The following is a 48,517-nucleotide window of genomic DNA, read 5'->3' as shown; positions in this document are numbered from 1 at the left end:
CCGCCGCTTACGGGCGGGACCCGGCCCCGCCCGCCGCAGTGGGAACCGGCGAGGGCTGCCCGCAAGACGGCGCCCGGTGCGGGGCGGCACGCACGGCGGGGTGCCGCTCCCCAGGGGCGCCCCGCTGGCGGGAGCCACCCGGGGGCGCGCGTCGCCCGGCTCGGTGCCTCCCGCTTCAGCGGGCGCCCCGCCAGGGGGCGACCAACGCCCGCGGTGTCCCCGGCGTTCCCGGTGTCCCCGGTGTCAGGACGCCGCGGGGGCGGTCGCGCTGCCCGAGGCCGCGTCCGTCGTGCCGGTCGTCAGGCCCTGCTTCTTCAGGATCTTCGCGAAGTCCTCCGTGTCGCTCGCCGGCGGGGCGGTGACGGAGACCTTCACGCCGTAGTCCCGGTAGACGGCCGTGCTGTTCATCGCGCCGTTCGCCGTGTCCGCCTTCTCGGTCTTCTTCACCAGGAGGTCCTGGTCGTCGATCCAGAGGTCCACGGTCTCCGTGGTGATGCCCGACTGGCTGAGCTGCTTCTTCAGCGCGTCGAGCTGGTCGGCCGAGAGGTTGTGGTTGCTCTTGCCGGCGAAGTCGGCGACGTTCACCGTGCCCGTGTAGTGCGTGGTGCGCTTCCCGGCGACCTGCTCCTCGCCGACCTTCTTCACGTCGCCGGAGGCCAGCAGCAGCCGCACGCCCTGGTTCGGCGTGCTGTTCTGCATCTGGTCCTTGAGGTACGCGCCGGAGCCGCCGGCCATCGTGGCCAGGTCGTCGTAGCTGTACTTGAGCCAGTGCTTGCCGCCCACCAGGCCGGCGTACTCCTCGCTCATGTGCGTGTAGTAGCCCTCGGGCAGGTACCGCGCCTCGGTCGTCGTGTTGCCGAGCTTGCGCAGCGTCTCGGCCGCGGTGCCGCCGGTGTACGTGATCGTCATGGTGCCCGTGATGCCGTGGCTCCAGTCGAGCTTGCCGTCGCCCTTCATCGACATCAGCGTGCCGAGGCTGGTCGTCGACTCCACCTGGGCCGAGTCGGCCTTCGCGGTGGACGTCTCGGCGCTGAGCAGGGCCGCTATCGGGTTCGCCCTGGCCGCACCGCCGCCCGCCGTCTTCCCGCCGTCGCCCGAGGAACCGGAGCCACAGGCCGCCACCCCCGTCAGCGCGGCCACCGCCGCGATCGAGAACGCCGTCCGCCGCACGGTCCTGGTCATCATCTCGTCCCCACCCCTAAGCCTTCGCTGTGTCCCGACACGCTAGCGCGGGCCACCGACAACCCTACGGAAGATCCGTACAGGCGTCCCACAGAAAAAGGGACGAGCCCCGCAACCGAACGGTTGCGGGGCTCGTCGCCGACCTGTGCGAGCCGAGGGCTCAGACCGCGGCCGGGTCCTCCTCGACGAGGAGGTTCCGGGTGCGGTTCGGGTCGATCTGGATGCCGGGGCCCATCGTGGTGCTGATGGCGGCCTTCTTGATGTAGCGACCCTTGGCGGCGGACGGCTTCAGACGGAGGATCTCCTCCAGGGCCGCGCCGTAGTTCTCCACCAGCTTGCTGTCGTCGAACGACGTCTTGCCGATGATGAAGTGCAGGTTCGAGTGCTTGTCGACGCGGAACTCGATCTTGCCGCCCTTGATGTCGGTGACGGCCTTGGCCACGTCGGGGGTGACGGTGCCGGTCTTCGGGTTCGGCATCAGACCACGCGGGCCGAGGACGCGGCCGAGGCGGCCGACCTTGCCCATGAGGTCCGGGGTGGCGACGACGGCGTCGAAGTCCAGACGGCCCTTGGCCACCTCGTCGATCAGTTCGTCGGAGCCGACGATGTCGGCGCCCGCGGCCTCCGCGGCCGCAGCACGGTCACCGGTCGCGAAGACCAGGACCCGGGCGGTCTTGCCGGTGCCGTGCGGAAGGTTCACGGTGCCACGGACCATCTGGTCGGCCTTGCGCGGGTCGACACCCAGGCGGAAGGCGACCTCGACGGTGCCGTCGAACTTGGTCGTGGAGGTCTCCTTGGCGAGACGGACGGCCTCGAGCGGGGCGTAGAGCTTCTCCCGGTCGACCTTGGCGTCCGCAGCGCGAAGGGCCTTGCTGCGCTTGCTCACAACTGCTCCTGTGGTTTCTGAAAGGAGTCGTGGTACGGGCCGAGCAGGCCCTGCCACGTGCGGCACATCACGGCCGCATGACTACGAAGGTGGGGTTCAGCCCTCGACCGTGACGCCCATGGAACGCGCGGTGCCGGCGATGATCTTCGCGGCGGCGTCCAGGTCGTTGGCGTTGAGGTCGGGCATCTTGGTCTGGGCGATCTCGCGGACCTGCGCCTGGGTGATCTTGGCGACCTTGGTCTTGTGCGGCTCGCCGGAGCCCTTCTCCACGCCCGCGGCCTTGAGGATCATCTTGGCGGCCGGCGGCGTCTTGGTGATGAAGGTGAAGGAGCGGTCCTCGTAGACCGTGATCTCCACCGGGATGACCCAACCGCGCTGCGACTCGGTCGCGGCGTTGTAGGCCTTGCAGAACTCCATGATGTTGACGCCGTGCTGACCCAGCGCCGGGCCGACCGGCGGAGCCGGGTTGGCGGCACCGGCCTGGATCTGGAGCTTGATGAGCCCCGTGACCTTCTTCTTCTTGGGAGGCATAGCTCTCCGGGTCCTTTCGGTTCGGGTCCTGCCCGCCGCCGGGAAACCACCCGGACGCAGGCATACCGCACAACGATAACGGGTATAGCTGTGCGGCTGAAAACCGCGCAGGTCAGACAGGCTGCGAGCAGCCCGCCTGACCTGCGCGGAAGCGGTTCGTCCAGAAAGAACTAGTTCTTCTGGATCTGGTCGAAGCTCAGCTCGACCGGGGTCTCGCGGCCGAAGATCTCGACGAGGCCCTTGACCTTCTTCGAGTCGGCGTTGATCTCGTTGATCGTCGCCTGCAGCGTGGCGAACGGGCCGTCGGTGACGGTGACCGAGTCGCCGACCTCGAAGTCCAGCACCTGGACCTCGACCTTGCGCTGCGGGGCCGGCTTGCCCTCGGCCTCGGCGGCCTCGCGGGCGGCCTTCTCCTCCGCCTCCGGCGCGAGCATCTTCACGATCTCGTCCAGGGACAGCGGGTAGGGGTCGTAGGCGTTGCCGACGAAGCCGGTGACGCCCGGGGTGTTGCGGACGACGCCCCAGGACTCGTTCGTCAGGTCCATGCGGACGAGGACGTAACCGGGCAGCTTGTTCTGCCGGACGGTCTTGCGCTCGCCGTTCTTGATCTGGACGATCTCTTCCTCGGGCACCTCGGCCTGGTAGATGAAGTCCTCGACGTTCAGCGAGACGGCGCGCTGCTCCAGGTTGGCCTTCACGCGCTTCTCGTAGCCCGCGTAGGTGTGGATCACGTACCACTCGCCGGGCAGCGTGCGCAGCTCCTCGCGGAGCTTGGTGACCGGGTCCAGCTCGGGCTCGGGCTCCTGAGCGACGGCCTCTTCGCCGGCCTCGGCGTCGTCCGCCTCGTCCTCGACGGCCTCCGCCTCGGCGGCCTCGTCCTCGTCCTCGACGTGGAGGGCGGCTTCCTCGGCCGGATCGCCCGCGGCGGCCTCGGCAGCCTCCGCCTCGTCGACCTCGTCGGCACCCTCGACGATGTCGAGCTCGTCATCCACGGACTCGGTCGGCTCGATGGCGTCGTTCAGGTTCGGGTCAGACACGGTGGCTGCTTCTTCCTGGATACATAGGGGTGGAACATGCGAAAAGGGGCGCCGGTAACCACGGCGCCCTTCGCTCTTGGCTCAGCCGAAGACGTACTTGGCCGCGTGGTTGAGCCCATAGTCAATCACGGTCACCAGGGCGATCATGATGGCGACGAAGAAGATCACCACGGTGGTGTACGACGACAGCTGACCACGCGTCGGCCAGACGACCTTGCGAAGCTCCGCGACGATCTGCCGGTAGAAGAGCGCAAGCCGCTTGAGCGGGCCCTTCTTGGCGCGCTTGCCGCCCTTGCGGGGCTTCTTCTGGGACTCCGCCACCTCGTCCTGGGCATCAGGCGTGTCGATGGAGCCCACGGCGTCCGTCATGCGTCCTCACCTGATTCCGGGTCGTGGCCGTGCCGCGCCCGGTCGAGCCGCACGGCGGTGCATTTCTGTACGTACATGCGCACACATCCCTGGCGAAGGTGTGTGTAGCAGGGCCGGAGGGACTTGAACCCCCAACCGCTGGTTTTGGAGACCAGTGCTCTACCAATTGAGCTACGACCCTTTGTGTGTCCCCCAACGTACCGCATCCGACCGGATGCCCGGTGCGCACCGGGTGCGGCGGCTGCTGAAGGCCAACGAGGTGAGAGTGTACGTGGTCCGCGGCCCAGCGTCGAACAGAAAGTGTTCTTCGATGTCCCGCGGGCGACGGCCGGTCGGCGGTCCGCCGCGAAGATCGCCTGGCCGGAGCGCGGAACCGGACGCGTGTTCACCGCGTAGACCGGACCTGCCCAGTCCGTGAAACCCGTGTGCCCGCGGTGTCCGGGGTCTGGAACGATGGGCGGTATGAGCGCTGCAATCCCTCCCACCGAGCGCCGGGTCTCCGCCCGAATCGGCGCGATCTCCGAGTCCGCCACCCTCGCCGTGGACGCCAAGGCCAAGGCCCTCAAGGCCGCCGGGCGTCCGGTGATCGGCTTCGGCGCGGGCGAGCCGGACTTCCCGACCCCGGACTACATCGTCGAGGCGGCCGTCGAGGCCTGCAAGAACCCGAAGTACCACCGGTACACCCCGGCCGGCGGTCTGCCCGAGCTGAAGTCCGCGATCGCCGCGAAGACGCTGCGCGACTCCGGCTGGGAGCCGGACGTCTCCCAGATCCTCGTCACCAACGGCGGCAAGCAGGCCATCTACGAGGCCTTCGCCGCGATCCTGGACCCGGGCGACGAGGTCATCGTGCCGGCGCCGTACTGGACGACGTACCCGGAGTCGATCCGCCTGGCCGGCGGCGTCCCCGTCGAGGTCGTCGCCGACGAGACCACCGGCTACCGGGTCACGGTCGAGCAGCTGGAGGCCGCCCGCACCGAGAACACCAAGGTCGTCCTCTTCGTCTCCCCCTCCAACCCGACCGGCGCGGTGTACTCCGAGGCCGAGACCGAGGCGATCGGCCGCTGGGCGCTGGAGCACGGCCTGTGGGTGCTGACCGACGAGATCTACGAGCACCTGGTGTACGGCGACGCGGTCTCCGTGTCCCTGCCCGCGCTCCTGCCCGAGCTGCGCGACAAGTGCGTCGTCGTCAACGGCGTGGCCAAGACGTACGCCATGACCGGCTGGCGGGTGGGCTGGGTCATCGGCCCCAAGGACGTGGTCAAGGCCGCGACCAACCTCCAGTCGCACGCCACGTCCAACGTCTCCAACGTCGCCCAGGCCGCCGCCCTCGCCGCGGTCTCCGGCGACCTGGAGGCCGTCGCGCCGATGCGCGAGGCCTTCGACCGCCGCCGCAGGACCATCGTGCGGATGCTCAACGAGATCGACGGCGTGCTCTGCCCGGAGCCCGAGGGCGCGTTCTACGCCTACCCGTCGGTGAAGGCGCTGATCGGCAAGGAGATCCGCGGCAAGCGCCCGCAGAACACGGTCGAGCTGGCCGCGCTCATCCTGGAGGAGGCCGAGGTCGCGGTCGTCCCGGGCGAGGCGTTCGGCACGCCCGGCTATCTGCGCCTGTCCTACGCCCTCGGCGACGAGGACCTGGTGGAGGGCGTGAGCCGGATCCAGAAGCTGCTGGCGGAGGCGCGGGACTGACGCGTCCGCTTTCCGTACGGGCCCAGAGCTGTTACTGGATTCAGTAACAGCTCTGGGCCCGTTCGTTCGTGCGAGCAAGGCCACGAACGGGGAAACGGCTTCCGGTGGCGGCCCGCCGTGCGGCAGGATCTGGGAATGGAGCGTGTACGTGATGTCTCTGAGCTGCCGAAGGCCCATCTGCACCTGCACTTCACCGGGTCGATGCGGCCCACCACCCTGCTGGAACTGGCCGACAAATACGGCGTGCGCCTGCCCGAGGCGCTGACGGACGCCCTGTTCAGCGGGGAACCGCCCAGGCTGCGGGCGACCGACGAACGGGGCTGGTTCCGCTTCCAGCGGCTGTACGACGCGGCGCGTTCCTGCCTGCGCGAGCCCGAGGACATCCAGCGCCTGGTGCGCGAGGCCGCCGAGGAGGACGTCAAGGACGGCTCGGGCTGGCTGGAGATCCAGGTCGACCCGACGTCGTACGCGCCCCGGCTCGGCGGGCTGATCCCGGCGCTGGAGATCATCCTGGACGCCGTCGACACGGCCTCGCGCGAGACCGGCCTGGGGATGCGCGTCCTGGTGGCGGCCAACCGCATGAAGCACCCGCTGGACGCCCGGACGCTGGCCCGCCTCGCCGTGCGCTACCGCGACCGCGGCGTGGTCGGCTTCGGCCTGTCCAACGACGAGCGCCGGGGCATGGCCCGCGACTTCGACCGGGCGTTCGCCATCGCGCGCGAAGGCGGCCTGTTCGCGGCCCCGCACGGCGGCGAGCTGTCCGGCCCGGCCTCGGTCCGCGACTGCCTGGACGACCTGGACGCCCGGCGGCTGGGCCACGGCGTGCGCGCGGCGGAGGACCCGCGGCTGCTGCGCCGGCTCGCCGACCGGGGCGTGACCTGCGAGGTGTGCCCGGCCTCCAATGTGGCCCTCGGCGTCTACGACAAGCCGGAGGACGTCCCCCTGCGCACGCTCTGGGAGGCCGGGGTGCCGATGGCGCTCGGCGCCGACGACCCCCTGCTGTTCGGCTCCCGCCTCGCGGCGCAGTACGACATCGCCCGCCGCCACCACGCCTTCACCGACGCCGAACTCGCCGAGCTGGCCCGCCAGTCGATCCGCGCCTCGGCGGCCCCGGAGGACGTCCGCAAGAAGCTGCTGTCGGGCGTGGACGACTGGCTGGCGGACTGAGGGGCGGCCTCCGGGGCCTTCGGCCCGGGGGCCGGGACGAGGTCAGGCCGCGGCCGCCAGCCGGATCAGCATCGGCAGCATGTCCCCCTCGGAAGCCCCTTCCGCGAGCACATTGACGGGCTTTCCGTTCACCGTCATGGTGGGCGTGCCCGGGACCCCGGAGGCGTCGTAGGCCTGCGCGGAGGCGGCCACGAAGTCGCGGTACTTCATGCCCTTGACCGCCGCGTCGAACTCCTGGCCGCGCAGCCCCTTCACCTTCGCGGCCATCTCCAGCAGATACGCGTCCGTGAAGCCGTCGACGCTCTCCTCGGGCTGGTGGGCGTAGAGGACGTCGTGGTACTCGGCGAACTTGCCCGCCTCCAGGGCGGCCCGCAGGGCGTTGGCGGCCTTCTCGGAGCCGTGGCCGCCGAGCCGGGCGTCGAGGAAGGAGGCCAGCGTGTAGTCCACCCGCACCTCGCCGGAGCGGATCATCCCGCGCAGGGCCGTACCGCCGCCCCCGGTCTCGAACGACCGGCAGACCGGGCAGCGCAGGTCCTCGTAGAGCCTGACGACGGTCTTGGCCTCCGGCGAGCCGACGCGGACGGTGGTGCCGTCGGGCGCGAGCGACTCGACGACCCGCGCGGACCGCGTGGACGCCGCCGACGCGGTCGGCGGGGCGCCGTCGCCGTCGTCGCCCGCCGTGGCCGCCGACGTGCAGCCCGTGGCGAGCACACCGGCCAGCACGGCCGTCATCGCGGCGGCGGTGACGCCCCCTCGTCTGCCTCGCATGGTTGTTCCCCTCCTGGTAGAGCGAGAACCGACCCTATGCGATCTCTGTGACAGGCCCTCACCTGTTTCCCGGCCTCACCGGTCTTCCGGCCTCACCGGGCTTCCGGCCTCACCGGGCTTCCGGCTTCACCGGTCTTCCGGCGCGGGCCGCTCGGCGGTCGGCGCCGCGATGCCCGCCAGCAGCGTGGCGGCCAGGCGGGCGGCGAACTCGTCGGCGTCCGGGCGGGATTCCGCCGCGTCGTACGCGAAGGCCCGCTGCGCGCAGGCGCCGAGCAGCAGGGAGGCCGCGGCGAAGGGATCGGCGCCGGGGGCGATCCGGCCGAGGGACTGCTCGGCGCGGAGGTAGGCGGCCAGTTCCTCGATCGGCACGTGCGGGCCCGAGCCCATCTGCCGCATCGCCTGGTCGTGGCGGCGCTTGAGCTGGGTCTCGGCGTACAGGGAGGCGGCGATCGGGAAGCTCTGCTCGTAGAACAGGGCGGCCTGGCGGGCGATCTCGGTGAGGTTGTCGGCCAGGGCGCCCCGGCCCGGCTCGGCGGCGAGGGCGCGCAGGAGGGGGGTCAGGCGCGGCAGCCGCTCGTGCAGCACCTGGATGAACAGTTCCTCCTTGCCGTCGAAGTGCTTGTAGAGCGCCGCCTCCGAGCAGCCGGCCGCCTTGGCGATCTCCTTGGTGGTGGCGCGGGCGAGGCCGACGGTGAGCATCAGGGCGTGGGCCGCGTCGAGGATGCGGGCGCGGGTGGGCCTGCCCGCGGCGGATCGGTCGGGGGCGCCGGGCTGCTCGCGGGCGGGTTCTTGCTGCATGGGGTCCAAGGGTTCCATGGCGGGCTCCCGGCGGGCTTGACGGGTGGGTGAGTGTTTACTCACTCTAGGAGAAGACAGGGTGAGTGAACACTCACCCACCATCAGGCCATGGGGGCACATGATGAACCTCACTGTTTTCGGCGCCACCGGCGGCATCGGCCAGGAGATCGTGCGGCAGGCGCTGGCCGCCGGGCACCGGGTCACCGCCGTGGTCCGCGACCCCGCCCGGCTGACCGTCACGGGCCCCGGGCTGGAGGTGTTCCGCGCCGACCTGCGCGACCCGGAGGCCGTGCGGCCCGCCGTCGCGGGCCGGGACGCGGTGCTGTCCGGACTGGGCGCCCGCAGCCGCAGGGACGCCGGGGTGGCGACCCGGCTGACCCGTACGGTGCTCGGCGCGATGGAGGCGGAGGGGGTCCGGCGGCTGCTCGCGGTGAGCGCGGGCCCGGTGGGGCCGGAACCGGCCGGCGACGGCCTCCTCGACCGCACCGCGCGGCGCCTGGTCTCCGCGGTGCTCAAGGACGTCTACGCCGATCTGCGCGCGATGGAGGCGGAGGTGGCCCGCAGCGCCACGGACTGGACGGTGGTCCGCCCGCCGCGTCTCCAGGACAAGCCGCTGACCGGCACGTACCGCACGGTGATCGGCGGTTTCCCGCCGCACGGCCGTTTCATCGCGCGGGCGGACGTGGCCCACGCGATGCTGGCGCTGACGGACGACCCGGCGGCGGTGAAGCAGGGGGTGGGGGTGGCGTATTAGGGAGCGGGGCGGGGCGGCGATCGGTGCGCGCGCGGAGACGGCGCGCCGGGCTGCGCCGGGGGGTACGCGGGGGTTGTGCGCGGGGGTTGTGCGCGGGCGCGCGGCTGAGCCCGCGGCCGGGCTCACCGCCGTGCACGGTGGCCGCCGTCGCGTCAGAGGCTGACGCCCACCGTCACCGGTTCGTTGACCAGGGTGACCCCGAAGGCCTCCCGGACGCCGGCCACGACCTCGCGGGCCAGCGCGAGCAGGTCCTCGGTGGTCGCGCCGCCGCGGTTGGTGAGGGCGAGGGTGTGCTTGGTGGAGATACGGGCCGGGCCGGCGCCGTAGCCCTTGGTGAAGCCGGCCTTGTCGATCAGCCAGGCCGCCGAGGTCTTGGTACGGCCCTCCCCCGCCGGGTAGGCGGGCGGCTCGGCGTCCGCGCCCAGCCGCTCCCGCACCCGCGCGCGGAAGGCGGCGAAGTCGGTGTCGGTGAGGATCGGGTTGGTGAAGAAGGACCCGGCGGACCAGGTGTCGTGGTCCTCGGGGTCGAGCACCATGCCCTTCCCCGCACGCAGTTTCAGCACCGTGTCGCGGGCGGTGGCGAGGGCGACCCGGTCGCCGGCCTCGACGCCGAGCGCCCGGGCGGTCTCGGCGTACTTGACGGGGGCGGACAGGCCGCCGGCGTCCTCCAGCTCGAAGCGGACGCGCAGGACGACGTACCGCTCGGGCTCGTCCTTGAAGCGGCTGTGCCGGTAGGAGAAGGCGCACTCGGCGTTGGTGAGGGTGACCGTCTCGCCCGCCGTGCGGTCGTAGGCGACGACCTCGGTGATCGTGGCGGAGACCTCCTGGCCGTACGCGCCGACGTTCTGGATCGGGGTGGCGCCGGCGGAGCCGGGGATGCCGGACAGGCATTCGATGCCGGCGAGTCCGGCCTCGACGGTGCGGGCGACGGCGTCGGTCCACACCTCGCCGGCGGCCAGCTCCAGCGTCGTTCCGCTGAGTTCGACGCCGCGGGTGGCGATGCGCAGGGCGGTGCCGTCGAAGCCCTTGTCTCCGATGACCAGGTTCGAGCCGCCGCCGATGACCAGCAGCGGGGTGCCGGCGGCGTCGGCCTCGCGGACGGCTTCGATCACCTCGGCGTCGGTGGTCGCGGTGATCAGCCGGGTCGCGGGGCCGCCCAGCCGGAAGGTGGTCAGCGGGGCGAGGGGCGCGTCGTGGAGTACCTGCACGCGCCCAAGACTACGAGACGGCGCCGGAGGGACGGCACGACGGCGGGCCGTGGGCCGCGGACCCGGGGCCACACGGGTCCGAGGTCCGCGGCCCGCGCGCCTCTCAGGCCAGTCGTACGACCGCCCGGGACATGCCGAGGACCTTCTGGCCGGCGCTGGTGACGGTCAGGTCGACCCGGACCTTGCGGTCGTCCAGCTTGGCCGCGACCTTGCCCGTGACCTCGATCACGGCGCCCTTGTCGTCGTCGGGGACGACGACCGGTTTGGTGAAGCGGACGCCGTACTCGACCACGGCGCCCGGGTCGCCGGTCCAGTCGGTGACGACGCGGATCGCCTCGGCCATGGTGAACATGCCGTGCGCGATCACGTCCGGCAGCCCGACCTCCTTGGCGAACCGCTCGTTCCAGTGGATCGGGTTGAAGTCCCCGGAGGCGCCCGCGTACTGGACGAGGGTGGCGCGGGTCACGGGGAAGGACTGGGCCGGCAGCTCGGTGCCGACCTCGACGTCGTCGTAGGCGATCTTCGCCGTCATCGGTTCCTCACGCCTCCTCGGCCGCACGGGCCACCAGCTTGATCCAGGTGGTCACGACGTGCTCGCCGGCCTCGTCGTGCACCTCGCCGCGGACGTCCAGGATGTCGTTGCCGGCCATGGACCTGATCGCGTCGATGGTGGACGTGACGGTCAGCCGGTCGCCGGCGCGCACGGGGCGGACGTAGGCGAACTTCTGGTCGCCGTGCACCACGCGGTCGTAGTCGAGGCCGAGCTGCGGGTCGTGGACGACCTGGCCCGCGGCCTTGAAGGCGATCGCGAAGACGAAGGTCGGCGGGGCGATCACATCGGGGTGCCCGAGCGCCTTGGCGGCCTCCGGGTCCGTGTACGCCGGGTTGGCGTCCCCGACCGCCTCCGCGAACTCCCGGATCTTCTCCCGGCCCACCTCGTAGGGGGCGGTGGGCGGATAGGACCGCCCCACGAAGGACTGGTCGAGCGCCATGGCCCGGAACCTCCTGGTGTCAGCTGTGGTCGTGCGGATGATGCGATCCGGCGGATGAAGCGGCAGTTCCGCGCCGGGTGGGCGAGCGGATCAGCGGGCGGATCAGCGAGTGAGGCTGATCACCCTACGAACCGATACGCGTCCCATCGGATGAACTGCCGGTCGGGCCGGTGAAACACCATGAGGCCGCCCCCTGGAGTGGGGGCGGCCTCATGAATGAGCCTGATTTATCGCGTTTCGCGGTGCGCGGTGTGCGCGTTGCAACGCGGGCAGTGCTTCTTCATCTCCAGACGATCCGGGTTGTTACGCCGGTTCTTCTTGGTGATGTAGTTCCGCTCCTTGCACTCCACGCAGGCCAGCGTGATCTTCGGGCGGACGTCGGTGGCAGCCACGTGAGTGCTCCTAAGACGAACGGGTGGACTAGTTCAACGCAAGAAAGAGTAGCCGATCGAAGGACCGACCCCGCAATCGGCTACTGTCAGTAGCGGTGACCGGACTTGAACCGGTGACACAGCGATTATGAGCCGCTTGCTCTACCGACTGAGCTACACCGCTTTGATGAGATCAGCTCCCGCCTTGCGACGGGAACCTCTCACACCAGAGCCCCAATACGGAATCGAACCGTAGACCTTCTCCTTACCATGGAGACGCTCTGCCGACTGAGCTATTGGGGCGAGCGATGAAGACATTACACGGTCCGCGGCCGTTCGCCCAAATCCGTTCCCCGTGCCCCCGCGGCCGGTGTCCGCGGGCCCGCAGACCGGGTGCCGCACGGGCCGGAGTCCCGCGCCGCACCGGCCGGACTCCCGTGCCACACCGGTACGACTATTGCGCTCCTCCCCCGTCCGCGCGGGCCGCGACCCTAGGCTCGACTCACTCTGCGTGATCTTGCGGGGCCCGTCGCCCGTCCGCCGGCCACCGCCACCGTGACCGTCACGCGTCAGCCCTTGTCGTCCGCCGCAGCTGGAGTGCGATGCCCCCCGGTAAGTCGCAGCCGCCCCACCCGCCGACCCCGCCGGAGCCACCGCAGCCGCCGGAGCCGCCGGCCCCGGACGGCCTGCTGCTGTGCGGGGCCCGGCTCACCGACGGCCGGGCCGTGGACGTACGGCTGGCCGGCGGGCGGATCGAGGCGGTCGGCACGGCCGGCAGCCTGGACCCGGCCCGCGGGGCTCGGGTGGACCTGACCGGCTGGCTGCTGCTGCCGGCCCCCGCCGAACCGCACGCGCACGCGGACACGGCCCTGACCGCCGACGCCGGCGGCCCGGTGTCGTACGACGCGGAGGACGTCCAGCGCCGGGCGACCGAGGCCGCGCTGCTGCAGCTCGGCCACGGGGCGACCGCCCAGCGCGCGCACGTGCGCGTGGGCGACGTCCAGGGGCTCGGCGCGCTCCGGGCGGTCCTGCGGGCGCGCCGGGCGCTGCACGGGCTCGCCGAGCTGACGGCGGTGGCGGTGCCGCGCGTGCTGACCGGGGCGGCCGGCGCGGACGGGCTGGCGGTGCTGCGGGACGCGGTGAAGATGGGCGCGGGGGTGGTGGGCGGCTGCCCGGACGTGGACCCGGACCCCACCGGCTACGTGGAGGCCGTCCTGGAGGTCGCCTCCGAGCACGGCTGCCCCGTCGATCTGCACACCGACGGCGGTGATCCGGCCCGGCTGGCGCGGATCGCCGCGATGGCGGGCGGGCTGCGGCCCGGGGTGACGCTGGGGCCGTGCGGCGGCCTGGCCCGGCTGCCCGCCGAGGCGGCCGCGCGGGCCGCCGACCAGCTGGCCGCGGCCGGGGTGACGGTGGTGTGCCTGCCGCAGGGCGGCTGTGCGGGCGCGGAGGAGCCCGGGACCGCGCCGGTGCGGCTGCTGCGGGCGGCCGGGGTGCGGGTGGCCGCGGGCAGCGGCGCCCTGCGGGACGTGTCGAACCCGGTGGGGCGCGGCGACCCGCTGGAGGCGGCCTATCTCCTCGCCTCGCGCTACGGGCTGCGCCCCGAGGACGCCTACGACGCGGTGAGCGCGTCGGCCCGCTCGGTCCTCGGCCTGCCCGAGGTGCGGGTGGAGGCCGGTTTCCCCGCCGAACTCCTCGCGGTGCGCGGCGAGGGCCTCGCGGGGGCGCTGTCGCTGGCGTACAGCCGGATCGTGGTGCACCGGGGGCGCGTGGTGGCGCGGACCAGCGCGGTACGGGAGTTCTGCGACTCCGCGGCGGCGGTGGAACTCGGGCTGCCCCGGCAGGGGCGGGGGGAGCTGTCCTGAGGGCCGGGTGATGCTCGGGCCTCGCGGGCGTGCGGGGTGGGGCGAGGGGGGAGTCGGGGGGCGGGGTGTGCGCTCCGGTGCGTGGGGGTGCGCGCTGGGGTGTGTGTGGCGGGAGCGTGGCGGGGAGAGCGCCTCTGGAGGGCGAGGGCGGGTGCGGGTGCGCTTAGGTGAAGGCGCGGGCGCGCTGAGGTGAAGGCGCGGGTGCCCTCGGGTGATGGGGCGGGTGCTCTGGGGTGATGGGACGGGTGCCCTCGGGTGATGGGGCGGGCGCTCTGGGGTGATGGGACGGGTGCCTTGGGGTGATGGGACGGGTGCCCTCGGGTGATGGGGCGGGCGCTCTGGGGTGATGGGGCGGGTGCTCTGGGGTGCGGCGGGAGTCGTGCGGCGGATGCGGCCGTCCGGGCGTACGGTCGGAGACATGCGCATTGTCATCGCTGGGGGCCATGGTCAGATCGCGCTGCGGCTGGAGCGGTTGCTCGCCGCGCGCGGGGACGAGGTGGCGGGGGTCGTCCGCCGCGCCGAACAGGCCGACGATCTGCGCGCGGCCGGCGCCGAACCGATCGTGCTGGACCTGGAGTCGGCCTCGGTCGAGGAGGTCGCGGAGCGGCTGCGGGGCGCGGACGCGGCGGTGTTCGCGGCGGGTGCGGGACCGGGCAGCGGGAAGGCCCGCAAGGACACGGTGGACAAGGGCGCGGCGGTGCTGTTCGCCGACGCGGCGGTCCGGGCGGGCGTACGGCGCCATGTGGTGGTGTCGGCGATGGCCGCCGACGCCCGGCACGAGGGCGGCGAGATCTTCGACGCGTATCTGCGGGCCAAGGGCGCCGCGGACGACCACGTACGCGCCCAGGAGGCCCTGGACTGGACGATTCTGCGCCCCGGCACGCTGACGGACGAGCCCGGCACCGGCCACGTCCGGCTGGAGGCGAGCACCGGCCGGGGCTCGGTGCCCCGCGACGACGTGGCCGCCGTCCTCGCCGAGCTGGTGGACACTCCGGCGACGGCCGGCCTGACCCTGGAACTGGTGTCCGGCTCCACGCCGGTGTCGGTGGCGGTGAAGTCGGTGGCGGGCAACTGAGCGCGCGAACCGGCGGCGGCGGCCGAGGGATCGGGGCGGGCGTCGGCTAGAACAGCGTGAGCTGCCCGGGGAACTCGGGGACGACGTACCCGTCCAGCGAGGGCTGTGCCGCGCCGAGGGGCGCGGTCCTGCGTGAGCCCGGACAGGACGTCAGCTCGCCGCTCTCCCGCGCCCCGGGCGGATCGTGCCGCGCGAACCGCCCGGCCACGACGGCGATCTCACGGCGGCACACGGGACAGACTCTGCGACGCGAGGACATGGGCCAAGTGTGCACCGGGGCACTGACAACGACTCACCGGCGGGACTCGCGCGCGACCTGGTGCTCGTGGTCGTGGTCGGCGCCGCCGGCGCCCGCCCGCGCCCCGACCGCCTCACACCTCGCCGAAGATGACGCCCCGCCAGGTCCACCCGCGCTCGAGGACGGTGGCGCACAGCGCGTCGCGAAGTTCGGCGCTGTCGTAGCGGAAGGTCTCCGTCGCCCCGACGCGCCCGTCGGCGCCGCGTCCGAGAGTCCAGCGGCGGCTGACGGTCCGGCTCGGACCGCGCGAGTACTGCGAGGTGACCTGGAACCTCAGCGGGCTTCCGACGCGGGTGAGTTCCCACTGCTCCTCGAGCGCGCGGACCTCGTTCTTCTCACGGTCGAACCGCATCCGTATCCGCACGGCGTGACTGATCTCGGACCGGAGGAAGATCTGCTGCCAGACGGGCTCCTTGAGCCGCCACTCCGCCACCAGGTCGCACTTCTCACCGGCGCTGTACCGGACGACGTAGGGAACCTCGGGCCCGTTCAGCCCGAGCAGCGCCGTCCGCACCTCGTCCCGCGAAGCCGGCGGCACCCCCTCGGCCGGATACCGCGTCCCGGTCAGCCTGTCGAAGATCCCCATGCGGGCAACCTACGAACCCGGAACCCCCGGGCACAACCTCACCGAACCGGCCGCCGGCCACGGACCACCGGGACCCGGAACCCTCAGGAACGAAGAAACCCCCTTCACTCCGCGTCTCCGCGGAGTGAAGGGGGTTGTCCCCAGTGTGGCGGCGCCAGGATTCGAACCTGGGAAGGCTGAGCCGGCAGATTTACAGTCTGCTCCCTTTGGCCGCTCGGGCACACCGCCGGGGTCCGCTGCCGTTCGAACCGCCTTTCGGCGGTGCTCCCTGGCAACGACGTAAACAATACCCGATGCGTGGGGGTGGTTCGCCACCCGATTGATCTGCGCCGGGCGGAGCGGGGGGTGGCTAGGCTGGGGCGGATGCGGACCGGGACCTCGGTTCCGGCCCGGCGGTCTCCCCCACCCGCCGGCACGCACCGACACGCACCCCGACACACCCCGATACAAGGAGCCACAGGACATGGCCGACTCCAGTTTCGACATCGTCTCGAAGGTCGAGCGGCAGGAGGTCGACAACGCCCTCAACCAGGCCGCCAAGGAGATCTCGCAGCGCTACGACTTCAAGGGCGTGGGCGCCTCGATCTCGTGGTCCGGTGACAAGATCCTCATGGAGGCGAACTCCGAGGACCGGGTGAACGCAGTCCTCGACGTCTTCCAGTCCAAGCTGATCAAGCGGGGCATCTCGCTGAAGGCGCTGGACGCGGGTGAGCCGCAGCTCTCCGGCAAGGAGTACAAGATCTTCGCGACGATCCAGGAGGGCATCTCCCAGGAGAACGCGAAGAAGGTGGCGAAGCTCATCCGCGACGAGGGTCCCAAGGGCGTCAAGGCCCAGGTCCAGGGCGACGAGCTGCGGGTCAGCTCCAAGAGCCGGGACGACCTGCAGGCCGTGATCGCGCTGCTGAAGGGCCAGGACTTCGACTTCGCGCTGCAGTTCATCAACTACCGGTAGGGCCGGGGAGGCCCCCGACGAGTCGTCCGGCAGCGCCGAGGGCGGGCACCCGTGTGGGTGCCCGCCCTCGGTGTTCCGCCCTCGGCGTTCCGCTCTCGTCCCCGTGCGGGCCCGGCCACGGGGCCCGGCAGGCCCGGCGGGCCCGTGGACGGCGTCGTTCAGTCCCGTGAGTTGCCGAACAGGATGCGGTAGGCGATCAGCAGGACCAGCGAGCCGCCGATCGCCGCGGCCCAGGTGGCGCCGTCGTAGAAGTGCTTGGAGACCGGGTGGTCCAGCCAGCGGGCCGAGATCCAGCCGCCGATGAACGCGCCCGCGATGCCGATGAGCGTGGTGCCGATGAAGCCGCCCGGGTCGCGGCCCGGCAGCAGGACCTTCGCGATGGCCCCGGCCAGCAGTCCCAGGATGATCCAGCTGATGATGCCCATGTCCCGAACCAGCCCTTCTCGGTGGCGGTGACGCCGCCGTGCGTGCCACACGCGTGTCCGTGCCGTGTCGTGGAGGAGGACGCCGCGGCCGTGTCTTCCGGTTGCGCCGGTCGGCGGCGCGAGGCCCCGCCGTCCGCTTTGCCCCTCGCCGCGGCGGAGCGCACGCCGGCCGTCAGCGGGTCGCGAACGGCTGGTCCGTACGGACGATCTCGCGGCCCAGCGGCAGCAGCGAGACCGGGATCAGCTTGAAGTTGGCGATGCCGAACGGGATGCCGATGATCGTCAGGCACAGCATGACGCCCGTGACGATGTGGCCGATCGCCAGCCACCAGCCGGCCAGGACCAGCCACAGCACGTTGCCCACGCAGGACGGGGCGCCCGCGTCACGGCGTTCGACGGTGGTGTACCCGAAGGGCCACAGGGCGTAGACGCCGATCCGGAAGGCCGCTATGCCGAACGGGATGCCGATGACCGTGACGCACAGCAGCACGCCCGCGAGGAGGTAGCCCAGGAACAGCCAGAAGCCGCTGAGGACCACCCAGATGACGTTGAGGATCGTCTTCACTGTTGTCGACCTGCCATCTGTTCGAGTCGGGCGATGCGCTCCGCCATGGGTGGGTGGGTCGAGAACATCTTCGACAGTCCCTGGCCCGGACGGAAGGGGTTCGCGATCATCATGTGGCTGGCGGTCTCGATCCGCGGCTCGGGCGGCAGCGGGAGCTGCTTGGTGCCGATCTCCAGCTTGCGCAGCGCGCTGGCGAGGGCGAGCGGGTCGCCGGTGATGCGGGCGCCGGAGGCGTCCGCCTCGTACTCCCGGGAGCGGCTGATGGCCAGCTGGATCAGGGTGGCCGCGAGCGGGCCGAGGATCATGATCAGGAGCATGCCGAACAGGCCCGGTCCGTCGTCGTCGTCCGAGCGGCCCACCGGGATCAGCCAGGCGAAGTTGACCAGGAACATGATCACCGAGGCGAGGGCGCCGGCGACGGACGAGATCAGGATGTCGCGGTTGTAGACGTGGCTCAGCTCATGGCCGATGACGCCGCGCAGCTCGCGCTCGTCCAGGATGCGCAGGATGCCCTCCGTGCAGCACACGGCGGCGTTGCGCGGGTTACGGCCCGTCGCGAAGGCGTTGGGCGCCTCGGTCGGGGAGATGTACAGGCGGGGCATGGGCTGGCGGGCCTGGGTGGAGAGGTCGCGGACCATGCGGTACAGGGCGGGGGCCTCGAACTCGCTGACCGGGCGGGCCCGCATCGCGCGCAGGGCCAGCTTGTCGCTGTTCCAGTACGCGTACGCGTTGGTGCCGAGCGCGACGAGGACCGCCACGATCAGGCCGGTGCGGCCGAAGAAGCCGCCGATGACGATGATGAGTGCGGACAGCCCCCCGAGGAGTACTGCGGTCCTGAGCCCGTTGTGCCGGCGGTGCACGGTACGCCCTCCAAGTGGTGCGGCAGGGGAACCCTTCGCTTGCTGCTGTTCGGTGCCACCGGTGCCGTGACGTGTGCTGCTGTCCCGTCCAGTGGACCCTTCCGTACTGGTCAACGCCAGGCGAGGGCCCCGGGTTCCCCGGCGTGTACGACGGTGCGCGGGCCGTCCGGGTGAGCGGGTCGCCGGCCGGTACGCGCGCGTGGATCACCGGATGCCCCACGCGCGCGTGCTGATGCCCCGGCCGCCCCGGAGCGGGCCGCCGGGCCTCGGGGCGGCCCATGGCCGTACGGAACGCGCGGCCGGCCTCAGAACAGGCCGTGGGACGCGAAGCGCAGCACCAGCTGGGGCGCGCCGGACAGGGCGACGCCGAGGACGCCCGTGAGGGCGAGGGCCGCGGTGAGCGGCGCCGGGACGCGGTGCCCGGCCCGCTCGCCCTCGGGGGCGCGGAACAGCAGGGCCGTCCACTGGAGGTAGTAGTACAGCGCGATGACGACGTTGACGGCCATGACGACGGCGAGCCAGCCGAGTCCCGCGTCGACGGCCGCCGAGAAGACGGTGACCTTCGCGAACAGGCCGATGACGCCCGGCGGGAGTCCGGCCAGGCAGAGCAGGAAGAAGGCCAGCAGGAGGGCGGTCAGCGGGTTCGTAGCGTACAGGCCGCGGTAGTCGGCGACCCGGTTGCGCTCGCGGGTGCGGCCGACGAGCGCGGCCACGGCGAACGCGCCGAGGTTCACGGCGGCGTACATGAGGGCGTACGCGACCGTGGAGCCGATCGCCTTCTGGGGGTCCTTCGTGTAGCCGGCGGCGGCGATCGGCACGAGGAGGTAGCCGGCCTGGCCGACGGAGGACCAGGCGAGCAGCCGTACCGCGCTGTACGCGCGCGTGGCCTGCTGGCGCAGGGCGCCGACGTTGCCGACGGTCATGGTGAGCGCGGCCAGCGCGGCGAGCGCGGGGCCCCAGACGTCGGCGTACGAGGGGAGGGCGACGACGGTGACGAGGATCAGGCCGGTGAAGCCGACCGCCTTGCCGACGACGGACAGATAGGCGGCGATCGGCAGGGGCGCGCCCACGTAGGTGTCGGGCACCCAGAAGTGGAAGGGGACGGCGGCCAGTTTGAAGGCGAAGCCGACGAGGGTGAGGACGACGCCGGTCTGGGCGAGGGTGAGCAGCCGGCCGTCGACGTGCTGGACGCGCTCGGCGATCTGTGTGAGGTAGAGGGTGCCGGTGGTGGCGTAGACGAAGCTGACGCCGAGCAGGGTGACGGCGGTGGCGGTGACCGAGGACAGGAAGAACTTCAGGGCCGCGTCGGAGGACCTGCGGTCGCCGTGCCGCAGGCCCACGAGGGCGAACGCGGGCAGGGAGGCGACCTCCAGGGCGACGACGAGGGTGGCCAGGTCGCGGGCGGCGGGCATCAGGGCGGCGCCGGCGGCGGAGGACAGCAGCAGGAACCAGTACTCCCCTTCGGGGAGTCCCCCGCGCGCGTCCTTCAGCGCGGTGACCGACAGCAGGGCCGCCAGCAGGGCGCCGCCGAGGACGAGGAACTGGATGACGAGCGTGAAGTGGTCGGCGCGGTAGCTGCACACGTCCGGCTGCCCGGTGAGGCAGAAGGTGGCGCGGTCGCCGTCCAGGAGGGGGAGCAGCAGGAGTCCGGCGGCGGCGAGGCCCGCCACCGAGAGCCAGCCGAGGACGGGTTTGCGCGCCTGGGGCACGAACAGGTCGGTGACGAGCGCCGCCAGGGCGACCACCGCGGTCAGGGTGGGCGGGGCGATGGCGAGCCAGTCGACGGACTGGACCGCCGACGCGGCGAGCGGCTGGGCCAGGGCGCTCATCGGGTGCCTCCTGCCAGGAGCTGCTGCACGGCCGGGTCGGTGAGCCCGAGCAGGGCCTTGGGCCACAGCCCGGCGAGGACGGTGAGGACGACGAGCGGGGTCCACGCGGCGAACTCGAAGCCGCGCACGTCGGGCAGGCTCGGCGTCTTCTGCGGTACGGCGCCCATGCAGACGCGGCGGACCACGACGAGCATGTACGCGGCCGTCAGCAGGGTGCCGAACGCGCCGATCGCCATGAAGGCGAGGAAGGCGGGCCGGCTGAGGCCGGCGGCGGGCTCGAACGCGCCGAACAGGGCGAGCATCTCGCCCCAGAACCCGGCGAGGCCGGGCAGGCCGAGCGAGGCGACGGCGCCGAAGGCGAGCAGCCCGCCGAGCCGGGGGGCCTTGCCGTACAGGGCTGCTCCACTCTCCTGGGCGAGCGCGTCGAGGTCGGTGGTGCCGGTGCGGTCCTTGAGCGCGCCGACCAGGAAGAACAGCAGGCCGGTGATGAGGCCGTGGGCGATGTTGGCGAACAGGGCGCCGTTCACGCCGGTCGGGGTCATGGTGGCGATGCCGAGGAGCACGAAGCCCATGTGGCCGACGGAGGAGTAGGCGATGAGCCGTTTCAGGTCGCCCTTCGCGCCTTGCCTGGCGAGGGCGAGGCAGGCCAGCGAGCCGTAGACGATCCCGGCGACGGCGAAGGCGGCGAGGTAGGGCGCGAAGGTGTGGAAGCCGTGCGGCGCGATCGGCAGCAGGATCCGGACGAACCCGTAGGTGCCCATCTTCAGCAGCACGCCGGCCAGCAGGACCGAGCCGACGGTCGGGGCGGCGGTGTGGGCGTCCGGCAGCCAGCTGTGCAGCGGCCACATCGGGGTCTTGACCGCGAGCCCGATCCCGATCGCGATGACCGCGACGACCTGCACGGATGCGGTGAGTGACCGGCCGTTGTCAGTGGCGAGTGCCACCATGTCGAACGTGCCCGCTTTCAGTCCGATCAGGAGCAGGCCGAGCAGCATGACGACCGAGCCGAGGAGGGTGTAGAGGATGAACCGCCAGGCGGCGGCCCGCCGTCCCTCGCCGCCCCAGCGGGCGATGAGGAAGTACATCGGGATGAGCACGGTCTCGAAGGCGAGGAAGAACAGCAGCAGGTCGAGGACGGCGAAGGTGGCGAGGGTGCCGGACTCCAGCAGGAGCAGCAGCGCGACGAAGGCCTTCGGGCCGGGGCCCGCGGGCGGCTTGAAGTAGCTGTAGAGCGCGCAGAGGAAGGTCAGCAGCGCGGTCAGGACGACGAGGGGGAGGGAGATGCCGTCGATGCCGAGGTGGATGCGCACGTGGAGTGCGGGGATCCAGCTGATGTCGGTCGTGGCCTGCATCTTCGACGGGTGGTCGTGGTCGAAGCCGAGCGCGAGGACGATCGCCGCGGCGAGGATCGCGCCGGTGACGGTCACGCCGTGCCGGAGGACGGCCTGCTCGGGTGACGTCCCCTTCAGTCCGGGCGGGGCCGGCAGGAGGGCGGCGAGCGCCCCGAGGAGCGGGCCGACGACGAGGAATGCCAGAAGGAACTGCATCACGGACTCGCTGATACCGATCACGCCTGCTCACGCTCCCGTGGCGACGAGGACGACGGCCACCGTCAGGACGACGGCGCCGGCGAGCAGCGCGCTCACATAGGTCTGCACATTGCCGGTCTGGGCGCGCCGTACGGCGGCCCCGAGCAGCCGGGGCAGGGCCCCGGCGGCGCGTACGTAGGTCTCGACGACCTCGCGGTCGAGGAACCGCACGAGGCCGGCCGCGGCCAGGACGGGCCGCACGAAGAGGGCCGCGTACACGGCGTCGAGGTGGAAGCCGACGGCGGCGTGCCGGTGCAGCGGGCCGAGGAGCAGCCGTCCGGGGTCCGCGGGGTCGGGGGCGTAGGCGATGTCGCCGTAGGCGGGGCGGTGGGTGGCGATGGCCTCGGCCTCGACCAGTCCGGCGTCGGCCTCGTGGTGGGCGGCGACCGCGCCCATCGGGGTGCGGGCGGCCAGCGCGGTGGTGTGCCGCCAGGCGCCGTAGGTGACGATGCCGCCGGCCAGGGCCAGTCCGGTGCCGAGCACGGAAGTGGTCAGGGCCGGGGCGAGGGAGCCGCCGCCGAACCAGTCGGGCAGCACGCGGAAGGTCAGGCCGCCGAGGGCGAGGGAGGGCACGGCGAGCACCCAGAGCACGGTGGTCATGGTGAGCGGCTGCCTGCCGTGGCTCGGCGCGTCGGCGCCGCGGCCGCGGAAGGCCAGCAGCCACAGGCGCGTCGCGTACGCGGCGGTGAGCACGGCGGTGATCAGTCCGGCCACGAGGACGATCCAGCCGGCCGCGCCGGGGGCGTGGGCGGTGTGACCGGTGGCGGTGTGCTCGGCCGCGCCGAGGACGGACTCCTTGGAGAAGAAGCCGCTGAAGGGAGGAATCGCGGCCAGGGCGAGGAGGGCGACGGTCATCGTCCAGTACGCGTCCGGGACGCGGTCGCGCAGGTTGCCCGTGCGGGACATGGCGGCCAGCGAGTTGGTGCCGGCGGCGTGGATGACCGCGCCGGCGGCGAGGAACAGCAGCGCCTTGAAGGCGCCGTGGGACAGGAGGTGGAAGACGGCGGCCCCGCGGTCGCCGACGGCGAGCGCGCCGGTCATGTAGCCGAGCTGGCCGATGGTCGAGTAGGCGAGGACGCGTTTGACGTCGTCCTGGGCGAGCGCGGCCAGCGCCGAGCCGGCCATGGTCACGGCGGCCATGACGGCGAGGACGGTCATCGCGGCCGCGGAGGCCTCGAAGACGGGGAGGAGCCGGGCGGTGAAGTAGACGCCGGCGGCGACCATGGTCGCGGCGTGGATCAGCGCGGAGACGGGGGTGGGGCCGGCCATCGCGTCGGGCAGCCAGGTGTGCAGCGGGAACTGCGCCGACTTGCCGGCCACGCCCGCCAGGAGCAGCAGGGCGATCAGGGTCGGGTGGTCGAGGCCGCCGCTCGCGACGGCGCCGAGGATCTCGGTGATCCGGAAGGAGCCGGCGTCGGTGGCCAGGGCGAACAGGCCGATGAGGAAGGGGACGTCGCCGAGCTTGGTGACCAGGAAGGCCTTGAGGGAGGCGGCGCGGGCCTCGGGGGTCTCCCAGTAGTGGCCGACCAGGAAGTAGGAGCAGATGCCCATGACCTCCCAGCCGACCAGCAGCACCATCAGGTCGCCGGAGTAGACGACGAGCAGCATCGCGGAGGTGAACAGGGAGACGAGGGCGGCGTAGGAGGGGTAGCGCGGGTCGTCGCGCAGGTAGCCCGTCGAGTAGATCTGCACGCAGGCGGCGACGACGGCGACCAGGACGGCGACGAGCGCGGCGAAGCCGTCGATGTGCAGGGCGAGATCGACGGGGACCGAGCCGGTGGGGGTGAGTTCGGTACTGGCGTCGATCGCCCGGCCGCCGCCCTGGTCGGCGGCGACCAGCACGGCCAGGACGAGGGCGGCGAGGGTCGGCAGGATCGCGAGCGGCCGGACGAAGCCGGGCGCGGTGCGGCCGAGGAGCAGCCCGGCGGCGGCGCCGAGGAACGGCAGGAGGGGGACGAGGACGGCGAGGGTGGTCGTGGTCACGGGGTGGCCTCAGCCTTCTCGGCGGCCCGCGCGGTCGCTGCGGCGTCGCTGTCGCGGCCGGGGTCGGAGTCGTCGTCGGGTCCCTCGGCGGCGTCGCGGAGCCGGTCGATGTCCGAGGTGCCGCGGTTGCGGTACACGGCGAGGACGATCGCCAGGCCGATGCCGATCTCGGCGGCGGCGATGGCGATGGTGAACAGGGTCAGGGCCTGCCCGGAGTGCAGGGTCTCCACGGCGGTCCTGCTGAGCCAGACGTCGAAGGCGACGAGGTTCAGGTTGACCGCGTTGAGCATCAGCTCGACGGACATCAGGACCAGGATCGCGTTGCGGCGGGCGAGGACGCCGTACAGGCCGGTGCAGAAGAGGAGGGCGGAGAGGACGGCGGGATAGACGAGGTGCATCAGCGGGCGCCTTCCTCGGCGGACCGGTCGCCGCCGCGGGGCGTGGTCGTGCGGTCGCCTCCGCCGGGCGCGGGAGTGCGGTCGCTGTCGCCCGGGGTGGGGGCGCGGTCGCTGTCGCCCGGCGTGGGGGCGCGGTCGCTGTCGCCCGGGGTGGGGGCGCGGTCGCCGCCGCCGTCCGCCGGGGTGGGGGTGGTGGCTGTCCGCCCGGGTGGGCCGGCGGCGTCCGCCTTGGCCTTGCGGGACAGGACGATCGCGCCGACCAGGGCGGCCAGGAGCAGGACGGAGAGGGCCTCGAAGGGCAGGACCCAGTTCCGGAAGAGGTACTCGCCGGTGACCCGGGTGGTGCCGGCGGCGGTGCCGTCCAGGTCGATCCAGGTGGTGCGGAAGGCGTCGGCGACCACCCAGACCAGGGCCGCCGCGGCGACGACGGCCACGGCGAGGGCGGCCCACCGGTTGGGCGAGTCGGCGTCCGGGGAGCGGCCGATGGGGGCCTTGGTGAGCATCAGCCCGAACAAGAGGAGGACGACGACGGAACCGACGTAGATGAGGACCTGCACCCAGGCGATGAACTCGGCGGTGAGCAGGAGGTACTCGACGGCGAGGCCGCCGAGGGTGACGACCAGCCAGAGCGCGGCGTGCACCAGCTGCTTGGTGGTGACGGTGACGAGGGCGGCGCCGAAGGTGGCCAGGCCGACGAGGAGGAAGGCGATCTCGACGCCGGTCGGGGAGAGGAAGCCGTGGGTCTGCGCGGCGAGGTTCACTCGTCCCCCTCCTCGGCGGCGTCGGCCCGCCCGGCCCCGGCCTCTCGCCGGCCGGCTTCCCGCCGGGCGGCTTCCTGCTCGGCTGCCTCCCGCTGGGCGGCTTCCTGCTCGGCGGCTTCCTGCTGGGCTGCTTCCTGCTGGGCGGCCAGTTTCTCGGCGGTCTTGTGGGCGGCGGCCAGTTCCTTGGGCTCCTCCGCGCCGGGGTCGAGGGCGGGCGGGGCCGGCACGGTCCACATCCACTCGCGCAGCTTGTCGCGCTCGTGGGTGAGGTCGCGGATGTCGGTCTCGGCGTACTCGAACTCGGGCGACCAGAACAGCGCGTCGAAGGGGCACACCTCGATGCAGATGCCGCAGTACATGCACAGGGAGAAGTCGATGGCGAAGCGGTCGAGGACGTTGCGGCTGCGTTCCCGGCCGCCCGGCGTCGCCGCGGGCACCGTCTCCTTGTGGGAGTCGATGTAGATGCACCAGTCGGGGCACTCGCGGGCGCACAGCATGCAGACCGTGCAGTTCTCCTCGAACAGGCCGATGACGCCGCGGGTGCGGGGCGGCAGATCGGGCTGGGTGTCGGGGTACTGCTCGGTGACGGTCTTCCGCGTCATCGTGCGCAGGGTGACGGCGAGGCCCTTGGCCAGGCCGGAGCCGGGGAAGGAAGCCATCAGGAGATCACCACCTTGACGATGCCGGTGAGGGCGATCTGGGCGAGGGCGAGGGGCACGAGGAGGGTCCAGGAGAGTTTCTGCAGCTGGTCCTCGCGCAGCCGCGGGTAGGTGACGCGCAGCCAGATGACGACGAAGGCGAGGACCGCGGTCTTCAGCAGCGTCCACACCCAGCCGAGTCCGTCGGCGCCCCACGGGCCGTGCCAGCCGCCGAGGAAGAGGACGGTGGTCAGTCCGCACAGGACGACGATCCCGGCGTACTCGGCGAGCAGGAACAGGGCGAAGCGCAGACCGGTGTACTCGGTGTACGCGCCGAAGATGATCTCCGAGTCGGCGACGGGCATGTCGAACGGCGGGCGTTGCAGTTCGGCGAGGCCGGCGACGAAGAAGACGACCGCGCCGACGATCTGCCAGGGCAGCCACCACCAGTGGAAGGCGTCGAGGATGCCGGGCAGGGAGACGGTGCCGGCCGCCATCGCCACGGAGGCCGCGGCGAGCAGCATCGGCAGTTCGTAGGCGAGCAGCTGAGCGGCGGTGCGCAGACCGCCGAGCAGGGAGAACTTGTTGGCGGAGGCCCAGCCGGCCATCAGCGCGCCGAGCACGCCGACGCCCATCACGGCGAGCACGAAGAAGACGCCCGCGTCGATCACCTGGCCGACCGCGCCCTCGCCGGGGCCGATCGGGATGACGAGCAGGACGAGCAGGTACGGCAGCAGGGCGACGGCGGGGGCGAGCTGGAAGACACGGCGGTCCGCGCCCGCGGGGACCACGTCCTCCTTCTGCGCGAACTTCACTCCGTCGGCGACGAGCTGCGCCCAGCCGTGGAAGCCGCCGGCGTACATGGGGCCGAGGCGGCCCTGCATGTGGGCCATGACCTTGTGCTCGGTCTGGCCCACGATCAGGGGGAAGGCCAGGAAGACCACGAAGACGATGAGGAGTCGCAGGGCGACGTCGGCCACGTCGTTCACCGCGGGCCTCCTTCGGGGGCGTCTTCAGGGCTTCCGGACTCGTCCTCGGGGGCGGCGGGGCGGGGCCCGGGTTCTTCGGGGCGTTTCGCGTGCTCGCGGGCCTCGGGGTTCTCCGGGTGCTCGCGGGCCTCGGGCTTCTCCGGGTGCTCGCGCGCCTCGGGCTTCTCCGGGTGCTCGCGGGCCCCGGGGTTCTCCGGGTGCTCGCGGGCCCCGGGGTTCTCCGGGTGCTCGCGGGCCTCGGGGCTTTCGCGGCGCTCGGAGCTTCCTTCGGCGCTCTCCGGGGACCCGGTGGTGGGTTCCGGGCTCGGCTCGGGTTCGTCGAAGGCCGGGCGGGCGTGGTGCCAGGGGGCGTCCGCGCTGCGCGGGGACGCGGCGGGACGGGACTCCCGCGGAGATCGCTGCGCGGCTTCCTGCGGCGGCTCCGGGGTGGCCCCCGACCGCTGGGACGCCGAGCCTCCCGACGCGCTCCGTGCGCGGCGGGGGCCGGACGGCCGTACGGCGCCGGTCGCCTCCTCGGGCGGAGCGGACTGGGCGCCCGTGTCCTCGGGGCGGGGCGCCGACTGGCTCGCCGAGCCCTGGCTCGCGCTGCGCATCCGGCGCGGCCGGGCGGCGGGCGCGCCGGCCGGGCTCCCCGCCTCGCCGGGCGCCGGGGCGTTCACCGCGCCCTCCATGGGCGCGGCGGCCGTACCGGTGTCCGTGCCCGCGGCCGGGGCCTGGCTCGCGGAGCCCTCGGAGGCCGTACGGGTGCGGCGTACCGGGCGGTCGCCGGCCGCGCGTACCGGGCGGTCGGCGCCGGCGGCCCGGGCCGCGCCGCGTGCCGGGCGGGCCGGGGCGGCCGGGAGCGTGCCCTTCAGGGGGCCCCACTCGTTGGGGTCGGGCACGCCCGGCGGCAGCATCTGCCGGCGCTTGGGCCCGCCGTGCTCGGACTCGCCCGGCTCCTTCGCCCCCGGCCACGCCTTGGCGACCCGGGCGGCCAGGACGAAGTCCTTGCGCAGCGGGTGGCCCTCGAAGTTCTCCGGGAGGAGGAGGTGGTCGAGCGCCGGGTGGCCGGTGAAGCCGACGCCGAACATCTCGTGGGTCTCGCGTTCGTGCCAGGCGGCGCCCGCGTAGACCTCCACCGCGGTGGGCAGGACGGGCGCGTCGTGCGGGACGGTGGTGCGCACCAGCAGCCGCCGTACCGGGGCGAGGGCGACGACATGGGCCGAGACGCGGAAGCCCGTGCCGGGCTCGTCGACCGCGCTCAGCCAGTCGAAGTAGGTGCAGCCCAGCTCGTCGCGGGCGGTGAGCAGCGCGGCGATCCAGGCGTCCGGCGGCACGTCGACCGTCAGGACCTCGTAGGACTCCTCCGCCGTGGCGGCGGCGCCGAACAGCTCCTCCGTGGGCGCGGGCAGCCAGCCGACACCGGTCATCGCGCGTCCCCTTCGGTCCCGTCGGCCCCGGCCGTCGGGGTGCCGGCGTCCAGAGCACCGGCACCTGCGGCCGGCGGCCTGACCAGCCCGCTCTGGAGCGCCGCCGTCGAGGGACGCGCCGTCTCCGCCCCGTACCGCTCCCCCAGCGACTCGTGGGCGATCTTCTCCTGGAGCTTCAGGATGCCCTGGAGCAGCGCCTCCGGGCGGGGCGGGCAGCCGGGGACGTAGACGTCCACGGGGATGATCTGGTCGACGCCCTTGGTGACGGAGTACGAGTCCCAGTAGGGGCCGCCGCAGTTGGAGCAGGCGCCGAAGGAGATGACGTACTTCGGTTCGGGCATCTGTTCGTACAGACGCTTGACCGCCGGGGCCATCTTGTCCGTGACCGTGCCGGAGACCACCATCAGGTCGGCCTGGCGCGGGCCGGGCGCGAAGGGGATCACGCCGAGGCGGATGAAGTCGTGGCGGGCCATCGACGCGGCGATGAACTCGATCGCGCAGCAGGCGAGGCCGAAGTTGAAGACCCAGAGCGAGTAGCGGCGGCCCCAGTTCAGGACGACCTTCATCGGCTCGGGGGCCAGCCGGGAGAGCACGCCGAGCCGCTTCGGCTCCGGCAGCCCGACGGGACCGGCGGCGTCCGGAGCGCCGGTGCCAGTACCGCCAGTACCGGTGTCCGGGCGGTTCGCGTCCGCGGGGTTCACGTCCATGCCAGGACGCCCTTCTTGTATGCGTACAGCAGGCCCACGGTCAGGAAGCCCAGGAAGACGAACATCTCCACGAGCGTCGCCGCGCCGTAGCCGGGGGCGGCGAAGACCGTCGCCCAGGGGAACAGGAAGATCGAGTCGACGGCGAAGATCACGTACAGGAAGGCGTAGACGTAGTAGCGGACCTGGGTGTGGGCCCAGCCCTCGCCGACCGGGTCGACGCCGCACTCGTAGGTCAGGAGCTTCTCGGGCGTGGGGACCACCGGGCGCAGCAGCCGGCCCGCGCCGAACGCGACGGCGACGAACAGCACACCGACGACGGCGAGCAGCCCGGCGACCGAGTAGGAGGGGAAGTAGTCCGCCGCGACGACGGTCGACCCCCGCACCGTCTCCGGCAACGTCTCAGGCACCGTCAGTCCCTCGCTCCCTGGCCTCGTGATGTCCGTGATGTCGGTGTTGCGCGTGCCACGCGTCCGGTGATCCGTACGCACGGGAGTCTAGGCCCTGATAAAGAGCGGGTAAGCAGCCCGTCACAGGGTGGGACGCGGGGCGGGGGCGGGGTGGGGTTATCCCCCGCCGGACCGGGCGGCCGCCCTCATGGCGTCCGGGCCCGCCGCACGGCACGCTGGCCCGTATGACCGCACCTATCTCCTCCGCCGCCGGCGCGGCGGCCTCCGGCGCCGGGGCCGGACACCAGGGCCAGGCCGAGCCCGAGGACCGAGCGGCCCGGATACAGGACCACGGCCGGGACGAGGTCCGCGGGCAGGACCCCGTCCACGTGCCGGACCGGGCCCGGGGCGGCGAGGACCGGCCGCCGCCGGCGCGCTTCGCCTACGACCTGCCCACCTGGAAGGAGATCACGCATCTTCTGGTGAACCTGCCGGTGTCGCTGATCGGCTTCGTCTATGTGATGTGCGTGCTGTTCACCAGCGGCCTGCTGACCATCACCGTGATCGGCTTCCCGCTGCTGGCGGCCGGCCTCGCGGGGGCACGGCAGCTGGGCCGGCTGGAGCGGGCCCGGGCGCGGAGGCTGCTCGGGGTGCGGATCGAGGAGCCGAGCCGGCTGCCGCTGGGCCGCACGCACGGGCGGCTGAACCGGCTGTGGCTGACGCTGAAGGACCCGGTGGGCTGGCGCACGATCCTCTACGACTTCATCCGGATGCCCTGGGGCGTCTTCACCTTCTGCGTCACCCTGGTCTCCCTGTTCGTGCTGTGGCCGGTGCTGCCGTTCATCGCGCGCGGGCTGACGAACGTGGACCGGGCGATGGTGCGCGCGCTGCTGTCGCCGTCCGACGAGCTGGAGCGGCGGATCGCGGAGCTGGAGTCGGACCGGGGGGTCGTGGTGGACACGGCCGCCGCCGATCTGCGCCGCATCGAGCGGGACCTGCACGACGGCGCGCAGGCGCGGCTGGTGAATCTGGCGATGGGGCTGGGGCTGGCCAAGGAGAAGCTGCTGGAGGGCCAGTCCGACGAGGTGGTCGCCGCGATGGTCGCGGAGGCGCACGGCGAGGTGAAGCTGGCCCTCCAGGAGCTGCGCGACCTGGCGCGCGGCATCCATCCCGCGGTGCTGACCGACCGCGGTCTGGACGCGGCCCTGTCGTCGGTCGCCTCGCGCTGCACGGTGCCGGTGACGGTGACGGCCGATCTGTCCGAACGCCCGGCCGAGGCCATCGAGGGCATCGCCTACTTCACGGTCTCCGAGCTGCTGCAGAACGTCAGCAAGCACAGCGGAGCGCGCTCGGCCTCGGTGGAGGTGTGGCGGTCGGGGGACCGGCTGCTGATCCAGGTGCGGGACGACGGCCGCGGCGGTGCGCGGCTGGACGGCGGCACGGGCATGCGGGGGCTGGCGGAGCGGCTGGACGCGGTCGACGGGCTGTTCGTCGTCGACTCGCCCGAGGGCGGCCCGACCGCCGTCACGGCGGAACTGCCCTGGCGGGACCGTACGGCCGGCGCCGGCTCCGGGTCCGGGTCCGGGTCCGGCGCGGAGGCGGGCGTCGCCCGCAAGGGGTAGGGAAAACCCCCCGGTCAAGACGCCGACGCGCTCCATGGTCCCGTGACCTGCGGCCGAGCAGGCTGGAGGCAGCACGGGAAGACCACCGCGACCGCACCACGGCACCTTGCCCAACGGCACAGCGGCACCAGCGGCACAGCGGCACCAGCGGCTCACGAGGGGAACGGACGACGTCGATGGCCACCCAGTACGGAACTCGGTTCGGACCGGAACACGGGCGGGGACCCGGGCGGGGACCCGGGCGGGGACACGGCCCCGAGCACGAGTACGAGTACGGCTACGAGCGCGACGGCCGCCGCCGGCACCTGCTGCCCGCGGGCCTGCGGGCGCCGTTCGAGGGGCGCAGCTGGCGGGAGCTGGCGTATGTGCTGCTGAGCCTGCCGATGGGCATCCTGCTCTTCGTCTACGCCGTCACCATGGCCTCGCTCGGCGCCGGTCTGCTGGTGACGTTCCTCGGCATCCCGGTGCTGGCGGGCGCGCTGGCCGGCTGCCGGCTGCTCGGCGTGGTGGAGCGGGCGCGGGCGCGCGGGCTGCTCCGCCTGGACGTGGGCGAGCCGGAGCCGCTGCGGGCCGACGGCCGGGGCGTGCTGGCCTGGACGGGGGCGGTGCTCAGGAGCGGCGCGTCCTGGCGGGCCCTGCTCTACGCGCTGGTGCAGTTCCCGTGGGCGGTGTTCTCCTTCGTGGTCGCCGTCGTCTTCTGGACGGTGGGCTGGTCGTTCCTGACGTATCCGCTGTGGTTCTGGGTCTTCCCGATGTGGGCCGGCCAGGGCGGCATCCAGCTCTACGGCGACGAGCACCACAGCGTCTACCTCGACAACCCGTTCGAGATCACGGTGACCGCGCTGGTGGGGCTGCTGCTGACGCTGGCCACGCCGTGGATCGTGCGGGCGCTGACGGCGGTGGACCGGGTGCTGGTGCACGGGCTGCTCGGGCCGTCGCGGCTGTCGGCGCGGGTGGTGGAGCTGGAGTCGGACCGGGGGGTCGTGGTGGACACGGCCGCCGCCGATCTGCGCCGCATCGAGCGGGACCTGCACGACGGGGCGCAGGCCCGGCTGGTGGCGCTGGCGATGGACCTGGGACTCGCCAAGGAGAAGCTGGCCGAGGACCCGCGGGCGGCGGCGCGGATGGTGGACGAGGCGCACGGCGAGGTGAAGACGGCGCTCCAGGAGCTGCGCGACCTGGCCCGAGGCATCCACCCGGCGGTGCTCACCGACCGCGGTCTGGACGCGGCGCTGTCCTCGGTGGCCTCGCGCTGCACGGTGCCGGTGACGGTCGAGGTGGACCTGGCCGAACGCCCGGCACCGGCGATCGAGGGCATCGCCTACTTCACGGTCTCCGAGCTGCTGCAGAACGTCAGCAAGCACAGCCGGGCCCGGTCCGCGACGGTGGACGTGTGGCGTTCCGAGGACCGGCTGATGCTCCAGGTCGCGGACGACGGGCACGGGGGCGCGGACGCCGCCGCCGGGTCGGGGCTGGCGGGACTGGCCGAGCGGCTGGACGCGGTGGACGGCATCCTGCTGGTCGACTCGCCGGCCGGCGGGCCCACCCGGGTGACGGCCGAGCTGCCCTGGCGGCGCTGAACCCGCCGGGTCTCCCGGAGCCGTACGAGCCGGCTCCTCCGGGTCTCCCCCGGAGGAGCCGGCTCGTACGGCTCCTCCGGGGGAGACCCGGAGGCGTACAAGCCGGGCTCTCCGGGTTCCCGGAGCCGTGGACGTCGTACGAGAAGGAGGGGCGCACCGGTCCTGGCCTGGTGCGCCCCTGAGATGTGCCCCCTCAAGCCCCCGGGTCACGCCCCTTGCGCGCCCCGGGGTATCGCCCCGCGCGGCCCCGAGAAAGCCCTGGACTTCCCTGGTCCCGGGCGTGCCGCGGTCGGGATGCTGGAATGCTGGGCCATGTGCCGCCGTCCGTGCGGACGGCGCGGACGGCCGGGAACGAGGCTGTGGGGGGCCGAGGAGCGTGGAGGACAGGGTGCGGGTGGTCATCGCCGAGGATTCGGTGCTGCTGAGAGAGGGCCTGACCCGGTTGCTGACCGACCGGGGGCATGACGTGGTGGCCGGGGTCGGGGACGCCGAGGCGCTGATCAAGACCGTCACCGAGCTGTACGAGGCGGGCGAGCTGCCGGACGTCGTCGTCGCGGACGTGCGGATGCCGCCGACGCACACCGACGAGGGGGTGCGGGCGGCGGTGCGGCTGCGCAAGGTGCACCCGGAGCTGGGCGTGCTGGTGCTCTCGCAGTACGTCGAGGAGCGGTACGCCACCGAGCTGCTGGCCGGGTCCAGCCGCGGGGTCGGCTATCTGCTCAAGGACCGGGTCGCCGAGGTGCGGGAGTTCGTGGACGCGGTGGTCCGGGTGGCCGAGGGGGGTACGGCGCTGGACCCCGAGGTGGTCGCACAGCTGCTCGGCCGCAGCCGCAAGCAGGACGTGCTGGCGAATCTGACGCCGCGGGAGCGGGAGGTGCTGGGGCTGATGGCCGAGGGGCGGACCAACTCGGCGATCGCCCGGCAGCTGGTGGTGAGCGACGGCGCGGTGGAGAAGCACGTCAGCAACATCTTCCTGAAACTGGGTCTGGCGCAGAGTGACGGGGATCACCGGCGTGTTCTCGCCGTCCTCACCTATCTGAACTCCTGACCGGTTGACACTGAGTCAGTAACGGGTGGTGCGGGCCGTTCACCAGGGCGGCGCGAGCAGCGGGCACGGAGCGCTTCGAAGGAGGTCCGGCGGGTCGGCACGGAGTGACGGAGCAAGGCATCGGGACCGGCTCGCGGGCGCGTCCAGCATGCGAAACCGTGCCGGGAAGGCGAACCAGACGGTCGTAGGGTTGAAACCGGGAACGGTCTTCGCGAAGGCCTTTCCACAGCCGCCTCGAAGGAGGTCCAGTTCAGTGACCAGCCAGGTCAGCAGTCCAACGGAACAGGCCGACGGAGCCGTCCTAGGAGAGCAGCGCGGGGCGGCCGGAACGAAGGACGTCCGCCGTCTGGAGCGGGTGATCATCCGTTTCGCGGGCGACTCGGGCGACGGCATGCAGCTCACCGGCGACCGGTTCACCTCGGAGACGGCGTCCTTCGGCAACGACCTGTCGACGCTGCCGAACTTCCCGGCCGAGATCAGGGCTCCTGCCGGCACCCTGCCGGGCGTCTCCTCCTTCCAGCTGCACTTCGCCGACCACGACATCCTGACCCCCGGCGACGCGCCGAACGTGCTGGTCGCGATGAACCCGGCCGCCCTGAAGGCGAACATCGGCGACCTGCCGCGCGGCGCGGAGATCATCGTCAACACCGACGAGTTCACCAAGCGCGCCATGCAGAAGGTCGGCTACGCGGCGTCCCCGCTGGAGGACGGCTCGCTGGACAGCTACCAACTGCACCCGGTGCCGCTGACCACGCTGACGGTGGAGGCGCTCAAGGAGTTCGACCTCTCCCGCAAGGAGGCCGAGCGCAGCAAGAACATGTTCGCGCTGGGCCTGCTGAGCTGGATGTACCACCGGCCCACCGAGGGCACCGAGAAGTTCCTCAGAACCAAGTTCGCCAAGAAGCCGGACATCGCGGCGGCGAACATCGCCGCGTTCCGCGCGGGCTGGAACTTCGGCGAGACGACGGAGGACTTCGCCGTCTCCTACGAGGTGGCCCCGGCCGCGCAGGCCTTCCCGGTCGGCACCTACCGCAACATCTCCGGCAACCTCGCGCTGGCCTACGGTCTGGTGGCGGCCTCCCGGCAGGCGGACCTGCCGCTGTATCTGGGCTCCTACCCGATCACGCCCGCCTCCGACATCCTGCACGAGCTGAGCAAGCACAAGAACTTCGGTGTGCGCACCTTCCAGGCCGAGGACGAGATCGCCGGCATCGGCGCGGCCCTCGGCGCCGCGTTCGGCGGTGCGCTGGCCGTCACCACCACGTCCGGTCCCGGGGTGGCGCTGAAGTCGGAGACGATCGGTCTGGCGGTGTCGCTGGAGCTGCCGCTGCTGGTCGTGGACATCCAGCGCGGCGGCCCCTCCACCGGTCTGCCGACCAAGACCGAGCAGGCCGATCTGCTGCAGGCGATGTACGGCCGCAACGGCGAGGCCCCGGTGCCCGTGGTCGCGCCGCGCACGCCCGCGGACTGCTTCGACGCGGCCCTGGAGGCGGCCCGGATCGCGCTGGCCTACCGCACGCCGGTGTTCCTGCTGTCCGACGGCTACCTGGCCAACGGCTCCGAGCCGTGGCGCATCCCGGAGCTGGACGAGCTGCCCGACCTGCGGGTGCGGTTCGCGACCGGCCCCAACCACACCCTCGCCGACGGCACCGAGGTGTTCTGGCCCTACAAGCGGGACGCCAGGACGCTGGCCCGCCCCTGGGCGATCCCGGGCACCCCCGGCCTGGAGCACCGCATCGGCGGCATCGAGAAGCAGGACGGCACCGGCAACATCTCCTACGACCCGGCCAACCACGACTTCATGGTCCGCACCCGCCAGGCCAAGGTGGACGGCATCGACGTCCCCGACATCGAGGTCGACGACCCGGACCGGGCGCGCACACTGGTCCTCGGCTGGGGATCCACGTACGGGCCGATCACGGCGGCGGTACGCCGGCTGCGCACGGCCGGCGAGGCGATCGCGCAGGCCCATCTGCGCCACCTCAACCCGTTCCCGAAGAACCTCGGCACGGTCCTCGAACGCTACGACAAGGTCGTCATCCCCGAGATGAACCTCGGCCAGCTCGCCACCCTGGTCCGGGCGAAGTACCTGGTGGACGCCCACTCCTACAACCAGGTCAACGGCATGCCGTTCAAGGCCGAACAGCTCGCCACGGCTCTCAAGGAGGCCATCGATGGCTGAGACGTCCACCCGCACGGGGGACACCGTCCAGGCGCTCTCACTGGTGCCCAAGGCCGAGGCCGAGCAGTCCATGAAGGACTTCAAGTCCGACCAGGAAGTGCGCTGGTGCCCGGGCTGCGGCGACTACGCGATCCTCGCGGCCGTCCAGGGCTTCATGCCGGAGCTGGGGCTGGCCAAGGAGAACATCGTCTTCGTCTCCGGCATCGGCTGCTCCTCCCGTTTCCCGTACTACCTCAACACCTACGGGATGCACTCCATCCACGGCCGCGCCCCGGCCATCGCGACCGGCCTGGCGACCTCACGGCGTGACCTGAGCGTCTGGGTGGTCACCGGCGACGGCGACGCGCTCTCGATCGGCGGCAACCACCTCATCCACGCCCTGCGCCGCAACGTCAACCTCAAGATCCTGCTGTTCAACAACCGGATCTACGGCCTCACCAAGGGCCAGTACTCCCCGACCTCCGAGATCGGCAAGATCACCAAGTCGACGCCGATGGGCTCCCTGGACGCGCCGTTCAACCCGGTCTCCCTGGCCCTCGGCGCGGAGGCGTCCTTCGTGGCGCGGACCATCGACTCCGACCGCAAGCACCTGACCGAGGTACTGCGCCAGGCCGCCGCCCACCCCGGCACCGCGCTCATCGAGATCTACCAGAACTGCAACATCTTCAACGACGGCGCCTTCGACGCCCTCAAGGACAAGCAGCGCGCCGAGGAGGCGCTGATCCGGCTCGAACACGGCCGGCCGATCCGGTTCGGCCCGGACGGCAGCCGGGGTGTCGTGCGCGACGCGCGCACCGGCGACCTGGAGGTGGTCACCGTGACGCCGGAGAACGAGGCCGACGTCCTGGTCCACGACGCGCACGCCGCCTCCCCGACCACCGCCTTCGCGCTGTCCCGGCTGGCCGACCCGGACACCCTGCACCAGACCCCGATCGGCGTCCTGCGGTCCGTCGAGCGCCCGGTCTACGACACGCTGATGGCCGACCAGCTCGACACGGCGGTCGAGCAGCGCGGCAAGGGCGACCTGGCCGCCCTGCTGGCCGGCGGCGACACCTGGACGGTCGTGGGCTGAGACGGCTGAGACGGCTGAGACGGCTGAGACGCCGTCCGGCCGCCGCTCGTCCGGCGGTACGGCTCATCGGTGCGAACGGCTCACCGGCGCCTGTGCACCGGTGCGCGTACGGCTCACCGCCGAGCGCGGTTCACGAGGCCCGGGCCTGTGCGGCACGGGCCTCGTCGTACGCCTGGCGGGCGCGTTCGACGTCCGCCATGCGGTGCTGGGTCCAGCGGGCCAGGGTGCGGACCTGTTCGGCGGCCTCGCGGCCGAGGTCGGTCAGGGAGTAGTCGACGCGCGGCGGGATCACGGGCTTGGCGTCCCGGTGGACCAGGCCGTCGCGCTCCAGGGTCTGGAGCGTCTGGGTCAGCATCTTCTCGCTGACCGGCTTCCCGCTCACCTTGCCGATGGCGCGGCGCAGCTCGCTGAAGCGGTGCGGGCGCTCCAGCAGTTCGATCAGGGCGAGCACGCCCCAGCGGCTGGTGACGTGCTCCAGGACCAGCCGGTACGGGCACAGGGCCACCGGATCGGCGTCCCTGCGCGCGGCTGCCGCCGCCTCTCCCGCGCCTGCCGTCTCCCTAATGCTTACTGTCATGCCCGTACCTTACTTCAAAGTGGGTACTTACGAACAGTTAGTGCACCTCCTAGGGTGAGTACCAGAAGCCACCCACAAGGAGATTCACCTCATGAGCATCGTCGTCACCGGCGCCACCGGACACCTCGGCCGCCTCGTCGTGGAACAGCTGCTGGAGAAGGTTCCGGCCGACCAGGTCACCGCCGTGGTCCGCACCCCGGAGAAGGCCGCCGACCTCGCCGAGCGCGGCGTGCGCATCGCGGTCGCCGACTACAACGCGCCCGAGACCTACGACGGCGTGTTCGCGGCCGGCGACAAGGTGCTGCTGATCTCGGGCAACGAGTTCGACAAGGGCCGCGTCCAGCAGCACCGGGTCGTCATCGACGCCGCCAAGGCGGCCGGTGTCGCCCTGCTCGCCTACACCAGCGCCCCCGGCTCCCTGAAGGCCGCCCTCGCCGACGACCACCGCGGCACCGAGGAGCTGCTGCTCGCCTCCGGGCTGCCGTACACGCTGCTGCGCAACGGCTGGTACCACGAGAACTACACCGAGAGCCTCGCCCCGGTGCTGGAGCACAACGCGGTCGTGCACGCCGCGGGCGCCGGGCGGCTGTCCTCCGCCTCGCGCGCCGACTACGCCGCGGCGGCCGTCGCGGTGCTCACCGGCGAGGGCCACGAGAACCGGACGTACGAGCTGGGCGGGGACGTGGCCTGGGGCTTCGCCGAGTTCGCCGCCGAGCTGAGCCGGCAGACCGGCAAGGAGATCGCCTACCGGCAGGTGAGCGTCGAGGACTTCCAGGGCATCCTCGTCGGCGCCGGGCTGCCCGAGCCGGTGGCCACGATCATCGCGGGCGTGGACGCCTCCATCGAGAAGGGCGAACTGGTGGTGGACAGCGGCGACCTGTCCCGCCTGATCGGCCGTCCCACCACTCCCCTGGCCGACGCGATCGCCGCGGGCCTCAAGGGCTGAGCCGTCCCCGCCGGACGCCGGAGTCCCACGACCCCCGCCTGTCATGACCGTATGGCGATACGGGCATGACAGGCGGGGGTGTCCGGCGTTACCTTCTTGCTTGCTGTACGGGCACAGCGGGCGAGAAGGAGGGGCCGTGACCGACAAGCCGGGCGGCGAGAAGCGCACAGGACTGCTGAACGGCTTCGCGGCCTACGGGATGTGGGGCCTGGTGCCCCTGTTCTGGCCGCTGCTCAAGCCGGCCGGCGCGGCGGAGATCCTCGCCCACCGGATGGTGTGGTCGCTCGCCTTCGTGATCGTGGCCCTGCTCGCCGTACGCCGCTGGGCATGGGCCGGGGAACTGCTGCGCCAGCCGCGCAGGCTGGCCATGATCGTGGTCGCCGCCTCGGTGATCACCGTCAACTGGGGCGTCTACATCTGGGCCGTCAACAGCGGCCATGTGGTCGAGGCGTCCCTCGGTTACTTCATCAACCCGCTGGTCACCATCGCGATGGGCGTGCTCATCCTCAAGGAGCGGCTGCGGCCCGTGCAGTGGGCGGCGGTCGCCACCGGCGCGGCCTCCGTGCTGGTCCTCGCCGTCGGCTACGGGCAGCCGCCGTGGATCTCCCTCTGTCTCGCCTTCTCCTTCGCCACCTACGGCCTGGTGAAGAAGAAGGTCGACCTCGGCGGCGTCGAGTCGCTGGCCGCCGAGACCGCGGTGCAGTTCCTGCCCGCGCTCGGCTATCTGCTGTGGCTGGGCGCGCACGGCGAGGCGACGTTCGCGAGCGAGGGCGCCGGGCACGCGGCGCTGCTCGCCTCCACCGGTGTGGTCACCGCGCTGCCGCTGGTCTGCTTCGGCGCCGCTGCGATCCGCGTGCCGCTGTCCACGCTGGGGCTGCTCCAGTACCTCGCCCCGGTCTTCCAGTTCGTGCTCGGCGTCGTCTACTTCCACGAGTCGATGCCGCCCGCGCGGTGGGCGGGCTTCGCCCTGGTCTGGCTGGCCCTGTCGATGCTGACCTGGGACGGCCTGCGCACGGCCCGCCGCTCGGCCCGCCTCAGGGCGGAGGCGGCGGCCAGGGCCGAGGCCCACGGGTCCGCCGGGGCGGCCCTGGCCGGTACGGCCGGTACGGCCGGTTCCGCCGGGGCCGGGGCGGCGGACGCTCCCCGGTCGAGCACCGATCCGGTGGAGGCGTAGCCGCCTCGGGCGTTCTCGTGCGCGCGGACGCGGTGCGCCCGTGCCGTCCCTCCGACGCGGTCGCCCCGGGTCGGTGAACAAGCGGCGGGAGTGCGCGGCGCCGCACTATAAAGGGCCGTATGACAGAGACGCCCGCGACGCCCGACGCCCCCGCGCCCGCACCGGTGCACTGGAAGCTCGTCATCGACTCCGCCGACCCGCACGCGCAGGCCGACTTCTGGGCCGCCGCGCTGCACTACGAGGTCGAGGACAACAGCGCGTTCATCGAGCGGCTGGTGGAGCTCGGCGCGCTGCCGGGCGAGGCCACCGTCGAGTTCCACGGCCGCCCGGCCTTCCGGGACCTGATCGGCGTACGGCATCCCGACGACCCGTACGACCTGGAGCGGGGCACGGGGCTGGGGCGGCGGCTGCTGTTCCAGCGGGTGCCGGAGCCGAAGTCCGGCAAGAACCGGCTCCACCTCGACCTGCATCCCGGCGAGGACCGGCGCGCGCGGGAGGTGGAGCGGCTGGAGGCGCTCGGGGCGAGCGTGCTGCGGCACGTGAAGGAACCCGCCGGGGAATGGACGGTCCTGACGGACCCGGAGGGCAACGAGTTCTGCGTCCACTGAGGCGGGGGCGCGGGTCCTCCGGGGACGGGTCCTCCGGGGGCGGGTCGGTGCTGCGGGTCCTCCGGGGCGGGTCGGTGCTGCGGGCCCTCCGGGGCGGGTCGGTGCTGCGGGTCCGCCCGTCAGTCCTTCGGTTCGGTCGCCTGCCTGCGGGCGCGTTCGGTGAGGCGGTCCATGCGGGCGCGGGCGGACTCCAGTTCGTCCGCGTCCTCGGCGGCCGGGCCGCCCGCCGCGGCGAGTTCGGTCCACAGCCCGATCAGTTCGCGGCCGAGACCGAGGCCCTGCTCGGGGTCGCGGACCGCGCGCCATGCCGTGGCCGCGCTCAGTACGTTGCCGTAGGCGCCCTCGGCGTCGCCGGCGCGGCGGTGGACGCCGGCCAGGTCGACCGAGAGCCGGAAGGCGTGCAGCGGGTCGCCGGCCAGATAGGCGACGTACGCCGACAGTTCGCGCAGCCGCAGCACCTCGGGGTGGTCCGGGCCGAGCGTGCCGGAGGCCTCCTCGACGGCGGCCGAGGCGAGGGTCGCGGCCTCCTCGATACGGCCGGCCCGTACCGCCTCGTTGACCCGCTCCAGCGGTTCGGCTAGCAGCACGACGCCGCTCGGGCCGCCCGCGTCCCTCGGGTCCTCGCCGAGCACCGCCTCGGCCACCGCGTCGAAACCGCGGGGCGGGGTGGGCTTGGAGTCGGGGTCGAGGTCGAGATAGGCCTCCGGGTCGACGAGCGCCTTCGCGGGACCGGCCGGCCGGGCGCCGGGGAGAGCCGCGGGCTCAAAGACGGCGGGGGGCTCCGGGGCGCGCGCGGTTCCGGGGGCCTGGCCCGGGCCCGCGTCGGCCGACGCCGCGTCCATCACCGGCGGGGGCCCGAACCGCCCGAGCGGAGCGGCGGCCGCACCGGGGAACGCGTCGGCGGCCGGGACGGCGGGCGTGGCGTCGGCGGCCGGGGCGGCGGGCTCGCCTTCGGGCCGCGCCGCCGGGACCGCTCGCGGCCCGAACGGCGGCTCGGGCTCCCGGGCCGGCTGCGGCACCCGCCGCAGCACGTGCGTGGCCCGGTCCTCGTACGGCGGCCCGTCCTGCCGGTGCGGGTGCGGCGCGTCCGGGGCGGGCTTGCGCAGGCGTACGGTCCCGGCCGGGCGCGCGGCGGGTCCGGCCGGTCCGGCCTGGTCCGCCGGGCCCGTGCGCAGGGGTTCGGCCGTGAAGGCGCTGGAGCCGTCCCCGCTGACCTGGAGGGGGACGACGTAGCCGATGCGTTCGTCGGTCACCGTGGCGAGGACGGGGTGGCCGGTGGCGAGGGCGAGGCGGTGCAGATGGTTCAGCACGGCCTGCTGGATCTCCTCGCCGGGGGCCGACTGGATCCGTACGCCGTCGACCGAGGCCCAGGCCGGGGCGCCGGTGCCGTCCGCGGCCCCGGCGCCGAAGGCGGCTCCGGTCGCGGGCACGTGCACGGCGATCGGCGCCGTCACGGGCGCGGCCGCGCGTGCGGCGCGCTTGTCTTCCCGCTTCTTCTCGCGGCTCAGTCGAGACATCGTCTTCCTCACTCGGATGCGAGCCATCCGGCCCTGCGCGTACTGTCGAGTCTCTCCGCTCGCCTGCGCTTCCCAGGTCACCGCGACGTCACAGACTCGCACCAGGAACCGCGCCCCCGTGACCGGGGTAACGCTCCGAGCGCGACGAACATCGAGACGACGAGGTGGAGAACGGGCATGCGAGGTGGCGTGCGGCAGGGACCGGAGATATGGATCCGCGGGCCGGTGGCCGCCCCGCACGCCCATGCGGACACCCGCCCCGGCGCCGGGGCCGCGGCCGGCGCCGTCACCGGCGCACCCGACCGTGTGCCCGCTCAGGGCGCCGCCATGCCCGCGGGGATGCCGGCCGCGCTGCCCCGGCGGTACTCCTGGGTGGCCACGCACGGCGGCGCCGGCACCACCACGCTCGCCGCGGTCTACGGCGGCCACGACTGCGGGCGCGAGTGGCCCGGGCCCGGCGCGCCGCGCTCGGTGCTGCTGGTCGCGCGGACCCACGCGGCCGGGCTGGCGGCCGTGGCGCGGGCCGTGGAAACGTTTCGCCGCGGTGAGGCGCCGGCCGGGCTGGACCTGGACGCCGTGGTGCTGGTGGCGGACGCGCCGGGGCGGCTGCCGCGACCGCTCGCACAGCGGGTACGGCCGCTGGAGGCCGCCATCGACGTCTACCGCGTGCCGTGGGTGCCCGACTGGCGTCTCGGCGACCTGAGCGCCCGCCCGCCGCGCGAGGCCGAGCCGCTGGCCCGCCTCACGGGCGCGGCGGGGCAACGGGCCTGACGGGGCGTCGGCGGGCGTCCCGCGCCGCGCTGTCGGGGCCCTGGTGCGCGCCGTGCTGTCGGGGTCCCGGTGCACGCCGTGCTGTCCGGGTCCCGGTGCGCGCCGTGCTGTCCGGGTCCCGGTGCGCGCCGTGCTGTCGGGGTCCCGGTGCACGCCGTGCTGTCCGGGCGGGCCAGTGCGGGCCGTGGTCCGCGCTCCGCCGACGGCCGGGTTACGCCGTGATGTCCTTCGTCGTGAACCGGGCCCAGGCCGCCGAGCCGAAGACCGCCGCGTACAGCGCCTGGAGTTCGAGGTTCTTCACCAGGCCGTCCCAGTAGACCGGCTCGCGCATGAGGTCGGCGAAGGACAGCCAGTAGTGCGGGAAGAGGTACGGCTGGATCGCGTGCAACTGCGGGATCTGGTCGAGGATCTGCGCGGTGATCACCAGGCCGACGGTCGTCGCCATCGCCGCGACGCCGCTGTTCGTCAGCGTCGAGACGAACAGCCCGAGGGCCGCGAGGCCCAGCAGCGACGCGGCGACGACGAGGGCGATCAGCAGCGCCCGCGCCAGCCCCTCGCCGAAGCCAATCCGGGTGCCGGAGATGGTCGTCAGGTCGCCGAGCGGGAAGAGCAGCGCGCCCACGACCAGCGCCGAAACGGCGACGACGAACGTGGCGGCGAGACAGAAGGCCGTCACCGTGGCGTACTTGGTGAGCAGCAGCCGGGTGCGGCCGGCCGGGGCGACGAGCAGGTAGCGCAGGGTGCCCGCGCTCGCCTCGCCGGCGATCGTGTCGCCCGCGACCACGCCGACGGCCAGCGGCAGGAACACGGGCAGGGTCGCGGCCAGCGCGGTGAACACCAGGAACAGCCCGTTGTTGGTGATCTGCGCGATGAACGCCGGGCCCTCGCCGCCCCCGCCGCCGTGCGGCCCCCCGCCGCCGCCCGTCTCGATCCGTACGGCCACCCCGACCAGGACCGGTACGGCGGCCAGCACGGCGAGCAGCGCGAGGGTGCGCCAGCGCCGGAAGGTGGTCACCAGCTCGCTGCGCAGCAGCCCGAGGGTCCACAGGGTCCGCGCGGCCCCAACGCCGCCGGTGCCGCCCGGCGCGGTCGCCGCCGGCGCCGTACCTGTCGGCCCCGCCTGCCCTGTCGTAGCCGTCTCAGCCGCCGTAGCCGTCGTAGCCGTCTTAGCCGTCGTAGCCGTCTTAGCCGTCGGTTCAGCCCGCGACATCGAATCCCTCCCCGGTGAGCGCCACGAACGCGTCCTCCAGGGAGGCCCGTTCGATCCCGAAGCCGCGGGCGCGGACGCCCGCGGTGACCAGCGCCGCGTTCACGTCGGCGAGGTCGCGCTCCGGCGGTTCGCCGGTCACCCGGTCGCCGTCGGCCACAACGTCGCCGACCCCCTGTTCCTTCAGCACCCGGGCCGCCTCCGCCGGATCGGGCGTGGTGACCACGAGGCGGCCGCGCGCCCCGGCGGCGAGGTCGGCGACCGGGCCCTGGGTGAGGAGCCGGCCCCGCGCCATGACCGCGGCGTGCGTGCACACCTGCTCGATCTCGTCGAGCAGATGGGAGGAGAGGAAGACGGTCGTGCCGTCGGAGGCCAGCTCGCGGACCAGGGTGCGGATCTCGCGCATGCCCTGCGGGTCGAGGCCGTTGGTCGGCTCGTCCAGGACGAGCAGCCGGCGCGGCTGGAGCAGGGCGGCGGCCAGCCCCAGGCGCTGCTTCATGCCGAGCGAGTAGGCCCGGGCCTTCTTCCCGGCGGCGGCCGTCAGGCCCACCCGGTCCAGCGCGGCGGCGACCCGGGAGCGCCGGGTGCGGGGATCGGCGGTCGGGTCGGCGGCGTCCTGGCGCAGCAGGTTGTCGCGGCCGGACAGGAACCCGTACAGCGCCGGGCCCTCGATGAGCGCGCCGACGTGCGGGAGCACGGTGCGGGCGTGGCGGGGCATGGACTGCCCGAGCACGCGGGCCGTGCCGGAGGTGGGCTCGATGAGCCCCATCAGCATGCGGATGGTGGTGGTCTTGCCCGAGCCGTTCGGGCCGAGGAAGCCGAAGACGCTGCCCGCCGGGACGGTCAGGTCGAGACCGTCCACGGCGAGTTGCCCGCCGCGGTAGCGCTTGGTCAGCGCACGGGTGCGGATGACGCCGTCGTCGTCCCCGTTCCCGTTCCCGCCCGCGCCCGCGTCCTGCGGGGCGGGCGGGGGCGCTTGCGGCGGGGCGGACGCGTCGCCGTCCACCGGCAGGTCCACCGACTCGTCCCTCGGCTCGTCCCTCGGCTCGTCCCTCGGCTCGTCCATCGGCTTCCTCGATTCGGTCGGGCCGGGCCGGCCGGGCCGGGTCACTTCCCGGCGTCGGCCGCCTTCACCAGGGCGTCCTTGGTGACCGCGCCGACGTAGACCTTGCCGTCGTCGGTGATCAGGGCGTTGATCAGGCGGGTGGAGAAGACCGTGCCCTTGCCGAACCCGCCGGACACCTGGTCGCCGAGCGAGCCGAGGAAGCCGCCCATGTCGCCCTTGCCGGTGGACGAGGGGACGCCGCCCTTCTCGCCGGTGTCGAACGTGGCGATCGAGTTCCAGCCCTTGCCGACGACCTTCGCGCCGTCGCCGCCACCGAGCAGGCCCACACCCGGGGCGACGCCCTCGTGCGGCGCGGCCGAGGCGTGCTCCCGGGCCGCGGCGTCCTTGTCCTCGGTGATCTTCGCGCCCTTGGGCGGGGTGAAGTCGAAGGTGCTCGCGGCCGGCTTCGCGAAGCCGACCTGGGTGAAGCCGACGTCCACGACGGCGGCGCCGCCGCTCGCCGGGGTGAGCGTGAACTTCAGCGGCATCCCCGTCTCGGCGTCCACCGCGATGCTGATCACGCCGACCGTGGTGCCGGAGGCGTGCTTGGGCTTGACGACCAGCTTGTAGGCGTCGCGGCCGGCCACCTGGGCGGTGCCGTCGACCGTCACCGAGGTGGTGTCGTCGGCCGCCTTCAGGGCCTCCTCGGCGAAGTCCCGGGGCGTGGCGGGCACCTCGGCGCGGCCCTTCTCGCCGCCCTTGCCGTCCTTGCCGGCCTTGCCGTCCTGGTCGGCGGTGCCGTGGTAGACCTCGTCGGACTTGCTGTCGTAGCCCCAGACGTCCTTGCCGTCGTGGATCAGGCTGTACTCGGCGGCGCTCTCGATCAGCGAGACCTTCTGCCGGTCCGGCCCGTCGGCGGCCACGCGCAGGGTGTGGGTGCCGGAGGCCAGTTCGGTCAGCTTGGCGGACGGGTCGGCGGACGATCCGGAGCCGTTCCCGGCGGCGCCGGAGGCGAGTCCGCTCTCCAGGCCGCCGAGGTCCGGCAGCCCGAGGTCGGTGGTGATCTTCACGGTGCCGGAGAGCTGCTGCACGTCCGACTCGGCGATCTTCTGGACGAGTTGCTGCGCGGTGATCTTCGGCAGGTCGGGGTCGCCGGAGTCGGCGAGCGCCGGGACGAGCCCGATGGTCGCCGCCGCCACCCCCACCACCGCGACCGGAACGACGTAGCGCGCGGCCTTGCGCCGCGCCGAGTGCCGCTCCTCGGCCTCCTCGGCGCTCCTGCTGTCGTCGGATTCGTACGGTGCCATGTCTGCCTTACCTCCGTCGTCGGCGGCGGCTGCCCGTCTGCACTGCTCCCACCCCGAGCCGCCATTCTCACCCGAATCGGTGAGGAGTGGTGTGGTCCGTGCTTCCATCTGACCAAATCGGCGGCGACGAAGCGTCAGCCCGCGGAGGCAACTGCGCCTACGCCTGCGGTATGACAACCAGGGGCCACGCCGACCCGTCCCTTAGGGGATCGGGCGGCGATCACGGCTCGGACGGGGCTCGGGTGACGGGGCGCGCAAGCAGGTAACAGGGCGCCGACGCGGGTGACGGGCTGCGGGCGTACTCGTACGGGGCGCGGGCGTCAGGGGTGAGGGGTGAGGGTGAGGGGTGAGGCGGGTCAGCCGGCGCGGTGGACGACCGCGTCGCACAGCTGGAGCAGGGCCGCCTTGGCGTCGCACTCCCGCAGCGGGGCGAGCGCCGCGCGCGCCTCCTCGGCGTAGCGCACGGTGTCGCGGCGGGCCTGCTCCAGGGCCGGGTGGGCCCGCAGCGCGGCCAGCGCCTCGGCGTGCCGGGCGTCGTCGGTGAGGTCGGAGTCGAGCAGTTCGCACAGGGCGACGTCCTCGGGCAGCCCCAGCCGCGCCGCGCGCTCGCGCAGCCGCAGCACGGGCAGCGTCGCGATGCCCTCGCGCAGGTCGGTGCCGGGCGTCTTGCCGGACTCGTGCGAGTCGGAGGCGATGTCGAGGACGTCGTCGGCGAGCTGGAAGGCGACGCCCAGCCGCTCGCCGTACTGCGTCAGCACGTCCACGACCGTCTCGTCGGCGCCGGACATCATCGCCCCGAACCGGCAGGACACGGCCACGAGCGAGCCCGTCTTGCCGCCCAGCACGTCGAGGTAGTGGTCGACGGGGTCGCGGCCGTCCTGCGGGCCGGCGGTCTCCAGGATCTGCCCGGTGACCAGCCGTTCGAACGCCAGCGCCTGCACCCGGACCGCCTCGGGGCCGAGGTCGGCGAGGATCTGGGAGGCGCGGGCGAACAGGAAGTCGCCGGTCAGCACCGCGACCGAGTTGCCCCAGCGGGTGTTCGCGCTGGCGACCCCGCGGCGCACCGCGGCCTCGTCCATCACGTCGTCGTGGTACAGCGTCGCCAGATGGGTCAGTTCCACGACCACGGCCGAGGGCACGATCCCCGGCGCGTACGGGTCGCCGAACTGCGCCGCGAGCATCACGAGCAGGGGACGGAACCGCTTCCCGCCCGCCTTGACGAGGTGCTGCGCGGCCTCGGTGATGAAGGGGACCTCGCTCTTGGTGGCTTCGAGCAACCCTTCCTCGACAGCCGCCAACCCGGCCTGGACATCGGCTTCGACAGCCTGGTCCCGCACGCTCAGCCCGAATGGCCCGACGACGGTCACGAGGTGTCTCCTGTCTGCTGGTGTCTGCTGGCGATTACACGGTTTGTCGATAGGTCGCTGCCATCACTCAAGTCAGCGTATCCGGTCAGGTTTCGATCACCGCTAGCGCCCACCGATACAGGCCAGGCGGTATCGGATCACGCCCGATATACATCCGATCGCCACGTATGAACAGATATATAACGACTCGCTCCTCCCACCGCGCGGCCACCCTCCCTCGCACACCTGCCCACAGATACACACGTACGCCAGGGCCATGACGTCACCTGACGTGACGACCCTCACATGCGCGCACCTATAGGCCGATTTAACCGTATTGCCACCCCTGTTCCGCTTAGCCGTTATTGCCCCGCAGTAGGCAAACCGTGAGTTGGGTCACTCCGCAGGGTCGGCGCCAGGTCTGCCGCAGCCCCTCGCTTTTCCGTTCCCGATAGGCCAGTTGAGTCTTGGCGAATGCAAAGGATCAAGCATCCCAAACACCCCAGACCAAGGTCAATTAGGGCGAGGTGTGGTTTCGGCACTTGTTCTGGACATGTGCTCTCGCATACGTTCCGGGCCGTCGGGCGGAACGCCGAATCCTGCCGCCGCCCGAATCCGACGAACCGACAGCCATGGCAGGAGCGGGGGACCCAGGTAAGTCGCCGGGCCGGAGCGCCGTACGTCGTCCTACGTCGTACGCCGTGCCGGAACGGCTCGGGGTGAAGCCGTGCCCTTCGGGGCGCGGCCGGGCACCTCCCCGCCCGAACCCGACAGCTCACCTCGCAGGCGACGGAGAGGAAGTCCCCCATGTCCGTGAACGCTCACCGTCGTACCCGCACCGCCCGTGTCCTGCGCGCCCTCGCCGTGACCGGCACCGGCGCCGCCGTGCTCGCCGTCCCGCTGATCGGCGCGGGCACCGCCTCCGCGGCCCCGGTCACCACCAAGGCCGTCAGCTCGGTCTCGTACCCGAACAACCTCGACGGCTGGATCCGCGAGTCGCTCGCGATCATGGCGGAGAAGGGCATCCCGGGTTCCTACAACGGCATCCACCGCAACATCATGCGCGAGTCGTCCGGCAACCCGCTGGCCATCAACCTGTGGGACTCCAACGCCGCCAAGGGCATCCCGTCCAAGGGCCTGCTCCAGGTCATCCAGCCGACGTTCGACACGTACCACGTGGCCGGCACGTCGTTCGACATCTACGACCCGGTCGCGAACATCACGGCCGCGTGCAACTACGCGGCGGCGCGGTACGGCTCGATCGACAACGTCTACAGCGCGTACTGATCGAGCCGGGGCGAGCCGCGGCGGGCCACGGCGGGCCGTGCCCGGGGCGGCCCGCCCGGCCGTGAGCGCCTGATCGCCGTGACCGCCGTGACCGGGGTGTCGGCGGCCCCGCCGGGACCGCGGGGGCCGCCCGGCCCTGCCCCCCCCCCCCCCCCCGCCGG

General features: G+C 72.8%; 48 protein-coding genes, 4 tRNA genes and 1 riboswitch. Of the genes, 16 read left to right on the top strand and 36 right to left on the bottom strand.

The genetic code is table 11. The features are described from left to right. Positions 1–243: 243 nt before the first annotated feature. From K7787_RS25360 to K7787_RS25335, 6 genes are all read right to left on the bottom strand, one after another. Positions 244–1,185, bottom strand: a complete 942-nt coding sequence (locus K7787_RS25360) for an SCO4651 family lipoprotein (RefSeq protein ID WP_164393643.1) — start codon at positions 1,183–1,185, stop codon at positions 244–246. A gap of 157 nt (positions 1,186–1,342) precedes the next feature. Continuing rightward, positions 1,343–2,068: a 50S ribosomal protein L1 gene (gene rplA, locus K7787_RS25355; RefSeq protein WP_019980902.1), complete on the bottom strand. Its 726-nt coding sequence runs from the start codon at positions 2,066–2,068 to the stop codon at positions 1,343–1,345. 96 nt (positions 2,069–2,164) lie between these two features. Continuing rightward, the gene (gene rplK, locus K7787_RS25350) at positions 2,165–2,599 is read right to left on the bottom strand and encodes a 50S ribosomal protein L11 (RefSeq protein ID WP_009190100.1); all 435 of its coding nucleotides are present in this window, start codon (positions 2,597–2,599) and stop codon (positions 2,165–2,167) included. A gap of 170 nt (positions 2,600–2,769) precedes the next feature. Next, on the bottom strand, positions 2,770–3,636 hold the full coding sequence (gene nusG / locus K7787_RS25345; protein WP_223003064.1) for a transcription termination/antitermination protein NusG: 867 nt from the start codon (positions 3,634–3,636) through the stop codon (positions 2,770–2,772). 81 nt (positions 3,637–3,717) lie between these two features. Beyond that, the gene (gene secE, locus K7787_RS25340; RefSeq protein WP_009190098.1) at positions 3,718–4,005 is read right to left on the bottom strand and encodes a preprotein translocase subunit SecE; all 288 of its coding nucleotides are present in this window, start codon (positions 4,003–4,005) and stop codon (positions 3,718–3,720) included. 108 nt (positions 4,006–4,113) lie between these two features. Next, positions 4,114–4,186: transfer RNA gene (locus K7787_RS25335), tRNA-Trp, on the bottom strand. A gap of 281 nt (positions 4,187–4,467) precedes the next feature. Between K7787_RS25335 and K7787_RS25330 the strand changes: the two genes are divergently transcribed. Both K7787_RS25330 and K7787_RS25325 read left to right on the top strand, forming a co-directional pair. Continuing rightward, positions 4,468–5,694 (top strand): pyridoxal phosphate-dependent aminotransferase, encoded by a 1,227-nt coding sequence (locus K7787_RS25330; protein ID WP_223003063.1) that lies wholly within the window; start codon positions 4,468–4,470, stop codon positions 5,692–5,694. A gap of 135 nt (positions 5,695–5,829) precedes the next feature. Continuing rightward, entirely contained in the window at positions 5,830–6,861 is a 1,032-nt protein-coding gene (locus K7787_RS25325; RefSeq protein ID WP_009190096.1) for an adenosine deaminase, read from the top strand. A gap of 42 nt (positions 6,862–6,903) precedes the next feature. Here K7787_RS25325 and K7787_RS25320 read toward each other — a convergent pair whose 3' ends face one another. Next, complete coding sequence (locus K7787_RS25320; RefSeq protein WP_223003062.1) at positions 6,904–7,629, bottom strand: DsbA family protein; 726 nt, start codon at positions 7,627–7,629, stop codon at positions 6,904–6,906. 126 nt (positions 7,630–7,755) lie between these two features. Further along, complete coding sequence (locus K7787_RS25315) at positions 7,756–8,427, bottom strand: TetR/AcrR family transcriptional regulator (RefSeq protein WP_223003061.1); 672 nt, start codon at positions 8,425–8,427, stop codon at positions 7,756–7,758. Positions 8,428–8,548: 121 nt separating this feature from the next. On the opposite strand from K7787_RS25315, the gene K7787_RS25310 reads away from it, so the two are divergent. After that, complete coding sequence (locus tag K7787_RS25310; RefSeq protein ID WP_223003060.1) at positions 8,549–9,181, top strand: NAD(P)-dependent oxidoreductase; 633 nt, start codon at positions 8,549–8,551, stop codon at positions 9,179–9,181. A gap of 152 nt (positions 9,182–9,333) precedes the next feature. Here K7787_RS25310 and K7787_RS25305 read toward each other — a convergent pair whose 3' ends face one another. The 6 genes from K7787_RS25305 to K7787_RS25280 all read right to left on the bottom strand — a co-directional run bounded on the left by K7787_RS25305 (position 9,334) and on the right by K7787_RS25280 (position 12,055). Then, the gene (locus K7787_RS25305) at positions 9,334–10,389 is read right to left on the bottom strand and encodes a UDP-N-acetylmuramate dehydrogenase (protein WP_223003059.1); all 1,056 of its coding nucleotides are present in this window, start codon (positions 10,387–10,389) and stop codon (positions 9,334–9,336) included. 103 nt (positions 10,390–10,492) lie between these two features. Next, a complete protein-coding gene (locus tag K7787_RS25300) occupies positions 10,493–10,921 on the bottom strand; it encodes a MaoC family dehydratase (protein WP_009190091.1) in 429 nt (142 codons plus the stop codon). A 7-nt stretch (positions 10,922–10,928) separates the two neighbouring features. Then, positions 10,929–11,381 (bottom strand): MaoC family dehydratase N-terminal domain-containing protein, encoded by a 453-nt coding sequence (locus K7787_RS25295; RefSeq protein ID WP_009190090.1) that lies wholly within the window; start codon positions 11,379–11,381, stop codon positions 10,929–10,931. 227 nt (positions 11,382–11,608) lie between these two features. Continuing rightward, positions 11,609–11,773 (bottom strand): 50S ribosomal protein L33, encoded by a 165-nt coding sequence (rpmG, locus tag K7787_RS25290; RefSeq protein WP_003948671.1) that lies wholly within the window; start codon positions 11,771–11,773, stop codon positions 11,609–11,611. Between the two features lie 90 nt (positions 11,774–11,863). Then, positions 11,864–11,936: transfer RNA gene (locus K7787_RS25285), tRNA-Met, on the bottom strand. A gap of 46 nt (positions 11,937–11,982) precedes the next feature. Then, a tRNA-Thr gene (locus K7787_RS25280) sits at positions 11,983–12,055 on the bottom strand. 299 nt (positions 12,056–12,354) lie between these two features. Here K7787_RS25280 and K7787_RS25275 point away from each other — a divergent pair. Continuing rightward, on the top strand, positions 12,355–13,617 hold the full coding sequence (locus K7787_RS25275; RefSeq protein WP_169439533.1) for an amidohydrolase family protein: 1,263 nt from the start codon (positions 12,355–12,357) through the stop codon (positions 13,615–13,617). A 418-nt stretch (positions 13,618–14,035) separates the two neighbouring features. Next, on the top strand, positions 14,036–14,692 hold the full coding sequence (locus K7787_RS25270; RefSeq protein ID WP_223003058.1) for an SDR family oxidoreductase: 657 nt from the start codon (positions 14,036–14,038) through the stop codon (positions 14,690–14,692). Positions 14,693–14,738: 46 nt separating this feature from the next. On the opposite strand, the gene K7787_RS25265 is transcribed toward K7787_RS25270, so the two are convergent. From K7787_RS25265 to K7787_RS25255, 3 genes are all read right to left on the bottom strand, one after another. Further along, positions 14,739–14,951: a hypothetical protein gene (locus K7787_RS25265; protein ID WP_009190087.1), complete on the bottom strand. Its 213-nt coding sequence runs from the start codon at positions 14,949–14,951 to the stop codon at positions 14,739–14,741. Positions 14,952–15,063: 112 nt separating this feature from the next. After that, positions 15,064–15,576, bottom strand: coding sequence for a hypothetical protein (locus K7787_RS25260; RefSeq protein WP_223003057.1), 513 nt, complete (start codon positions 15,574–15,576; stop codon positions 15,064–15,066). A 146-nt stretch (positions 15,577–15,722) separates the two neighbouring features. Continuing rightward, positions 15,723–15,804, bottom strand: a tRNA-Tyr gene (locus K7787_RS25255). 235 nt (positions 15,805–16,039) lie between these two features. On the opposite strand from K7787_RS25255, the gene K7787_RS25250 reads away from it, so the two are divergent. Next, the gene (locus K7787_RS25250; RefSeq protein ID WP_019980915.1) at positions 16,040–16,528 is read left to right on the top strand and encodes a YajQ family cyclic di-GMP-binding protein; all 489 of its coding nucleotides are present in this window, start codon (positions 16,040–16,042) and stop codon (positions 16,526–16,528) included. A gap of 158 nt (positions 16,529–16,686) precedes the next feature. On the opposite strand, the gene K7787_RS25245 is transcribed toward K7787_RS25250, so the two are convergent. The 13 genes from K7787_RS25245 to K7787_RS25185 all read right to left on the bottom strand — a co-directional run bounded on the left by K7787_RS25245 (position 16,687) and on the right by K7787_RS25185 (position 29,094). After that, positions 16,687–16,953, bottom strand: coding sequence for a GlsB/YeaQ/YmgE family stress response membrane protein (locus K7787_RS25245; protein ID WP_019980916.1), 267 nt, complete (start codon positions 16,951–16,953; stop codon positions 16,687–16,689). Between the two features lie 172 nt (positions 16,954–17,125). After that, positions 17,126–17,518 (bottom strand): YccF domain-containing protein, encoded by a 393-nt coding sequence (locus tag K7787_RS25240; RefSeq protein ID WP_009190084.1) that lies wholly within the window; start codon positions 17,516–17,518, stop codon positions 17,126–17,128. Next, on the bottom strand, positions 17,515–18,378 hold the full coding sequence (gene htpX, locus K7787_RS25235) for a zinc metalloprotease HtpX (RefSeq protein ID WP_009190083.1): 864 nt from the start codon (positions 18,376–18,378) through the stop codon (positions 17,515–17,517). Before htpX ends, K7787_RS25240 begins: the two co-directional genes overlap by 4 nt. A 305-nt stretch (positions 18,379–18,683) precedes the next feature. After that, on the bottom strand, positions 18,684–20,207 hold the full coding sequence (locus K7787_RS25230; RefSeq protein ID WP_223003056.1) for an NADH-quinone oxidoreductase subunit N: 1,524 nt from the start codon (positions 20,205–20,207) through the stop codon (positions 18,684–18,686). Beyond that, on the bottom strand, positions 20,204–21,778 hold the full coding sequence (locus K7787_RS25225) for a complex I subunit 4 family protein (RefSeq protein ID WP_164389221.1): 1,575 nt from the start codon (positions 21,776–21,778) through the stop codon (positions 20,204–20,206). Before K7787_RS25225 ends, K7787_RS25230 begins: the two co-directional genes overlap by 4 nt. 6 nt (positions 21,779–21,784) lie before the next feature. Next, a complete protein-coding gene (locus K7787_RS25220) occupies positions 21,785–23,779 on the bottom strand; it encodes an NADH-quinone oxidoreductase subunit 5 family protein (protein WP_223003055.1) in 1,995 nt (664 codons plus the stop codon). Next, a complete protein-coding gene (nuoK, locus tag K7787_RS25215) occupies positions 23,776–24,177 on the bottom strand; it encodes an NADH-quinone oxidoreductase subunit NuoK (protein WP_009190079.1) in 402 nt (133 codons plus the stop codon). Before nuoK ends, K7787_RS25220 begins: the two co-directional genes overlap by 4 nt. Next, positions 24,177–24,938, bottom strand: a complete 762-nt coding sequence (locus K7787_RS25210; protein ID WP_223003054.1) for an NADH-quinone oxidoreductase subunit J — start codon at positions 24,936–24,938, stop codon at positions 24,177–24,179. The genes nuoK and K7787_RS25210 overlap by 1 nt, the downstream gene beginning before the upstream one ends. Then, positions 24,935–25,597, bottom strand: coding sequence for a NuoI/complex I 23 kDa subunit family protein (locus K7787_RS25205; protein WP_223003053.1), 663 nt, complete (start codon positions 25,595–25,597; stop codon positions 24,935–24,937). The genes K7787_RS25210 and K7787_RS25205 overlap by 4 nt, the downstream gene beginning before the upstream one ends. Continuing rightward, a complete protein-coding gene (locus K7787_RS25200) occupies positions 25,597–26,565 on the bottom strand; it encodes a complex I subunit 1/NuoH family protein (protein ID WP_009190076.1) in 969 nt (322 codons plus the stop codon). Before K7787_RS25200 ends, K7787_RS25205 begins: the two co-directional genes overlap by 1 nt. Further along, positions 26,562–27,974 (bottom strand): NADH-quinone oxidoreductase subunit C, encoded by a 1,413-nt coding sequence (locus K7787_RS25195; protein WP_223003052.1) that lies wholly within the window; start codon positions 27,972–27,974, stop codon positions 26,562–26,564. The genes K7787_RS25200 and K7787_RS25195 overlap by 4 nt, the downstream gene beginning before the upstream one ends. Further along, a complete protein-coding gene (locus K7787_RS25190) occupies positions 27,971–28,681 on the bottom strand; it encodes an NADH-quinone oxidoreductase subunit B (protein ID WP_223003051.1) in 711 nt (236 codons plus the stop codon). Before K7787_RS25190 ends, K7787_RS25195 begins: the two co-directional genes overlap by 4 nt. Next, positions 28,672–29,094, bottom strand: coding sequence for an NADH-quinone oxidoreductase subunit A (locus tag K7787_RS25185; protein WP_009190072.1), 423 nt, complete (start codon positions 29,092–29,094; stop codon positions 28,672–28,674). Before K7787_RS25185 ends, K7787_RS25190 begins: the two co-directional genes overlap by 10 nt. 218 nt (positions 29,095–29,312) lie before the next feature. Here K7787_RS25185 and K7787_RS25180 point away from each other — a divergent pair, with 218 nt between their 5' ends. From K7787_RS25180 to K7787_RS25160, 5 genes are all read left to right on the top strand, one after another. Next, positions 29,313–30,689, top strand: coding sequence for a sensor histidine kinase (locus K7787_RS25180; protein ID WP_247721278.1), 1,377 nt, complete (start codon positions 29,313–29,315; stop codon positions 30,687–30,689). Positions 30,690–30,865: 176 nt separating this feature from the next. After that, positions 30,866–32,269 carry a sensor histidine kinase gene (locus tag K7787_RS25175; RefSeq protein ID WP_223003050.1) on the top strand — a complete coding sequence of 468 codons (1,404 nt, stop codon included), beginning with the start codon at positions 30,866–30,868 and terminating at the stop codon, positions 32,267–32,269. Positions 32,270–32,657: 388 nt separating this feature from the next. Then, positions 32,658–33,317 (top strand): LuxR C-terminal-related transcriptional regulator, encoded by a 660-nt coding sequence (locus K7787_RS25170; RefSeq protein WP_308036468.1) that lies wholly within the window; start codon positions 32,658–32,660, stop codon positions 33,315–33,317. Between the two features lie 253 nt (positions 33,318–33,570). Next, complete coding sequence (locus tag K7787_RS25165) at positions 33,571–35,499, top strand: 2-oxoacid:acceptor oxidoreductase subunit alpha (protein WP_223003049.1); 1,929 nt, start codon at positions 33,571–33,573, stop codon at positions 35,497–35,499. Then, positions 35,492–36,571, top strand: coding sequence for a 2-oxoacid:ferredoxin oxidoreductase subunit beta (locus K7787_RS25160; protein WP_223003048.1), 1,080 nt, complete (start codon positions 35,492–35,494; stop codon positions 36,569–36,571). The genes K7787_RS25165 and K7787_RS25160 overlap by 8 nt, the downstream gene beginning before the upstream one ends. Positions 36,572–36,701: 130 nt before the next feature. Here K7787_RS25160 and K7787_RS25155 read toward each other — a convergent pair whose 3' ends face one another. Continuing rightward, positions 36,702–37,148 (bottom strand): winged helix-turn-helix transcriptional regulator, encoded by a 447-nt coding sequence (locus K7787_RS25155; RefSeq protein WP_247721276.1) that lies wholly within the window; start codon positions 37,146–37,148, stop codon positions 36,702–36,704. 91 nt (positions 37,149–37,239) lie between these two features. Here K7787_RS25155 and K7787_RS25150 point away from each other — a divergent pair, with 91 nt between their 5' ends. The 3 genes from K7787_RS25150 to K7787_RS25140 all read left to right on the top strand — a co-directional run bounded on the left by K7787_RS25150 (position 37,240) and on the right by K7787_RS25140 (position 39,876). Continuing rightward, complete coding sequence (locus K7787_RS25150; protein WP_223003047.1) at positions 37,240–38,094, top strand: SDR family oxidoreductase; 855 nt, start codon at positions 37,240–37,242, stop codon at positions 38,092–38,094. A 136-nt stretch (positions 38,095–38,230) separates the two neighbouring features. Beyond that, entirely contained in the window at positions 38,231–39,268 is a 1,038-nt protein-coding gene (gene rarD / locus K7787_RS25145) for an EamA family transporter RarD (protein ID WP_223003046.1), read from the top strand. A gap of 119 nt (positions 39,269–39,387) precedes the next feature. Continuing rightward, positions 39,388–39,876, top strand: a complete 489-nt coding sequence (locus tag K7787_RS25140) for a VOC family protein (protein ID WP_043261164.1) — start codon at positions 39,388–39,390, stop codon at positions 39,874–39,876. A 119-nt stretch (positions 39,877–39,995) separates the two neighbouring features. Here K7787_RS25140 and K7787_RS25135 read toward each other — a convergent pair whose 3' ends face one another. Continuing rightward, on the bottom strand, positions 39,996–41,393 hold the full coding sequence (locus K7787_RS25135) for a tetratricopeptide repeat protein (RefSeq protein WP_223003045.1): 1,398 nt from the start codon (positions 41,391–41,393) through the stop codon (positions 39,996–39,998). Between the two features lie 177 nt (positions 41,394–41,570). Here K7787_RS25135 and K7787_RS25130 point away from each other — a divergent pair, with 177 nt between their 5' ends. After that, a complete protein-coding gene (locus tag K7787_RS25130) occupies positions 41,571–42,164 on the top strand; it encodes a DUF6668 family protein (RefSeq protein ID WP_223003044.1) in 594 nt (197 codons plus the stop codon). A gap of 211 nt (positions 42,165–42,375) precedes the next feature. Here K7787_RS25130 and K7787_RS25125 read toward each other — a convergent pair whose 3' ends face one another. The 4 genes from K7787_RS25125 to K7787_RS25110 form a co-directional block, all read right to left on the bottom strand. Continuing rightward, positions 42,376–43,374, bottom strand: coding sequence for an ABC transporter permease (locus K7787_RS25125; RefSeq protein ID WP_247721275.1), 999 nt, complete (start codon positions 43,372–43,374; stop codon positions 42,376–42,378). Then, positions 43,361–44,437 carry an ABC transporter ATP-binding protein gene (locus tag K7787_RS25120; RefSeq protein ID WP_247721274.1) on the bottom strand — a complete coding sequence of 359 codons (1,077 nt, stop codon included), beginning with the start codon at positions 44,435–44,437 and terminating at the stop codon, positions 43,361–43,363. Before K7787_RS25120 ends, K7787_RS25125 begins: the two co-directional genes overlap by 14 nt. Positions 44,438–44,478: 41 nt before the next feature. Next, positions 44,479–45,723, bottom strand: a complete 1,245-nt coding sequence (locus K7787_RS25115; RefSeq protein ID WP_223003043.1) for a LolA family protein — start codon at positions 45,721–45,723, stop codon at positions 44,479–44,481. A 356-nt stretch (positions 45,724–46,079) separates the two neighbouring features. Then, positions 46,080–47,090, bottom strand: coding sequence for a polyprenyl synthetase family protein (locus tag K7787_RS25110; protein WP_009190056.1), 1,011 nt, complete (start codon positions 47,088–47,090; stop codon positions 46,080–46,082). A gap of 575 nt (positions 47,091–47,665) precedes the next feature. Then, positions 47,666–47,871: riboswitch (cyclic di-AMP (ydaO/yuaA leader) on the top strand. A gap of 5 nt (positions 47,872–47,876) precedes the next feature. On the opposite strand from K7787_RS25110, the gene K7787_RS25105 reads away from it, so the two are divergent. After that, complete coding sequence (locus K7787_RS25105) at positions 47,877–48,356, top strand: transglycosylase SLT domain-containing protein (protein ID WP_009190055.1); 480 nt, start codon at positions 47,877–47,879, stop codon at positions 48,354–48,356. Positions 48,357–48,517 lie beyond the last annotated feature (161 nt).

This window comes from Streptomyces sennicomposti (genome assembly GCF_019890635.1).
In the GTDB taxonomy this organism is placed as follows: Bacteria; Actinomycetota; Actinomycetes; order Streptomycetales; family Streptomycetaceae; genus Streptomyces; species Streptomyces sennicomposti.
The sequence above is the reverse complement of the archived record's forward strand: the minus strand, read 5'-3'. Positions and strand labels throughout refer to the sequence as shown.

Coding starts and splice junctions, on each gene's coding strand:
- K7787_RS25360 (WP_164393643.1), bottom strand. CDS start 1,185: ATGATGACCAGGACCGTGCGGCGGACGGCGTTCTCGATCGCGGCGGTG.
- rplK (WP_009190100.1), bottom strand. CDS start 2,599: ATGCCTCCCAAGAAGAAGAAGGTCACGGGGCTCATCAAGCTCCAGATC.
- secE (WP_009190098.1), bottom strand. CDS start 4,005: ATGACGGACGCCGTGGGCTCCATCGACACGCCTGATGCCCAGGACGAG.
- K7787_RS25330 (WP_223003063.1), top strand. CDS start 4,468: ATGAGCGCTGCAATCCCTCCCACCGAGCGCCGGGTCTCCGCCCGAATC.
- K7787_RS25325 (WP_009190096.1), top strand. CDS start 5,830: ATGGAGCGTGTACGTGATGTCTCTGAGCTGCCGAAGGCCCATCTGCAC.
- K7787_RS25320 (WP_223003062.1), bottom strand. CDS start 7,629: ATGCGAGGCAGACGAGGGGGCGTCACCGCCGCCGCGATGACGGCCGTG.
- K7787_RS25315 (WP_223003061.1), bottom strand. CDS start 8,427: ATGCAGCAAGAACCCGCCCGCGAGCAGCCCGGCGCCCCCGACCGATCC.
- K7787_RS25310 (WP_223003060.1), top strand. CDS start 8,549: ATGAACCTCACTGTTTTCGGCGCCACCGGCGGCATCGGCCAGGAGATC.
- K7787_RS25300 (WP_009190091.1), bottom strand. CDS start 10,921: ATGACGGCGAAGATCGCCTACGACGACGTCGAGGTCGGCACCGAGCTG.
- K7787_RS25295 (WP_009190090.1), bottom strand. CDS start 11,381: ATGGCGCTCGACCAGTCCTTCGTGGGGCGGTCCTATCCGCCCACCGCC.
- K7787_RS25275 (WP_169439533.1), top strand. CDS start 12,355: ATGCCCCCCGGTAAGTCGCAGCCGCCCCACCCGCCGACCCCGCCGGAG.
- K7787_RS25270 (WP_223003058.1), top strand. CDS start 14,036: ATGCGCATTGTCATCGCTGGGGGCCATGGTCAGATCGCGCTGCGGCTG.
- K7787_RS25265 (WP_009190087.1), bottom strand. CDS start 14,951: ATGTCCTCGCGTCGCAGAGTCTGTCCCGTGTGCCGCCGTGAGATCGCC.
- K7787_RS25260 (WP_223003057.1), bottom strand. CDS start 15,576: ATGGGGATCTTCGACAGGCTGACCGGGACGCGGTATCCGGCCGAGGGG.
- K7787_RS25250 (WP_019980915.1), top strand. CDS start 16,040: ATGGCCGACTCCAGTTTCGACATCGTCTCGAAGGTCGAGCGGCAGGAG.
- K7787_RS25245 (WP_019980916.1), bottom strand. CDS start 16,953: ATGGGCATCATCAGCTGGATCATCCTGGGACTGCTGGCCGGGGCCATC.
- K7787_RS25230 (WP_223003056.1), bottom strand. CDS start 20,207: ATGAGCGCCCTGGCCCAGCCGCTCGCCGCGTCGGCGGTCCAGTCCGTC.
- nuoK (WP_009190079.1), bottom strand. CDS start 24,177: ATGCACCTCGTCTATCCCGCCGTCCTCTCCGCCCTCCTCTTCTGCACC.
- K7787_RS25205 (WP_223003053.1), bottom strand. CDS start 25,597: ATGGCTTCCTTCCCCGGCTCCGGCCTGGCCAAGGGCCTCGCCGTCACC.
- K7787_RS25195 (WP_223003052.1), bottom strand. CDS start 27,974: ATGACCGGTGTCGGCTGGCTGCCCGCGCCCACGGAGGAGCTGTTCGGC.
- K7787_RS25190 (WP_223003051.1), bottom strand. CDS start 28,681: ATGGACGTGAACCCCGCGGACGCGAACCGCCCGGACACCGGTACTGGC.
- K7787_RS25180 (WP_247721278.1), top strand. CDS start 29,313: ATGACCGCACCTATCTCCTCCGCCGCCGGCGCGGCGGCCTCCGGCGCC.
- K7787_RS25175 (WP_223003050.1), top strand. CDS start 30,866: ATGGCCACCCAGTACGGAACTCGGTTCGGACCGGAACACGGGCGGGGA.
- K7787_RS25160 (WP_223003048.1), top strand. CDS start 35,492: ATGGCTGAGACGTCCACCCGCACGGGGGACACCGTCCAGGCGCTCTCA.
- K7787_RS25155 (WP_247721276.1), bottom strand. CDS start 37,148: ATGACAGTAAGCATTAGGGAGACGGCAGGCGCGGGAGAGGCGGCGGCA.
- K7787_RS25150 (WP_223003047.1), top strand. CDS start 37,240: ATGAGCATCGTCGTCACCGGCGCCACCGGACACCTCGGCCGCCTCGTC.
- K7787_RS25140 (WP_043261164.1), top strand. CDS start 39,388: ATGACAGAGACGCCCGCGACGCCCGACGCCCCCGCGCCCGCACCGGTG.
- K7787_RS25135 (WP_223003045.1), bottom strand. CDS start 41,393: ATGTCTCGACTGAGCCGCGAGAAGAAGCGGGAAGACAAGCGCGCCGCA.
- K7787_RS25130 (WP_223003044.1), top strand. CDS start 41,571: ATGCGAGGTGGCGTGCGGCAGGGACCGGAGATATGGATCCGCGGGCCG.
- K7787_RS25125 (WP_247721275.1), bottom strand. CDS start 43,374: ATGTCGCGGGCTGAACCGACGGCTAAGACGGCTACGACGGCTAAGACG.
- K7787_RS25120 (WP_247721274.1), bottom strand. CDS start 44,437: ATGGACGAGCCGAGGGACGAGCCGAGGGACGAGCCGAGGGACGAGTCG.
- K7787_RS25115 (WP_223003043.1), bottom strand. CDS start 45,723: ATGGCACCGTACGAATCCGACGACAGCAGGAGCGCCGAGGAGGCCGAG.
- K7787_RS25105 (WP_009190055.1), top strand. CDS start 47,877: ATGTCCGTGAACGCTCACCGTCGTACCCGCACCGCCCGTGTCCTGCGC.